50 protein-coding genes and 1 tRNA gene (2 of these 51 only partly in view) are annotated in these 56,629 nt (G+C 59.3%); 14 read left to right on the top strand and 37 right to left on the bottom strand.

Annotated elements, in window-relative coordinates; translation table 11 throughout:
* The 9 genes from ACIF4X_RS02920 to ACIF4X_RS02960 form a co-directional block, all read right to left on the bottom strand.
* Window positions 1–422, bottom strand: partial view of a MetQ/NlpA family ABC transporter substrate-binding protein gene (locus tag ACIF4X_RS02920; protein WP_322845508.1) — the 5' portion only. The gene continues 376 nt to the left of window position 1, outside the view; the window shows 422 of its 798 coding nt (coding positions 1–422); the start codon lies at window positions 420–422; the stop codon falls past the left edge of the window.
* A 166-nt stretch (window positions 423–588) separates the two neighbouring features.
* Window positions 589–1,521 carry a sigma 54-interacting transcriptional regulator gene (locus tag ACIF4X_RS02925; protein ID WP_397480845.1) on the bottom strand — a complete coding sequence of 311 codons (933 nt, stop codon included), beginning with the start codon at window positions 1,519–1,521 and terminating at the stop codon, window positions 589–591.
* A 53-nt stretch (window positions 1,522–1,574) separates the two neighbouring features.
* Entirely contained in the window at window positions 1,575–2,156 is a 582-nt protein-coding gene (locus ACIF4X_RS02930) for an alpha/beta hydrolase (protein ID WP_397480846.1), read from the bottom strand.
* A gap of 367 nt (window positions 2,157–2,523) precedes the next feature.
* Entirely contained in the window at window positions 2,524–2,925 is a 402-nt protein-coding gene (locus tag ACIF4X_RS02935; RefSeq protein WP_253151210.1) for a biopolymer transporter ExbD, read from the bottom strand.
* Window position 2,926: 1 nt separating this feature from the next.
* A complete protein-coding gene (locus ACIF4X_RS02940; RefSeq protein ID WP_064389017.1) occupies window positions 2,927–3,652 on the bottom strand; it encodes a MotA/TolQ/ExbB proton channel family protein in 726 nt (241 codons plus the stop codon).
* A gap of 45 nt (window positions 3,653–3,697) precedes the next feature.
* Window positions 3,698–4,507 (bottom strand): energy transducer TonB, encoded by an 810-nt coding sequence (locus ACIF4X_RS02945; protein ID WP_397480847.1) that lies wholly within the window; start codon window positions 4,505–4,507, stop codon window positions 3,698–3,700.
* Between the two features lie 379 nt (window positions 4,508–4,886).
* The gene (locus ACIF4X_RS02950; RefSeq protein WP_397480848.1) at window positions 4,887–5,213 is read right to left on the bottom strand and encodes a hypothetical protein; all 327 of its coding nucleotides are present in this window, start codon (window positions 5,211–5,213) and stop codon (window positions 4,887–4,889) included.
* Between the two features lie 189 nt (window positions 5,214–5,402).
* Window positions 5,403–6,746 carry an aryl-sulfate sulfotransferase gene (locus ACIF4X_RS02955; protein ID WP_397480849.1) on the bottom strand — a complete coding sequence of 448 codons (1,344 nt, stop codon included), beginning with the start codon at window positions 6,744–6,746 and terminating at the stop codon, window positions 5,403–5,405.
* A 23-nt stretch (window positions 6,747–6,769) separates the two neighbouring features.
* The gene (locus ACIF4X_RS02960; protein WP_397480850.1) at window positions 6,770–9,130 is read right to left on the bottom strand and encodes a TonB-dependent receptor; all 2,361 of its coding nucleotides are present in this window, start codon (window positions 9,128–9,130) and stop codon (window positions 6,770–6,772) included.
* Window positions 9,131–9,295: 165 nt separating this feature from the next.
* Here ACIF4X_RS02960 and ACIF4X_RS02965 point away from each other — a divergent pair, with 165 nt between their 5' ends.
* On the top strand, window positions 9,296–10,240 hold the full coding sequence (locus ACIF4X_RS02965; protein ID WP_397480851.1) for a LysR family transcriptional regulator: 945 nt from the start codon (window positions 9,296–9,298) through the stop codon (window positions 10,238–10,240).
* A 213-nt stretch (window positions 10,241–10,453) separates the two neighbouring features.
* A complete protein-coding gene (locus ACIF4X_RS02970) occupies window positions 10,454–12,070 on the top strand; it encodes an alkaline phosphatase family protein (protein ID WP_397480852.1) in 1,617 nt (538 codons plus the stop codon).
* Window positions 12,071–12,281: 211 nt separating this feature from the next.
* Here the strand turns inward: ACIF4X_RS02970 and ACIF4X_RS02975 are convergent, their stop codons facing one another.
* A complete protein-coding gene (locus ACIF4X_RS02975; protein ID WP_397480853.1) occupies window positions 12,282–13,190 on the bottom strand; it encodes a TauD/TfdA dioxygenase family protein in 909 nt (302 codons plus the stop codon).
* A 181-nt stretch (window positions 13,191–13,371) separates the two neighbouring features.
* Here ACIF4X_RS02975 and ACIF4X_RS02980 point away from each other — a divergent pair, with 181 nt between their 5' ends.
* Window positions 13,372–14,292: a LysR family transcriptional regulator gene (locus tag ACIF4X_RS02980; protein ID WP_397480854.1), complete on the top strand. Its 921-nt coding sequence runs from the start codon at window positions 13,372–13,374 to the stop codon at window positions 14,290–14,292.
* A 117-nt stretch (window positions 14,293–14,409) separates the two neighbouring features.
* On the opposite strand, the gene ACIF4X_RS02985 is transcribed toward ACIF4X_RS02980, so the two are convergent.
* A complete protein-coding gene (locus ACIF4X_RS02985) occupies window positions 14,410–15,423 on the bottom strand; it encodes an ABC transporter substrate-binding protein (RefSeq protein ID WP_397480855.1) in 1,014 nt (337 codons plus the stop codon).
* A gap of 392 nt (window positions 15,424–15,815) precedes the next feature.
* Here ACIF4X_RS02985 and ACIF4X_RS02990 point away from each other — a divergent pair, with 392 nt between their 5' ends.
* Genes ACIF4X_RS02990 through ACIF4X_RS03000 form a run of 3 tightly spaced genes read left to right on the top strand, consistent with a single transcriptional unit; the run spans window position 15,816 to window position 19,851 of the window.
* The gene (locus ACIF4X_RS02990; protein WP_397480856.1) at window positions 15,816–17,414 is read left to right on the top strand and encodes an ABC transporter permease; all 1,599 of its coding nucleotides are present in this window, start codon (window positions 15,816–15,818) and stop codon (window positions 17,412–17,414) included.
* A complete protein-coding gene (locus ACIF4X_RS02995; RefSeq protein ID WP_397480857.1) occupies window positions 17,411–18,226 on the top strand; it encodes an ABC transporter ATP-binding protein in 816 nt (271 codons plus the stop codon). Before ACIF4X_RS02990 ends, ACIF4X_RS02995 begins: the two co-directional genes overlap by 4 nt.
* 14 nt (window positions 18,227–18,240) lie before the next feature.
* Window positions 18,241–19,851: an arylsulfatase gene (locus ACIF4X_RS03000; RefSeq protein ID WP_397480858.1), complete on the top strand. Its 1,611-nt coding sequence runs from the start codon at window positions 18,241–18,243 to the stop codon at window positions 19,849–19,851.
* A gap of 200 nt (window positions 19,852–20,051) precedes the next feature.
* Here the strand turns inward: ACIF4X_RS03000 and ACIF4X_RS03005 are convergent, their stop codons facing one another.
* Window positions 20,052–21,122 carry a fatty acid desaturase gene (locus ACIF4X_RS03005; RefSeq protein WP_397480859.1) on the bottom strand — a complete coding sequence of 357 codons (1,071 nt, stop codon included), beginning with the start codon at window positions 21,120–21,122 and terminating at the stop codon, window positions 20,052–20,054.
* Window positions 21,123–21,222: 100 nt separating this feature from the next.
* Here ACIF4X_RS03005 and ACIF4X_RS03010 point away from each other — a divergent pair, with 100 nt between their 5' ends.
* A complete protein-coding gene (locus tag ACIF4X_RS03010; protein ID WP_397480860.1) occupies window positions 21,223–22,227 on the top strand; it encodes an AraC family transcriptional regulator in 1,005 nt (334 codons plus the stop codon).
* 3 nt (window positions 22,228–22,230) lie between these two features.
* On the opposite strand, the gene ACIF4X_RS03015 is transcribed toward ACIF4X_RS03010, so the two are convergent.
* The 4 genes from ACIF4X_RS03015 to ACIF4X_RS03030 all read right to left on the bottom strand — a co-directional run bounded on the left by ACIF4X_RS03015 (window position 22,231) and on the right by ACIF4X_RS03030 (window position 25,864).
* The gene (locus tag ACIF4X_RS03015) at window positions 22,231–23,454 is read right to left on the bottom strand and encodes a type II toxin-antitoxin system HipA family toxin (RefSeq protein WP_397480861.1); all 1,224 of its coding nucleotides are present in this window, start codon (window positions 23,452–23,454) and stop codon (window positions 22,231–22,233) included.
* Window positions 23,447–23,695 carry a helix-turn-helix domain-containing protein gene (locus ACIF4X_RS03020; protein WP_095125245.1) on the bottom strand — a complete coding sequence of 83 codons (249 nt, stop codon included), beginning with the start codon at window positions 23,693–23,695 and terminating at the stop codon, window positions 23,447–23,449. The genes ACIF4X_RS03015 and ACIF4X_RS03020 overlap by 8 nt, the downstream gene beginning before the upstream one ends.
* 110 nt (window positions 23,696–23,805) lie before the next feature.
* Window positions 23,806–25,194, bottom strand: coding sequence for a heavy metal sensor histidine kinase (locus ACIF4X_RS03025; protein ID WP_397480862.1), 1,389 nt, complete (start codon window positions 25,192–25,194; stop codon window positions 23,806–23,808).
* Window positions 25,184–25,864, bottom strand: a complete 681-nt coding sequence (locus ACIF4X_RS03030; protein WP_064117464.1) for a heavy metal response regulator transcription factor — start codon at window positions 25,862–25,864, stop codon at window positions 25,184–25,186. The genes ACIF4X_RS03025 and ACIF4X_RS03030 overlap by 11 nt, the downstream gene beginning before the upstream one ends.
* 135 nt (window positions 25,865–25,999) lie before the next feature.
* Here ACIF4X_RS03030 and ACIF4X_RS03035 point away from each other — a divergent pair, with 135 nt between their 5' ends.
* Together ACIF4X_RS03035 and uraH are read left to right on the top strand one after the other, a co-directional pair.
* Window positions 26,000–26,485 carry a heme-binding protein gene (locus ACIF4X_RS03035; protein WP_397480863.1) on the top strand — a complete coding sequence of 162 codons (486 nt, stop codon included), beginning with the start codon at window positions 26,000–26,002 and terminating at the stop codon, window positions 26,483–26,485.
* 12 nt (window positions 26,486–26,497) lie between these two features.
* A complete protein-coding gene (gene uraH, locus ACIF4X_RS03040; protein WP_397480864.1) occupies window positions 26,498–26,908 on the top strand; it encodes a hydroxyisourate hydrolase in 411 nt (136 codons plus the stop codon).
* A gap of 163 nt (window positions 26,909–27,071) precedes the next feature.
* On the opposite strand, the gene ACIF4X_RS03045 is transcribed toward uraH, so the two are convergent.
* Window positions 27,072–27,749: a Crp/Fnr family transcriptional regulator gene (locus ACIF4X_RS03045; protein WP_397480865.1), complete on the bottom strand. Its 678-nt coding sequence runs from the start codon at window positions 27,747–27,749 to the stop codon at window positions 27,072–27,074.
* An 84-nt stretch (window positions 27,750–27,833) separates the two neighbouring features.
* Here ACIF4X_RS03045 and ACIF4X_RS03050 point away from each other — a divergent pair, with 84 nt between their 5' ends.
* Window positions 27,834–28,361, top strand: a complete 528-nt coding sequence (locus ACIF4X_RS03050) for a DUF962 domain-containing protein (RefSeq protein WP_397480866.1) — start codon at window positions 27,834–27,836, stop codon at window positions 28,359–28,361.
* Window positions 28,362–28,506: 145 nt separating this feature from the next.
* Here ACIF4X_RS03050 and ACIF4X_RS03055 read toward each other — a convergent pair whose 3' ends face one another.
* The 6 genes from ACIF4X_RS03055 to dibA form a co-directional block, all read right to left on the bottom strand.
* Window positions 28,507–29,496, bottom strand: coding sequence for a sulfate ABC transporter ATP-binding protein (locus ACIF4X_RS03055; RefSeq protein ID WP_122594084.1), 990 nt, complete (start codon window positions 29,494–29,496; stop codon window positions 28,507–28,509).
* A gap of 3 nt (window positions 29,497–29,499) precedes the next feature.
* The gene (gene cysW, locus ACIF4X_RS03060) at window positions 29,500–30,372 is read right to left on the bottom strand and encodes a sulfate ABC transporter permease subunit CysW (protein ID WP_397480867.1); all 873 of its coding nucleotides are present in this window, start codon (window positions 30,370–30,372) and stop codon (window positions 29,500–29,502) included.
* Window positions 30,373–30,385: 13 nt separating this feature from the next.
* The gene (gene cysT, locus ACIF4X_RS03065) at window positions 30,386–31,204 is read right to left on the bottom strand and encodes a sulfate ABC transporter permease subunit CysT (protein ID WP_008080019.1); all 819 of its coding nucleotides are present in this window, start codon (window positions 31,202–31,204) and stop codon (window positions 30,386–30,388) included.
* 172 nt (window positions 31,205–31,376) lie between these two features.
* On the bottom strand, window positions 31,377–32,390 hold the full coding sequence (locus ACIF4X_RS03070; protein ID WP_038367242.1) for a sulfate ABC transporter substrate-binding protein: 1,014 nt from the start codon (window positions 32,388–32,390) through the stop codon (window positions 31,377–31,379).
* A gap of 147 nt (window positions 32,391–32,537) precedes the next feature.
* Window positions 32,538–32,720: a sulfur starvation response protein OscA gene (gene oscA, locus ACIF4X_RS03075; protein WP_007917682.1), complete on the bottom strand. Its 183-nt coding sequence runs from the start codon at window positions 32,718–32,720 to the stop codon at window positions 32,538–32,540.
* A 238-nt stretch (window positions 32,721–32,958) separates the two neighbouring features.
* Window positions 32,959–34,878, bottom strand: a complete 1,920-nt coding sequence (gene dibA, locus ACIF4X_RS03080) for a phosphodiesterase DibA (RefSeq protein ID WP_397480868.1) — start codon at window positions 34,876–34,878, stop codon at window positions 32,959–32,961.
* A gap of 146 nt (window positions 34,879–35,024) precedes the next feature.
* On the opposite strand from dibA, the gene desA reads away from it, so the two are divergent.
* Both desA and ACIF4X_RS03090 read left to right on the top strand, forming a co-directional pair.
* Entirely contained in the window at window positions 35,025–36,209 is a 1,185-nt protein-coding gene (desA, locus tag ACIF4X_RS03085) for a delta-9 fatty acid desaturase DesA (RefSeq protein WP_397480869.1), read from the top strand.
* Between the two features lie 143 nt (window positions 36,210–36,352).
* Window positions 36,353–37,342: a GGDEF domain-containing protein gene (locus ACIF4X_RS03090; RefSeq protein WP_397480870.1), complete on the top strand. Its 990-nt coding sequence runs from the start codon at window positions 36,353–36,355 to the stop codon at window positions 37,340–37,342.
* Between the two features lie 136 nt (window positions 37,343–37,478).
* Here ACIF4X_RS03090 and ACIF4X_RS03095 read toward each other — a convergent pair whose 3' ends face one another.
* From ACIF4X_RS03095 to gabD, 3 genes are all read right to left on the bottom strand, one after another.
* The gene (locus tag ACIF4X_RS03095) at window positions 37,479–38,690 is read right to left on the bottom strand and encodes an HDOD domain-containing protein (RefSeq protein WP_397480871.1); all 1,212 of its coding nucleotides are present in this window, start codon (window positions 38,688–38,690) and stop codon (window positions 37,479–37,481) included.
* Window positions 38,691–38,827: 137 nt separating this feature from the next.
* Window positions 38,828–40,105 (bottom strand): 4-aminobutyrate--2-oxoglutarate transaminase, encoded by a 1,278-nt coding sequence (gene gabT / locus ACIF4X_RS03100; RefSeq protein WP_397480872.1) that lies wholly within the window; start codon window positions 40,103–40,105, stop codon window positions 38,828–38,830.
* Window positions 40,106–40,290: 185 nt separating this feature from the next.
* Window positions 40,291–41,733: an NADP-dependent succinate-semialdehyde dehydrogenase gene (gabD, locus tag ACIF4X_RS03105; RefSeq protein ID WP_397480873.1), complete on the bottom strand. Its 1,443-nt coding sequence runs from the start codon at window positions 41,731–41,733 to the stop codon at window positions 40,291–40,293.
* A gap of 442 nt (window positions 41,734–42,175) precedes the next feature.
* Between gabD and ACIF4X_RS03110 the strand changes: the two genes are divergently transcribed.
* A tRNA-Arg gene (locus ACIF4X_RS03110) sits at window positions 42,176–42,252 on the top strand.
* Window positions 42,253–42,308: 56 nt separating this feature from the next.
* Here the strand turns inward: ACIF4X_RS03110 and ACIF4X_RS03115 are convergent.
* The 6 genes from ACIF4X_RS03115 to ACIF4X_RS03140 form a co-directional block, all read right to left on the bottom strand.
* The gene (locus tag ACIF4X_RS03115; protein WP_397480874.1) at window positions 42,309–43,571 is read right to left on the bottom strand and encodes a DUF4062 domain-containing protein; all 1,263 of its coding nucleotides are present in this window, start codon (window positions 43,569–43,571) and stop codon (window positions 42,309–42,311) included.
* 231 nt (window positions 43,572–43,802) lie between these two features.
* Complete coding sequence (locus tag ACIF4X_RS03120; protein ID WP_397480875.1) at window positions 43,803–44,069, bottom strand: hypothetical protein; 267 nt, start codon at window positions 44,067–44,069, stop codon at window positions 43,803–43,805.
* 20 nt (window positions 44,070–44,089) lie between these two features.
* Complete coding sequence (locus ACIF4X_RS03125) at window positions 44,090–44,680, bottom strand: hypothetical protein (protein ID WP_397480876.1); 591 nt, start codon at window positions 44,678–44,680, stop codon at window positions 44,090–44,092.
* Window positions 44,677–45,258, bottom strand: a complete 582-nt coding sequence (locus ACIF4X_RS03130) for an RNA polymerase sigma factor (protein WP_397480930.1) — start codon at window positions 45,256–45,258, stop codon at window positions 44,677–44,679. The genes ACIF4X_RS03125 and ACIF4X_RS03130 overlap by 4 nt, the downstream gene beginning before the upstream one ends.
* Window positions 45,259–45,288: 30 nt before the next feature.
* The gene (locus ACIF4X_RS03135; protein WP_397480877.1) at window positions 45,289–46,968 is read right to left on the bottom strand and encodes a von Willebrand factor type A domain-containing protein; all 1,680 of its coding nucleotides are present in this window, start codon (window positions 46,966–46,968) and stop codon (window positions 45,289–45,291) included.
* 86 nt (window positions 46,969–47,054) lie between these two features.
* Window positions 47,055–47,615, bottom strand: a complete 561-nt coding sequence (locus tag ACIF4X_RS03140) for a YbhB/YbcL family Raf kinase inhibitor-like protein (RefSeq protein WP_397480878.1) — start codon at window positions 47,613–47,615, stop codon at window positions 47,055–47,057.
* A 139-nt stretch (window positions 47,616–47,754) separates the two neighbouring features.
* Between ACIF4X_RS03140 and ACIF4X_RS03145 the strand changes: the two genes are divergently transcribed.
* Entirely contained in the window at window positions 47,755–49,278 is a 1,524-nt protein-coding gene (locus ACIF4X_RS03145) for an FAD-dependent oxidoreductase (protein WP_397480879.1), read from the top strand.
* A 126-nt stretch (window positions 49,279–49,404) separates the two neighbouring features.
* On the opposite strand, the gene pgaD is transcribed toward ACIF4X_RS03145, so the two are convergent.
* From pgaD to ACIF4X_RS03170, 5 genes are all read right to left on the bottom strand, one after another.
* Window positions 49,405–49,932, bottom strand: a complete 528-nt coding sequence (pgaD, locus tag ACIF4X_RS03150; RefSeq protein ID WP_397480880.1) for a poly-beta-1,6-N-acetyl-D-glucosamine biosynthesis protein PgaD — start codon at window positions 49,930–49,932, stop codon at window positions 49,405–49,407.
* Window positions 49,929–51,284: a poly-beta-1,6-N-acetyl-D-glucosamine synthase gene (gene pgaC, locus ACIF4X_RS03155; RefSeq protein WP_397480881.1), complete on the bottom strand. Its 1,356-nt coding sequence runs from the start codon at window positions 51,282–51,284 to the stop codon at window positions 49,929–49,931. Before pgaC ends, pgaD begins: the two co-directional genes overlap by 4 nt.
* 1 nt (window position 51,285) lies before the next feature.
* Entirely contained in the window at window positions 51,286–53,283 is a 1,998-nt protein-coding gene (gene pgaB / locus ACIF4X_RS03160; RefSeq protein WP_397480882.1) for a poly-beta-1,6-N-acetyl-D-glucosamine N-deacetylase PgaB, read from the bottom strand.
* A 12-nt stretch (window positions 53,284–53,295) separates the two neighbouring features.
* Window positions 53,296–55,776 carry a poly-beta-1,6 N-acetyl-D-glucosamine export porin PgaA gene (gene pgaA, locus ACIF4X_RS03165; RefSeq protein WP_397480883.1) on the bottom strand — a complete coding sequence of 827 codons (2,481 nt, stop codon included), beginning with the start codon at window positions 55,774–55,776 and terminating at the stop codon, window positions 53,296–53,298.
* A 249-nt stretch (window positions 55,777–56,025) separates the two neighbouring features.
* A protein-coding gene (locus ACIF4X_RS03170; RefSeq protein WP_397480884.1) for a YdgA family protein crosses the window boundary here: on the bottom strand, window positions 56,026–56,629 show its 3' end. The gene runs 902 nt beyond the window's last position; the window shows 604 of its 1,506 coding nt (coding positions 903–1,506); its start codon lies off the right edge, out of view; the stop codon is at window positions 56,026–56,028.

The raw sequence follows: 56,629 nt of genomic DNA on the forward strand, positions 1-56,629 counted from the left end.
GCACGGCCGCTGTTGCTGCCTTCGTTCGGGATCGCGATGGTCGCGCCGTCCGGCAGTTCAGCCAGGGTCTTGTATTTGCTCGAGTAGCCACCAAACGGTTCAACGTGCACGCCCTGCACGGTCACCAGGTACTTGGACTTGTCGTCCTTGTATTTGCCCTGGTTGAAGCTGTTCAGGTACGGCAGGGTCTGGAAGTAGTTGGCGTCCAGACGCTTCTCGCCCACTTGTACGTTCGGCTGAACGTAGTCGGTGAAGACTTTGATTTCCAGATCCACGCCTTCTTTGGCCAGGGTCGGTTTGATCAGCTCGAGGATTTCAGCGTGCGGGACCGGGGTCGCGGCAACCACCAGTTTCTCGCCGGCATTGGCCAGGGAAGCAGTCAGAGCAGCCGCCAATGCGGTAAACAACAGAACCTTTTTCATGCAGTGTCCTTATCGAAAATCACGGTCGTCATCGACGACGGCATTAATACGTGTGCCAGTGAAGTGATATCGCCGGCGTGGGTCGGACGATACCGGGATTTTTTATTCCCGGACAATAACGTTTATTCAGCTTCATATTCCATTTTGTTCATGTTGAACGAAAGGGTTACAACGCCTCACTCAAGCTCAACAGTAAAGCTTTCAATGCCTTACGCTCATCGACGCTGCCGCCGATGTTGATTTGTGCAACCAGCCGTTCGATCTGAAGCTGCGGCCCAGACACCTCGGGCAGGTTCAGGTGCTCCGGCAAAATCTCCTCGCCGGTACTCACCAGCAACGCAAAATGAATGACGTTTTCCAGCTCGCGGGTGTTGCCCGGCCAGCTGTGTTGTTCGAGTACATGCTGCGCGGCTTCGCTGATCAGCGGCACAGGGAGGTCGAGACGCTGGCTGTAGATGCCAAGGAAGTACTCGGCCAGCGAAAGGATATCGCCGGTACGCGCGCGCAACGCCGGCAACTCGAGATGACCTTCGCTGAGGTAGTGATAAAGCCGCTCGTGGAATTTCCCGGCGTCCACTGCTTGCGCCAGATCGATACTGGTGGCCGCGACCAGGCGCACATCCACCGGACTCGGCTGGTGTGCACCGACACGGGTGACTTCGTGATTCTCCAGCGCCGCCAGCAATTTGATCTGGATCGGCAGCGGCAAGTCGCCGATTTCATCCAGATACAAGGTGCCGCCATTGGCCGAACCGAACCATCCGGCGCGACTGCTGGCCGAGCCGCTGTAACTGCCGGCGGCGTAGCCGAACAGTTCGGCATCGGCGTAGGTCGGGCTGATCGCGCCGCAATTGACCGACACGAACAGCCCGCTGCGGTCACTGGCGCGATGGATGTGGCGAGCGAGCAATTCTTTCCCCGTACCGGTCTCGCCGCGGATCAATACCGAGGTCGAGCGCGGCGCCAATTGCTCCAGTTCTTCTCGCAATTGACGCGAGCGTGGGTCGACAAACACCAGCGCTTTGGCGCGAATGCTCAGGGGACTTTTTTCCGCATCAGGAAAGGTCAGCAATGGCTGACCGAACGTTTCAAAACTCATGGCAGACTCCCGCCCAAAACCGCCAGGAGACGGGGGCGTTGAAAGAAATAAAATCAGGCGCGGCGGCGGGCGTGGTGTTCCATGCGGTTTTGCAGGCGATAGAGATAGGCAAAACCCTGCTCCCAGCGCTGATGCCCGGACTTCACATTGATGTGCCCGGCACCGGCAAGAACCCCCACCTCGGCGCCCCAGTTGCGCGCCAGCTCAAGCGCTCGCGGCGCACTCACGGCGGCGTCGTTGTCGGAGCTGACCACCTGGCTCGGAAACGGCAGCAGATCAGTCGGAATCGGTGCAAAGTTGCGCAGGGCTGGCGCGCAGGCCGGACGCTCGACATCCGCTGGCGCGACCAGCAACGCGCCGCGTACCTGACGCAGGTATTGCAGCGGCGCAGTGGCCGCCCAATGCGCAACGGTGACGCAGCCCAGGCTGTGGGCGATAAGGATCACTGGCGTGTCGTCAGCCGCGATTGCCTCGGCCAATGCCGCCACCCAGTCTTCACGACGCGGCGTCAGCCAATCGGCCTGCTCGACCCGCGCGCTGTTCGGCAGGCTGTTCTGCCAGTGGCTTTGCCAATGATCTTCTGGCGATCCTTGCCAGCCCGGCACAATCAGGTAGCGGATTGATTCGTTGCGCATGGGGAGCTCTCCTGCGTCGTGTCTGTTCCTGAACGAGTATAGGGAGGGGATTTATATTCGTTAAGGAATAAGAAGCTATTTATTAAGACCTGAATTGAATATGAGATGGGTGCATGGCTTGAAATCTTTTCCCCCTCACCCCAGCCCTCTCCCCCATGGGGGCGAGGGGGAAAGGGAGCCGATCTATGTGGTTTTCAGATTTGGAGTTCGACCGGGTATTTTCAGGACGGCGTAATTCGTGAGAGCAACCCAATCAGTCCCCTCTCCCTCCGGGAGAGGGCTAGGGTGAGGGGCTTTTCCATATGCCAGAAATAAAAAAAGGGCCGCACCCTGCCAAGGAGACGGCCCCGGAAAAACGTAAAATCTGTCACCGCGCAGTAATCACCGACAACTTGGTAATCCCCGCCCGTTCAATCGAAGCCATCGCCCGCGCCACTTCGCCGTAGTTCACCCCGTCATCGGCCTGCAATTGCACGCGCACTTCCGGGTCCCTGGCTTTGGCCGACTTGAGGTTGAATTCCAGCAAGTCCGGCTGAATCTCATCCTTGTTGATAAACAGTTTGCCGGCACCATCAATGCTCACCACCAGCGGATCCTTCTGCTCGACCGGCGCCACTGCTTCGGTCTTCGGCAAGTTGATCGGGATCGCGTTGGTCAGCAGCGGCGCGGTGACGATAAACACCACCAGCAGCACCAACATCACGTCCACCAACGGTGTCACGTTGATCTCGCTGAGCACCTCGTCACTGTCTTGCGTGGAGAAGGCCATATCAGGACGCCTCCTTCACTTTTGTTGCGTTGCCCGGCGCTGCAACCTTGTGCGCGGTCGGGTGAATCAACACGCGGAACGCACTCTTCTGCGCCAGGCTGTAGAAGTCGTGGGCAAAGTCATCCAGATCCGCCGCCGTCAGTTTCAACCGACGCAAAAAGTAGTTGTAAACCAGCACCGCCGGCACCGCGACGGCGATCCCCACTCCCGTGGCGACCAATGCTGCGCCGATCGGACCGGCCACTGTTTCCAGGCTCGCCGAGCCAGCCGCGCTGATGCCTTTCAACGCTTCCATGATTCCCCACACTGTGCCGAACAATCCAATGAACGGCGACGTACTGCCAATACTGGCGACCACTGCCAAGCCTGTTTCCAGCGAACGGCGTTCGCGGACAATTTGCTGACGCAAGGCGCGCTCCAGTCGATCCTGATGGTTGATCGCCTGGCTCAAATCATTGGCCTGTGGCGCCTCGCCCACCTGAATCGCCGCGTAACCGGCCTGGGCCACCCGGGCCGCAGCGCCGGGTTGGGTTTCGCTCAATTCAGCGGCTGAATCGAGACTCGACGCCGCCCAGAAACGTTTATGAAAACGGCGATCCTGTGCCTTCAGGCGACCGAACTGCACAGCCTTGAGCAAGGCCAGGCCCCAGGTGGCGACGGAAAAAACCACCAGCAGCCAGATCACCGCGCTTTCGATGGATTCCAGTGGAGATGCCAGTAACGTCATGATGTATTCCCTCGTGTAAACATTTCGCGCGAATTTGGTTTCGGTTTAATGAATCTTGAAATCGATGGGCACGCTGACCCAGCCGTCCTGGGCGACATCACCCTGCTTGGCCGGGACGAAACTCCAACGTTTCACGGCGTTCAGCGCCGCGTCGTCGAGCTGCTGCCGGCCACTGCTTTTTGCAATCTGGATCTCACCCGGTTTGCCGCTGGCCAACACGTGCACTCGTAACAACACCGTGCCTTCCCAACCGCGACGCTGGGCCAGTGACGGGTATTCCGGCGCCGGGTTTTTCAGGTACGCAGCATTCGCTGAGGCCGGGGTTACCGGTGCCGGCGCGGGAGGAGCAGGTGGCGCTGGCGCTGCAACCGGGGCTGCCGTTTGTGGCGGCGCCGGTGGTTGCTCTACCGCTTTCGGTGCTGGTTTGGGTGCCTGTTTCACCACCGGTTTGGGTTTCGGAACGGGTTTGGGCGGCGGCGGTTTTGCTGCCAGCTCGTCCTCTACCGGCGGTGGCGGCTCAACCACGGGGGCCGGTGGTGGCGGCTCGACAACCGGTGGCGCTGGCGGTGCCGGGCGCGAGAACTCGATGGTCATCGGTGGAATTTCCGGCGGCACGATCGGCAGCACTGGCGTCGGCTTCTGGCTGATCCAGTAGATCACCGCGCCATGCACCACCAACGCGAGCACGCCAAGCAGAATGGTTTCGCGCCGGCTCAGAATGCCCTTGGGCGCACGCTGCAAACGCAACTGCCCCAACGGCACACGGTGGGGCCGGCCAAGATCGACCAATTCGCCACCCGGCGTCTGACGCCACAGCAATTCCTCTGCGCTGGCGGCGGTCTGGACATTGCCCATTGATTCACTCCCTGCGGTCTTTTTGCGTTCTCTACAAAAACTGCCGATCGACCGTTTGTTGAATCCCCCACGGTGGATCGATGGGTGAATCATTGGGCTTGACGCTTATCTCCGAAAGTAATCTTTAACGTTATGCATAGTCTTTTATGGAATATAAAAAATGATCAATTCCGCCAACGCCACGTGCCACGCGGGCTGCAGCGACACGTGAAAAAGTGCATGCTTTTCAGGCATCGAAAGTATTCATCCAACGCATCAAATTCGGCTGACCGGGTTTTGCTGGACAACTAATACCAAGTAGATACTTGATTATTACTTCCTTAAATAAACAAAAAGGCCGGCACACTGTCGTGCGCCGGCCTTTTTGTTTAATCAGCTTTTATTGCTTGACGAACTCCCCTGCCACACCAACAACATCACCATCAAAGTTTGTGCGCGAACCAACCGCACGAACTTTTGAGTAATTGTGATCTGGCGAGAACAATGTCCAGGACTGATAACCAGTGCCGTCATTCAGAGCCGTGAACGTGATGATCGTAGGCTGCCCGGTGCTGTTCTGGAAATGGTAGTGCCCGTAACCAATGTCGTAATTCACGCCGTTCTGGCTGAATTTACCGCTGAAGGTGCCGTTGGAATCGTTGCCATCGGTAATCGTCAGTTTGGCGCCAGCGTTAGGGTTTATATAATTGCCATTAATGCTCGACATAACGAGATTTCCTTTATCGTTGGATAAGTGTCTTCCGATGAGAGCAAGTTTCCTCCTGGAAACTCACGACAGTGAGGATGGTTCGACATTCAATTATTGTCCACGTGACGTACTAACGAATTTGCAATAAGCACTGTTCATCCGCTTCATAACTTATCGCCGTTCGTTCGGGCACTAATTCCATTTCAACTAACGGCTGGCATTTGTTTGCTGCACGCCAACAACCGGTGCAATAACCGCCGTCTCCGAGCGTGGCGTACCCATTGGCACCCAGTCATAACTCACAGGCAGTGCCCGATACACCCAGTTGCTGATCGCATCGCTGCCCGGCGCTTTGCCGAGGTAGGGGCTGACGTATTCCCAGACGTTTTCACCGCTGGCCGTCACTTGGAAAAACCGTCCGTTCATGCCTTCGTCGATCAACGTGTTGCCATTGGGCAAGCGCCGCGCGCTGCTGATGAACGAACTGTAGAACGCCCAGCCCGGCTGCTTCGAACTCGTAGCGCTGTATTGCCAGACGATTTCATTTTTTACAGGGTCGATTTCCAACACGCGCGAGCCGGAAATCAAGCCGAGGGTGACATTCGGATAACCCGCTGAACCTTGGTTATCAAATACCAGCAAGTTGCCGGCGCCAGGCAATCCGGCCGGAATGATGTGCGCATCATGCTGGCCGACAAACTGATCCACCGGCCGCGGCAGGTTCTGCGCGGTTTTCGGGTTGATCAGCGGCAGGTTCGGCCCCAGACGCCAGACCACTTTGCCGCTGTGCTTGTCGATGATCGCGATGAAGTTGGCGTTGCGTGAATCGATCAACAGGTTGTCCGGATTGAAGCGTTTGTCACCAGCATCGAACCATTTGTTCGGTCCGACCAGGCTGAGGTTATTGATGTGCAGGTAATCCGGATTTTCACTGGCACGCACCAGCTTCAACTGCTCGGCAGTGAAGCCGAATTCATTGAGATGCTCCGAGGCCAGCCACTGCCATTTCACCGCGCCGTCGAGGCTGACCTCATAGATTGCATCGTCGATCACCTCGGGGACTTTGAAGCCTTTGACCTTGTGCACCTTGTTCGCCAGCACCACCGTGTTGCCGTTGCTCAAACGGCGCTGATCATGATGCTGTTGCGCCGCGCCACCGGGGGCCTTGTCGCCCCACTTCCAGACGACTTTGCCGTTCCAGTCCAGCTCACCGACGCTCTGATTGCCCAGACCGTTGCCGGCAGAACCGAGTTTGCCAGGGTCCTTTTCACTCAGTTGCAGCAGCACATGCCCGCGCTCACCGCCGACCAGTTTCGGGTCGATGATCGCTGATGGGAAACCTGCCTGCGGCCAGGTTTTCACCTCGTTGCCGTTCATGTCGATTAGATGCGTCTGTTTGTCGGCACCGCTGAAAATCACATACTGGTTGAACGCCTTGTTCGGGTCGTAACGGGTGACGCCGGTCGGGTAAACGCTCGGTGCGGCGAAGGCACCGGCACTGAGCACTGCGCCGGACAGCAACACCGGCAAAGCCGTTTTGATACGCAACATGATGCAGCTCCTTGAGTGTCGAATCAGAAGTCGTAGCGACCGGTGACGCCGAGGGTGCGCGGTGTGCCGAGCAGGCCTTCATAACCGCCGTTGCCGCCCGTCCACAGGGTCGTGTAGTAGGTTTTGTCGAAGGCGTTTTTCAGCCACAGCGACACGTCCCACTGACCTTGGTTGAAGTCGCCGCGCAGGCCGGTGGAGAAGTTGACCACGGCGTAACTCGGGATCTGCCCGTAGTCGGAATCTTCGACGGTGCCCACCGCTTTCGAGCGGAACGCATAGCTGGCCGTAACGTAGGGTTCGAAGCCATTATCCAGATTCCATTTGTATTCGCCGTTGGCGTTGCCGATCCATTTCGAGGCGCCGACCACTTGATGACCACTGAGGTCGCAGGAGGCTGGAGCACCCGGCGCCTGGCTGACTTCCGGCGGGCACGGGGCATCTTTGTACGAGAGATAACTGACGTCGTTGTAGGAGCCGTTGATGTTCAGGGTCAGCCCGCGCAACGGGATCACCGTGCTTTCGAACTCGACGCCGCGCGAACGTACGGAACCGGCGTTAGTCAGGTACTGCACGCGATTTTCCGCGTCGTAGGCGTTGGTCTGGTAAGCGTTGACCTGGGTCCAGAACACGTTGGCATTGAGTTGCAGACGGTGGTCCCACAGCGTGCTCTTGAAACCGAGTTCAGCGTTGTTCGCACGCTCGGTGCCGATCAGCAGTGAATCGGCGCCGGCCACCGGAGCGGAACCGACCGCGAGATTAACCCCGCCGGATTTCTCGCCGTGGGATAACGTGGCGTAACCGAGCACATCATCGGTGATGCGATAGCTGAGGTTGAGCAACCCGGAAGGACTGGAGCTGTACTGATTCAGATCGCCGGAATCGTAGGCGCCGGCACGACCGCGTCGCGCCGTGGCCGCAGCGCCCGTTACGGCAGCGCCACCCATCGGCGCATCCCGCGTGACCCAGGCGGATTTTTCTTCGTAAGTGCCACGGACCCCGGCGGTGAAATCCAGCCGCTCGGTGAGGTGCCAGGTGCCTTGGGCGAACAGCGCAAAGCTGTCGGTCTTGATATGGCCGTTGCCGACACTGGTGACGTTGGCCAGTGCACCGGCCGGCGTGCCGTTCCAGATATCCGCCTGGGGTCCGTAATAGGCGAAGGATTTGTTGTCCAGATCCGAACCGAAGTAGTAGGCGCCCACAACGTAATCGAAGAACTCGCCCTTGGGCGAGGCCAGGCGAAATTCCTGCGAATACTGTTTGTCCTCCACTGACACCCCGGCGTTGTAGCTCGCCGGCACGTTGAGGCCGTCGTCGTTGCGCGGGGTGAAATTCCAGAAGCGATAGGAGCTGATCGAGGTCAGCGTGAAATCGCTCGGCAGCGTCCAGTTGGCCTCCACCGACGTGCCGCCTTGATGCACGGTGACATGCTGGTCGTTGTCCAGATTGACCTTGCGGTGCGAGCCGTTGACCAGCGTTGCGCCGGCCGCATTGGCGCGCGACTGGTAGAGATTGACGCCGTTGATGGTCGGCCCGGTGTTGTACAACACGCGCGTGCCCGCACTGGAATCCTCTTCGTTGTAGTCACCGATCCAGCGCAGGTTGAAGTCCTCATTGGGCTTGAACAGCAGTTGCGCGCGGAAGCCATCGCGCGAGCCGCCATTCAAATCATGACCGTCGTATTCGTTTTTGATGTCGCCGTCACTGCGCGTGCGGTAGGCCGAAAAACGCCCGGCCAGTTGATCGTTGAGCGGCCCGGAAATGGTGCCCTTGGTCTGGAAATAACCGTCCTCGCCAACCGAGGTTTCGATGCTGCGTTCAGGCGTAAAGGTCGGCGCGCGGGTGCTGATATTGATCACCCCGGCGGTGGTGTTTTTGCCGAACAGCGTGCCCTGCGGACCGCGCAGGACTTCGAGCTGCTCGATGTCCATCAAGTCAAACACCGCCATCCCCGGACGACCGAGATAGACGTTGTCGATGTACAAGCCGACGCTGCCTTCCAAACCATCGCTGGCCGGGTTATTACCAAGGCCACGGATCGACACGCTGGACTGCCGCGCGTGCATGTAGGCGACGTTGACGCTGGGCACCAGTTGCTGCAAATCCTGAATCCGGTAGACCCGTTGTGTTTCCAGATTCTGCCCGCTGACCACGCTCATGGGCGTCGGCACATCCTGCGAACTTTCTTCGCGACGGCGGGTGGTGACGGTCACGGTTTCCAGTTGCGAACTGTTGGCGGCAGGCTTGCCGGCCGGCACTGGCGCCGGGGTCTCCGCTTCAGCGGCGTAGCCATGAGTCCAGCTCGCGCTCCCTGCCAGTAACAGGGCCAACGGCAGGCGTTTGAGCCGTCGTGGCGTTAAGGGTGACGCAAGGTTCAACGGACTCATGGCGCGGCTCCTGGTCAAAAAACACACAGACATCTTCAGCGCTGTATATTCTTTTAAGTTATTTATTTATGGATTTACAAATATTTACTGCATAAGAGATTGCCTTTATAAGGAGTCGACGTAATGCATATCCAATGCATTTCCCGGATATTTTTTATGTGAAAAATGCATATCGACTTGCGCCAACTTCGTCACTTCATCGCCTTGGCCGAACAACGCAGCTTCGTCGCCGGCGCGCAGGCGGTGAACCTGTCGCAGTCGGCGTTCAGCCGCAGCATTCAGGCGCTTGAGCACAGCGTCGGCTGTCAATTGGTTGATCGCGGACGCAAGGAATTACCGCCGACCAAACAGGGCCAGGTGCTGCTCGAACATGCACGGCGACTGGTCAGTGGCGCGCAGCAGATGGCCAACGAGATCAGCCAGTTCAACGGGCTGGAGGCGGGAGAGTTGCGCTTCGGCTGTGGGCCGGCGCCGGCGGCGGGTCTGATCCCTCGCGCGATCGGCAGCTTTATCGGGCGCTACCCGAAAGCGCGGGTGCAGTTTCAGGTCGATGACTGGCAGAGCCTGAGCAAGCGGTTACTCAGCGAAGAGTTTGAGTTCTTTGTCGCTGACACTCGGCAATTCGAAGCGGATCCGGATTACCTGACGCACCGGCTGCGACCGCGTAAATGGCATTTCTGTTGCCGTGCGGGGCATCCGCTGGCGGGTTTCGATAAGGTCAGCGCCGAGCAATTGATGAGCTATCCGCTGGCCGTAAGTATTCGTCCGCCGAACCTGCGCAAGGTGATCGTTGACCTCAGCGGCCGCCCGGATTTCACGCCGAATGTGGAATGTGAAAACAGCTCGAGTCTGCTCAGTGTGGTGCTGCGCTCGGATGCTATCGGGATTGTTGGCGCGTATTCCGATGCGTTGCATCAGGCCAAGGGTGAGTTGGTGTGTTTGCGGATTGAAGGGTTGGCGGATGATCTTGAGGAGCTGTACACCCGCTATGGGATTGTCAGCCGTGCGGGGTATCGGTTGTCGCCGTTGGCCGAGGCGATGATCGAGCAGATCAAAGAGATTGATCAGCAGGATGAGGAGGTGTGTTCACTGCTGAATCTCGCCGTCTGATCCACCGCTATCGCTGGCAAACCAGCTCCCACAGGATTCGCGCCGAGCACAATTCATGTGGCCCCCCAATACCTGTGGGAGCTGGCTTGCCAGCGATGGCGTCAGTGCACGCACCGATGCATTTCCTGCATAAAACCCATTCCCCAAATGCACTTGCCGAACACCCCCGGCGAAAGCGAAATACCTCGCCTGTCCCTTTGACCGGTGAACCCCATGTCCAACTCGCCAAACCCCGTGCGCAACGTGCTGTACATCATGTGCGATCAACTGCGCCGCGATTACCTGTCCTGCTACGGTCACCCGCACCTGCACACACCGAATATTGATCGTCTGGCGGCCGCCGGTGTGCGTTTCAGCCGCGCCTACACCCAAGGCACGATCTGCGGCCCGTCGCGGATGTCGGCTTACACCGGGCGTTATGTGAGCAGCCATCAAGTCGCGTGGAACGCCGTGCCGTTGCCGTTGGAAGAACTGACCATCGGCGACTATCTGCGCCCCCACGGCATTCGTACCGCGCTGGTCGGCAAGACCCACGCCACCGCGAATGTCGATGCCTTGCAACGCCTGACGATCAATCCGCAAAGCGAGCAAGCCGAAATCCTCAACGAAGTCGGCTTCGAGCCGTACATGCGCCACGACGGCATCTATCCCGATGATCCGCTGTTCGACGACAAACGCGAATCCGCGCCCTATACGCATTACCTGCGCGAACAGGGTTTCGACGGCAAAAACCCCTGGCACGACTGGGCCAACGCCGCCGAAGGCGAGAACGGTGAAATCCTCAGCGGCTGGCAAATGCGTCATGCGAATTTGCCAGCACGAATTCCCGAGCAACACTCAGAGACTGTCTACACTACAAATCGAGCCATCGACTTCATCACCGAGCAAGGCGAGAAATCGTGGTGTTTACACCTCTCCTATATCAAACCGCACTGGCCCTATATCGTACCGGCGCCATACCACGCCTTGTACAGTACGAAATCAATTCTCAAAGCGGTCCGCGCGACGCCCTTCGAAGCCAGCAAACACCCCGTATACACTGCCTTTCGCCAGCATGAGGAAAGCCTCAACTTCTCCCGTGACTCAGTACGATTGACTGTAATCCCCACCTATATGGGCCTGATCAAGCAGGTGGATGATCAGCTAGGGCGGCTGTTCGATGTTTTGCAGAGCAACGGACGCTGGGATGACACGTTGATCGTGTTCACCAGCGATCACGGCGACTTTCTGGGTGATCACTGGCTGGGTGAGAAGGAGTTTTTGCTGGAGCAGGCGGTAGGCGTACCGTTGATCGTGCGGGACCCTCGGGCGGCGGCGGATATCACGCGCGGCACGGTGGATGATCGACTGGCGGAAACCATCGATGCGTTGCCGACATTTCTTGGGGCATTGGGGCTGCCGGACGCGGCGCATCGGCTCGAGGGGCGCTCGTTGATTCCACTTCTTCACGGCGAAACTCCGGACTGGCGCCGCTATGCAATCAGCGAATACGACTACGCCTTTCAGGCGCCAGCGCGCGAGCGTCTGGGCCAGCCGATCGACCGCTGCCGCATGACCATGGTGCGCAGCGAGCGTTGGAAATACCTGGCGTACGACGGCTTTCGGCCGCAGCTGTTTGATCTGCTCAATGATCCGCAGGAGCTGCGTGATTTGGGTGATGACCCGGAATTCGTGACGGTGCGCGAGGAGCATGCGGGGTATTTGTTTGAGTGGGTGCGAGGGTTGAAGCGGAGGACGACGATTAGTCATCAGGAGATTGATTTGCGTGGGCAGCGGTTTCGCTATGGTGAGCCGGAGAGTGAGAAGGTTGTTCAGATTGGTGTTTGGTAGCGGGAAGAGCCCTCACCCTAACCCTCTCCCGGAGGGAGAGGGGACTGAACGGGGGATATTGCAGAGATACACCGACTTGATCTTGCTTAATCGAATCCATAATCGATAAAGACCTTTCAGGTCGATGCATAACGCGAGACAACTCGGTCGGCTCCCTCTCCCTTTGGGAGAGGGCTGGGCGGGCGGCGTTCCGATGAGGGGCTCTTGATCTTCAATCGCGACCTTTGATGGTCTGGCTACGCTGCCCAGAAGCCCCAACCGGCACCTCACCTTTCAACGTCACCCGCCGCACCACCCGATCCTGAGTGCCGTAATCATCAATCGCGTAATGCTGCGTCGAACGGTTATCCCAGATCGCCACATCACCGGCCTTCCAGCGCCAGCGCACAGTGTTTTCCTGGCGGATTACATGGCTCTGCAGCAACCCGAACAAATGTGCGGAATCGGCCTGCGAGTAACCCTTGATGCGTTTGACGAAATGTCCGAGCAACAAGCTCTTCTCGCCACTGATCGGGTGCACGCGCACCACCGGGTGCTCGGTCTCGTAGACGGTCGAGGTGAAGACCTTGCGATAGCGCTCGAGCTTCTCCGCCGAGACGTCAGGCTTGGCGCTGGCATAGTCGTATTCGTTGCTGTGCACGGCGAACAGTTTGTCGGCCAGTTCACGCAGCTCGGTCGGCAAGCCGTTGTACGCCGTCGCGGTGTTGGCCCACAGGGTGTCGCCACCGAATGCCGGGGCCACCACCGAGCGCAGGATCGAGGCTTTCGGGTAGGCATCGACGAAGGTCACGTCGGTGTGCCAGGAGTTGGCGCGCTGACCTTCAGCGCCGTCCAGTTCGAGCAGATAACGCGTGCCTTCACGCGACGGCACGGTCGGGTGCGCCACCGGTTCGCCGAGCAGATGCGCGAAGGCTTCCTGACGCTGATCATCGAGTTGGGTCTGTTCGCGGAAGAACACGACTTTGTACTGAACCAGCGCCTGTTGAATGGCTTCGACGGTGGCGGCGTCGAGTTCACCGGACAAATTCACGCCACGGATCTCGGCGCCGATACGACCGGCCACCGGATGGATTTCCAGCGCGTGGACAGCGGGTTTTACGGCGAGTGCGGCATTGCTCATGGGTAGACCCTCATCGACTGCTTACGGTTGGACGGCAGCGAAACAACGCTCTATCTATATTCCATTTACATCTAATAGATATTCACATGCTTCGTTGACGGAATAAGAGCTTGCATTTAAAACCTCTAGCAACCCTCGTCGCAAATGCCTTCGAGCTATTTTTAGGATGCCGGAAAAGCATATGGATCTTCGCCAGTTGCGTTACTTCATCGCCCTCAACGAACACCGCAGTTTTGTCCGTGCGGCGGACGCAATGGGCATCACTCAACCGGCGTTCAGTCGCAGTATTCAGGGGTTGGAGCAGGAGTTCGGCTGCGTGCTGGTGGATCGCGCAAACAAGGATTTGCGCCCCACGCCTGAAGGTCAGGTGGTGCTGCAGCACGCCCTGAGCCTGGTGCAGGGCGCGGCGCTGCTCAGCACCGAAGTGACGCAGATGACCAAGCTCGATGCCGGTGAGGTGCACTTCGGTTGCGGGCCGGCACCGGCGGTGAAACTGGTGCCGGATGCGGTGGCGCAATTCATCAACGCGCACCCGAAAGTGCGCACCTGTTTTCAGGTGGATAACTGGGAAAAACTCAGTCGCGCGTTGAGCCGTGAAGAGATCGAGTTCTTTATCGCCGACATTCGTCATTTCGAGTCGGATCCGAACTTCCAGACCCAGGCACTGACGCCCAAGCGTGGGGTGTTTTTCTGCCGGCCGGGGCATCCGTTATTGGCCAAGGAAAGCCTGTCGACCAACGACATGTTCGACTACCCGCTGGCGACCACGCTGATCCCGCCAGGAATTCGCAAATTGCTGGCGAACCTCAGCGGCCGCATCGATTTTTCCCCGACCATCGAGACCGAGCACTTTCCGGCGCTGGTGAAAGTGGTGCTGCAATCCAATGCGATTGGCGTGGGCACGGAGGAAGCGTTTGTCGAGGACATTGCCAAGGGTTCGCTGGTGTTGCTGCACTGGCGCAATCTGCCGCAGAACCTGGAGAGCATGAATGCGCGCTGCGGGATTGTCAGTCGTACCGGATTCAGATTATCGCCGGCGGCGCGGGCAATGATCGAGACGTTGGTGGCGGTGGATCGGCAGGAAGTCAGCGTCGCGGTTTGAGGAGATCGTTCCCACGCTCTGCGTGGGAATGCAGCCCGGGACGCTCCGCGTCCCAAAGCGGATGCAGAGCGTCCATTGATGCGTTCCCACGCAGAGCGTGGGAACGATCGGCGTACGTTAGAGCTTGGCCGCTGCCAACTCAGGCGCCACCCATTCGTTGACCTTGAACGGCTTGCGAATCAGCTTCTGCTGCGCCGCCAGATCGACCTTGTCCTGCAAGCTGCCCAAGAACACCGGATCCAGCGTCGACGGGAACACCTCGCTCAGTTTCTGATCCTGCAGATCCTGCGTCAGGATCAACGGTGGATAACTGGCCAAACCCGAGACCAGTTGCACGTAAGCCGCCTTATTGCTGTCCTGCGTCAGCCACTCCACCGCCTGCTGCTGCGCCTTGAGCAATTTCGCCACCGCCTCCGGGTGCGCGTCGACAAACTTGCCCGTGCCAACCAGAACCGATTGCACACTGCCGGCACCACCGAGATCCTTGGTGTTCAACGGCAACTCGGCCAGACCCTTGGCTTGCAATGCCGTCAAACCGGAGCTCCCCCACGACGCATCGATCTGCTTGGCCGCCAACGCCGCAACCGCCGCGTTGAAATCCAGATTGATGACTTTCAGATCCTTCTCGCTCAAGCCTTGGCTCGCCAGTGCCGCATCAAACGACAACTGCGTTGCGGTGCCCCTGAAGATCGCCACGCGTTTCCCTTTCAGATCCTGCAAGGTCTTGATCCCCGACCCCGGCACCACGCCCAGATACTGCTTCACTCCACGCGCACTGGCGCTGAGCAGCCGTGTATCGAGGCCATTGGACTTGCCGATGATCGCCGCCAGATCGCCCAGATAAGCCAGATCGACTTGACCGTTGGCAAACGCCTCATTGATCACCGGCCCGGCACCTTTGAAGAAATTCCACTGAATCTTGATGCCTTGATCGGCGAAGGCTTTTTCAAAAATCTGCTGATCACGCAACACATCGACCACACCGCCGCCACTGTGCTGAGTACCCGCGCTCAGGTCAGGCACGGCGATCCTGATTTCCTTGAGTTCATCGGCCTGGGCGGTGAACGCCAGCAGGCCCGCCAGCGCAGGAACGGCAAACAGACTGAAAACACGTTTGAAGGGGAGGTTCATGGGTGCAGCTCCTTGATCACAACGGGCGTTGAGGAGCCGAAAGTAGGCCGAATGCATACCTGCACTTAAATACTATAAATGCACATTTTTATAGCTATTTGAGCTAAGCGAGCGACGACGGGGCTTGCAGCGGCGTATGCATTAACAGCATCGAAAATATTCTTCGAATGCATTGGATGCGTGTGGGCTGGAAGCCTTAAATGACCTCGCTTATCTCCCAAATGAATCTTTATAAGTTTTTTTATAACTATTTGTTTTTAGCTAATGCCGCTAAAGATCGCAGCCTTCGGCAGCTCCTACAGGGGCATCGCAATCCCATGTAGGAGCTGCCGAAGGCTGCGATCTTTTGATCTTGAATCGATCTCGATCCAACCCGACAACGGAGGTCACCCATGGCCCGTCAACCCTTGCTCAGCCTGCCGCTGCCGCTGCCGCCGCTGAAAAGCCGACGTACCTGGCCCAGCATCAATCAACGCGTGTTGCCATGGCTGCTGCCCCTCAGTCTGTTCGTCCTGTGGTGGCTGGCCGCACGCAATGAGTGGATGAGTGAACAGATCCTGCCCGCGCCGTCACTGGTGTGGAACAGTGCTGTCGAGTTGTCGCAAGGCGAGTTATGGAGCCACTTGTGGATCAGTCTGCAACGTTTGTTCTGGGGTCTGCTTGCGGGAGTTTCTGCGGGTGCATTGCTCGGCGCAGCACTGGGATTCAGTCGTCGTCTTGAGCGTTTGATCTTCCCGACCTTCGCCGGACTTTCGCAAATACCGACGCTGGCGTGGATTCCATTGTTCATGGTGTTTTTCGGTATTGGCGAAGTGCTGAAACTGGTGGTGCTGATCAAAGCGATCGTAGTGCCGGTGACCCTGCACACACTGGTCGGCGTAAGAGATGCACAGCCGAAATTGCGTGAAGCCGCCGCTGTTTTACGCTTGCCGCCACACCTGCTGATCCGTCGCCTGGTGTTGCCCGCCGCCCTCCCCGCGTTCATGGCTGGTGTACGTCTGGCGCTGGCCGCCGGATGGACTTCGTTGCTGGCCGTCGAACTGCTCGCCTCCAGCGAAGGCATAGGCTATCTGATGGTCTGGGCACGGCAATTGTTCATGCTCGACATTGTTTTCGTGTGCATCGTGGTGATTGGTTTGATTGGTGTGGCGATGGATCGCGGCATCGGTCTACTGGACAAGAAGCTGGTGCACTGGCCGCACCCGGCCACTGCCGAAATTCGCCGCGGCCCGCGTTATGAAGGCTGGCAGCGTCTGCAACCGTGGCTGCTGCCGCTGAGCTTGTTGGCGTTATGGCAATTGGCGAATGAACTGCAGTGGGTCGATACCAACATTCTGGTCAGCCCACTGGCCGTTTTGAGCACAGCATGGGACGGTCTGCTCGACGGTACGCTGCTCAGCGGAATGACCCTCAGCCTTGGTCGCACGTTAGGCGGCCTGCTGCTTGGCGGCGGACTCGGATTCGCCTTGGGTCTGCTGCTGGGTCTGTCGAACATCAGCGAACGACTGCTCGGCCCGACCCTCGCGGCCATCCGCCAAATTGCCATTTTCGCCTGGGTGCCGCTGCTCACTGCCTGGTTCGGTCTCGGCGAACTGGCCAAGTGGGTGTTCGTCGCCCTCGCCGCGTTCTTCCCTTTGTTTATCGCCACGCAACGCAGCGTCGCCAACCTCTCGCCACAACTCAACGAAGCCGCTCAAGTGCTACGCCTGAGCCTCGGCCAACGCCTGCGCCGACTGGTGCTGCCGGGCGCCGCGCCGGGGATTTTCGCAGGTCTCAGACTGAGCCTGATCTACGCCTGGCTTGGCACCATCGGCGCTGAATATTTTATGCCGTCCAATGGCGGCATCGGCAGCCAGATGATCGGCGCACAACAACTGCTGCGCATGGACCTGATCATGGCCGGCATGCTTTTCGTCGGCCTCACCGGCGCCCTGCTCAACCTCATTGGCCAACGCCTGGAAATTCGCGCGACCCGCTGGAGACACGCATGAACGCACCCATTGTCAGCTTTACCCACGTAGGCAAATCCTTCGACGTCGACGGTTTCGAACTGGAGGCGATTCGCGAGTTCAACCTGGACATTGCCGAAGGCGAATTCGTCGCCATCGTCGGCTCCAGCGGCTGTGGCAAATCGACGTTGCTGCGCTTGTTGGTGGGCCTTGATACGCAATTTCGCGGACAAATTACCGTCGACGGCAAAGCCGTCAGCGGCATCGGCGGCGAGCGCGGGATTGTCTTTCAGGAACACCGTTTATTCCCGTGGCTGACCGTCGCCGACAACATCGGTCTGGGACTGGTCAACGAGCCACTGAGCGCTACGCAAAAGCATCAGCGGATCAACGATTTCATCGACCTGGTCGGCCTGCGCGACTTCACCCGCGCCTATCCGCACCAGCTCTCCGGCGGTATGGCGCAGCGTGTGGCGATCGCCCGTGGCCTGGTGGCCAGCCCACGAATTCTGCTGCTCGACGAACCGTTCGGTGCGCTCGATGCACTGACCCGCCAGCAGATGCAGGACGAGCTGTTGGCGATCCGCGCCCGCGCGAAAATCACCACAATCCTCGTTACCCACGACGTCGAAGAAGCGATCTTCCTCGCCGACCGTGTGGTGGTGATGGAACCGCGCCCGGGGCGGATCAAGCAAGTGGTCGACATCGCTTTGCCGCATCCGCGTCAGCGCAGCAGTTTCGACTTCCATCAGTTGCGTGAAGAACTGCTGCACGAACTGACCAGTGACGACCATTACCAACCGAGCGTACCGGTGCAGATCCGCGATCTGCCGCTGACGTTCATTGCCTGCTGAACAGGAGTTTTGCGATGCCGCAACGTCCCAATTTTCTGGTGATTCTGGCCGACGACTTAGGCTTTTCCGATATCGGTGCGTTCGGCGGCGAAATCGCCACGCCGCACCTCGATGCCTTGGCCAACAATGGCCTGCGCCTGACCGACTTTCATACTGCACCGACCTGCTCGCCGACTCGCTCAATGCTGCTGACCGGCACCGACCACCACATCGCCGGCATCGGCACCATGGCCGAAACGCTGACCCCGGAACTCATCGGTAAACCGGGTTATGAGGGCTATCTCAACGACCGCGTGGTGGCGCTGCCGGAGCTGCTGCGCGAGGCCGGTTATCAAACGTTGATGAGCGGCAAATGGCACCTTGGTTTGAAAGCTGAACTGGCACCCCATGCGCGGGGTTTCGAGCGCTCGTTTTCGCTGCTGCCCGGCGCGGCCAACCATTACGGTTTCGAGCCAACCTACGACGAGCAAACGCCCGGTCTGCTGAAGTCCACCCCGGCGCTGTACATCGAGGACGACACGTTTGTCGATGAGTTGCCGAAGGATTTCTATTCCTCCGACGCCTTCGGAGACAAGCTATTGCAGTACCTCAAAGAGCGTGACCAGACCCGACCGTTCTTCGCCTATCTGCCGTTCTCCGCGCCGCACTGGCCGTTGCAGGCACCCGCAGACATTGTCGAGAAATACCGTGGTCGTTACGACGCCGGCCCGGAAGTGCTGCGCCTGGAGCGACTGGCAAAACTCAAAGAACTCGGTCTGATCGAACCGGATGTCGAGCCCCATCCGCTGATTCAGTTGACCCAGCAGTGGGACGCGTTGAGCGAAGAGCAAAAACAGATTTCCGCGCGGGCGATGGAGGTCTACGCGGCGATGGTTGAGCGCATGGACTGGAACATCGGCCGGGTGGTCGATTATCTGCGCCAGCAAGGGCAGCTCGACAATACGTTCATCCTGTTCATGTCCGACAACGGTGCCGAAGGCGCGCTGCTCGAAGCGTTCCCAAAATTCGGCCCGGAACTGGTGACGTACCTCAGCCAGCACTACGACAACAGCCTCGACAACATTGGCCGGGCCAATTCCTACGTGTGGTACGGGCCGAACTGGGCGCAGGTAGCGACCGCGCCATCGCGACTGTTCAAGGCGTTCACCACTGAAGGCGGGATTCGCGTGCCGGCGCTGCTGCACTATCCGCAATTGGCGATCAAAGGGCAGATCAGCCATGGCTTCGGCACGGTGATGGACATCACACCGACCATTTTAGATCTGGCTGGCGTGCGCCATCCGGGCAAGCTTTGGCACGGCAAACCGGTAGCGCCGTTGCGTGGCAAATCGTGGCTGGGGTTCTTGTCGGGCGAGACCGCGCAGGTGCATGACGAGCACACGGTGACGGGTTGGGAATTGTTCGGGCGTCGGGCGATTCGGCAGGGGTCGTGGAAAGCGGTGTGGATTCCCGGGCCTGTCGGGCCGGCGACGTGGCAGCTGTATGATTTGAGCAGTGATCCGGGGGAAATTCATGATCTGGCGGTGAGTCGGCCGGAGAAGCTCAGCGCGTTGATCGGGCATTGGCAGCAGTATGTCGAGGAGACTGGGGTGATCTTGAGTGAGTCGCCGTTTCAGCCGGATTGAAGGGGAAGATCAAAAGCCCCTCACCCTAACCCTCTCCCTGAGGGAGAGGGGACTGACCGAGGTGTCTTCCGTTAAATATCGACCTATGAAAACGAGTCGATTATGGATTCAACGAAGCACTTTCACGTCGGCGTAACTCTTCAATATCCCCCAATCGGTGCCCTCTCCCTCCGGGAGAGGGCGAGGGTGAGGGCAACTCGTCAGGCCTCCACCGCCTCCCCAGCCACCGCGATTTCATCCCTGCGAACAAACCGGTTCGCCCGCCCAAACGTGCCGAAATCATTAAACCGCACGCCCATCTCACGCATCACCTTATGCGCCACTGGCACGGTCATCTGGCGAATGTAAAACGGCTCCTTCACGACAAAATGATGAATGCCGTGACTGCTGCCAAAGTTGAAGCAGAACGCCTGCAACGGCCACAGCCACCAAGGGTTGAGCACCTGACACTGCTGCAGCACATTGCCCAACTCGACATCGCCGTAGTAATGCATGTTCGAGCTGATGAAGTGCAGGCAAAACGTGCGCAACACGTTCGGACCGATGATCACCACCGCGGCGATGTCGATCACCTGCATCACCGACAACGTGGTCGCGGACCATTCGATCGGCGCGCCCAGCAGGTACGCAATGCCGTTGGCCGCATGAAAGCCGAGAAACACATACCACGCGCCCCAATGCACCAGCGCCAGCGGCGCGTAGACCTTCAGCGTGCGCTTGATGATGCTGAACTTGTGCGCCCAGGTCTTGGCCCGCAGCATGCGGATGAATGCCGACATCACGTTGTCGCCAACCATCAGCAACCGCGCAAATCCCCACGGCTCGCCGTTGGTGATCGCGCGCTCTTCCATGTCGGTTTCAGTGCCGGAGACCTTGTGGTGATTGAGGTGCAGATGCCGACGAATCCACGGGTTGATCGTGCTCGGCCGCGCCAGCCACACCAGGCCCATCATCAGGTTGTGCGGCACGCGCTGCTTGCGGAAATACATGCTGTGGATCAGGTCGTGTTCCAGCTCATGGGTCAGCGAAGCAAAAAACGCATTGAGCAACAGGCACACCCACCACGCCATATGGCCAGTGATGTACAGCGCTGCCGAGCCGATCATGCCGGCCAGGGCGAACGCCAGAATCCCCGCCCCGAGCGCATCCTGATGCTTGAGAATCGGGTAACGCTCGCGCAGTTCGACGCCTTTGGCCAGCACGACTTCGCGAATATGCGCTGATCGCTGGGCCGGATTGTGTCGCTGGGGACTTGCAGAAGTACCGTCCATGCTTCCATCCTCGGGTTTATGATGTTCGCATCGTGCCTCGCCAACGCTTCAATTGCGGTAGCCGAGAACGCCAACCTGTTGACCGGAAGCGCCAATCAGCATGAAGGAACCGACCTCCCTCGCCAGCTGGACCCGTGCCTTGCGCAAGCAACTCGATGCGCTGGGACTGGACAGCATCGCCCTGTGTCAACAGGCCGGGCTCGATCCGAATTTGATGGACGACCCCAACGCACGTTATCCACTGTCCGGCACCACGCGCCTGTGGGAAATCGCCGTGCAGGTCAGCGGCGATCCGGCGATTGGTCTGCGCGTGTCACGCTTCGTCAGCCCGACCACGTTCCATGCGCTCGGTTATGCGCTGGTCGCCAGCGGCAGTTTGCGCGAGGTGTTCGAACGCATCGTGCGCTACCACCCGGTGGTCAGCGACGCGCTGGAACTGGAACTGAGCCGCAGTGACGACCGCTACCAATTTCGTCTGAAAATTCCGTCAGGCAATCCCGCGCCGGCCTTCGAAGCCATCGACGCCTTTACTGCGATCTACGTGCGCACCTGCCGCAATCGCCTCGGCCGTGATTACGCGCCACTGGCGGTTTACCTGCGTCGTCCGGAACCAACCGATGCGCACCAATGGCACAAAGTCTTCCGCGCCCCGGTGCATTTCGGCTGTGCCGAAGATCGCCTGGAGTTCGCCCTCGCCGACTTCGACAGCCACCTCGACGACGCCAACCCGGAACTCGCCGAACACAACGAGGCCGTGCTCAAACGCACGATGGCCCAGCTCCAGCCGCTGACCTGGGAGCGCAAGGTGCGCGATGCGATTGAAGAACAATTGCCGGAAGGTGAGCCAAGTGCAGAGCGCATTGCTCAGGCCTTGCACCTGAGTTTGCGCAGCCTGCAAAGGCATCTGGCGGATGAGGGTTGTCGCTTTGATACGTTGCTTAACGAGAGTCGCGAGAATCTGGCGCTGCTGCACCTGCGGGATCCGCAGTGTTCGTTGAGTGAGGTGAGTTATTTGCTCGGGTTCGCCGACACCAGCAGTTTCAGCCGCGCGTTCAAGCGCTGGACGGGGATGACGCCGGGGCAGTTTCGCGATGGGTTGCGCTGATCGTCAGCCTTTAGCCAGACTGCGTTCCATACCGGATGACCATTGTTCGATCATCGCAGCACCCATCGCGGCGAACGCCGGATGACTGGCGCCGTACTCCGCCATTTCGCCCATTGCCACCTGCATACCGTTAGCGACTTGCTGCAGTAATTGATTGCAACGCGCCTCCGTCAGATTGCAGGCCGTACGACCGAACCGCATCAGCATTTTGTGCTTGGGCCAAGCCTTCGAGCCACCCAAGAGCAACGCCATACTGTCGTTCTTTATGTAGACCGATGTGGTGATGATGTCGTATGCGGGCGCGAGTCTGATTGTCGATTCCTCGCCACAGTCTTCGTACAGCACACCGAAGTTTTTGAGATGAGCGTCGCCGTTTTTCAGGCCTGCGGACAAAGCCACAATCTTGAAAAATGCTTCCAGCGCCTGACTGAGCAATGCAGGCGAAACAAACGCTTTGATCTGCCGGGCTGCGCCTTCGTAAGAACCATCGTATTTGGCTTTCGACGGCCAGCCGTTGAGCACGCAGAAGTCCTCAAAACCCAGGTAGCCCTTAGCGCTCAGGTCAAAGCGCTCGATAACCAGAAACTTGCCATGTTCGCTCAGCTCGAACTTCGGCACTTCTAGCCCGCAGTGTTGCGCGGCACGCATGCAAAAGTACTCGTTGGTTGCCAGCTGCGGATATTCATCGGCGCGAAAAGCTTTAACCAAGTGAGTGGATCCGCGATGAGTCAGACAATCAATCGCAGCCGCACTGTCACGCACCAGCACTTTGGGCTGCACCCCAGACACTCCGGAATACTGGCCATAGGTTTGCAACAGATCCTCGAACAAGCCTTGCGCACCATCGTGCACTAGCAGATCGGCCAGCGATGTTTCACGCGGGCGATCCGTCAACGATGCGCTGGCGATGGATAACCGACCGAGCTGATAGGGGCCGACAATGGCCAGCAATGCAAAGTCATCGAAGCCGCGAACCGCTTTGCTGAAGCGCCGAACCAGCTCATCACGAAGGGCACCTTCGGGCAGATTCATCTCGAAAACCGGATGAATGCCATGCTCCCAACCATAACTTTCCAGCCGGGACGGCATTGTCAGTGACACGGCATTTTCAGCGCTGGTTTCTTCGCGGTAACTGAAGACGCTGTGGACTCGATCTTTCCCGCGCGCCAACGTTCCCACCGCTTGCCCGCCGACACAGACGTTTAATCGATCCGACGACTCACTCATGGAAGTTGACCTTTTGTAGCGTATCGAGTGTCGGGCGGCGAGACTGACGTGGAACCGCTGTCAGCTCATAGCCAAACCCGTTAAGGATCGCTTCGACTTTGCGCAGGCCGATTTCGGCAATGGTGTTGTTTTCGATCCCCGAAATCGTCGCGCGGCTCATTCCGTATTGCTGAGCCAGCGCCTGCTGGGTCATTTTGTTTGCCTTGCGCAGGGCTTTGATCAATTCGCCAAGCTGTTCCATGCGGTTTCCTGCATCAAATACGGTGCAAATTAAGATATTTGCTTATTTTGCATCGAATTTGATGCAGTCATTCGACAAGATTAGCCTAATTACAAGTGATCAAAAAGTACTCAATTGCTCACCATAAACCCCAGCTCAAAAACAGTGCCGTCAGCATCACTACTCACCCGCACCTGCCCGCCATGCAATTGCATGATCGACTGCACAATCGCCAACCCCAACCCACCGGAATCCCCCGGCTCTGCCCGTGAAGGGTCAACGCGATAGAAGCGGTCGAAGAGTTTGCCCAGATGCTCCGGCGCAATGGTCGGCCCGAGGTTGTGCACCTGCAGCCAGCAGCATTGCGCTTCGTCACGGCGACGCAGGCTGATTACGGATCCGGAATCGGCATGACGCACTGCGTTAGCCAAGAGATTGCCAAGCGCCCGTTGCAGCAACTGCTGATCGGCAAGCAATTCACCGCGCAGCTGATTGTCCAGCCGCAGATCTCGGTCATCCGCCAAGGCTTCAAAATAATCACACAGCTCACCGCCAACGCTGTGCAAATCCAGCGTTTGCAGATTTAGCGCACGCTCAGCCTGCTCGGCGCGGGCGAGGAACATCAGGTTTTCCGCCATGCGCTTCAACCGTTCGAACTCTTCCATGTTCGAGGCCAGCACTTCCTGATATTCCGCCGTGCTGCGCGGATGATTCAGCGCCTGACCGTTGCTCGCCAACAAGGTGTGCAACGGCGTGCGAATCTCATGGGCGAGGTCAGCGGAGAACTGCGACAGGCGCTGCACGCTGTCGTCGAGCCGCGCGAGCATGCCGTTGAGCGCCTGAACCGGCTCAAGCAGTTCGGCAGGCGTGCCGTTGGCGGGCAGGCGTTGGTCGAGGCTGCGCAGATCGATGCCGCGTACCGCTTCGCTCAACTGACGAAGAGGCTGCAGGCCCCGGCGCAGCAACAGCAAGCCCAAGGCAAATGCGAGCAACGCACCGAGGCCGACGGCCAGATAAAGGCGTAGACGGTAACTGGCGAGCATTTGCTCGCGTTCACTCAGCACCTTGCCGGTAATGACCGTCAGCGGCTCACCATTCGGCCCTTGCGCTTCGCCGGACAACAGCGCCAATTCGGCACCGTCCGGCGCTTGCCACGTGAGCACATCGGGGCGCTGCGGTGTTTGCTCGCGGGGGATCGCGTTCAGCGCGGGCAACTCGCGTTGCCGTGGGTTGATGGCGATCACACTGGAGCCATCGGCGCGGCGCACCAGCAACAGGCTGTCGAGATTACCGAGCATGTTCTGATACAGCCGCGGCCGCGCCTGCAAGGCGGCGAGGCTGTCGCTGTCGGCGAGCAAGGCGCGTACTTGTTCCAGTCGACCAAGCAACGCCAGGTCATCGCGGTAAGCGATTTCCGCAGCGAGCGAACGGTAGAGAAACACGCCAATCGCGCTCAGCACCAAAGCGCAAACCATCGCGAACGCCAGCGCCAGGCGCCAGGCGATCGACCTAGAGCGCATCGTCAGGGGCTTCCAGTTGATAACCGACGCCACGCACCGTGTGGATCAGTTTCGGCATGTACGGATCATCGACTTTCGCACGCAGACGACGCACCGCCACTTCGACCATGTTGGTGTCACTGTCGAAATTCAGGTTCCACACCTGCGAGGCGATCAGCGTGCGCGACAACACTTCGCCCTGGCGACTGGCGAGCAACTGCAGCAAAGCGAACTCCTTGTTGGTCAGGGCGATGCGCTGGCCACCACGGCTGACGCGGCGCCGCAGTACGTCGATTTCCAGGTCGGCGATGGTGTACGACTCGGCTTCGCGCATCGGCCCGCGCCGCAGCAACGTGCGTACCCGCGCGAGCAGTTCGGCGAAGGCGAAGGGTTTGAGCAGGTAATCGTCGGCGCCCAGTTCGAGACCGCGCACGCGATCTTCGATGGCGTCCTTGGCGGTGAGGAACAGCACTGGCGTGGCGCCGCGCTGGCGGATCAGTTGCAGCAATTGCCAGCCATTGAGGCCGGGGAGCATCACGTCGAGGATGATCAGGTCATATGCCTGCTGCTCGATAAAGTAACGGCCATCGAGGCCATTGAGCGCCACGTCCACGGCAAAACCCGACTCGCCCAGGCCTTTGGCAAGGAAATTCGCGGTTTTGGCTTCATCTTCTACGACCAGCAAACGCATGGCACACCTCGATTGACAGGCACACAGGCTAGGCGCCTTCGGCGGCGTTGCCCATTACAAACTTGTAATCAGACTGACGAGGTTCTGACGAAGCTCGGCGATTAAGGTGGCGACCTTCGCTTTTGGAGCTTGTCCATGACCGTCAAATACTTCGTTGCAAGCCTGATGATCGGCCTCAGTGGCGTTGCTGTCGCCAGTCCTGAGTTGCCGCGTCACGCTGATCTCGACCTGAAAACTGCAAGGCTGCTCGCCGACAGCGCATTGGCCAACTGCACCGGCACGGTGTCGGTGCTCGACCGCGGCGGCAATCTGCTGGTGACGCTGCGCGGCGACGGCGTCGGCCCGCACAACACCGCCGCCAGCCAGCGCAAGGCGTACACCGCGCTGTCGACCAAAACCGCCACCCGATTATTCGCCGAGCGTGCCCGTAGTAACCCGGAAACCGCCAACCTCAACACCCTCGATGAATTGCTGCTGCTTGGTGGCGGGATCCCGCTGTTCCTCGGCACTGAACTGGTGGGCGCCATGGGCGTGGCCGGTTCCGGCGGCGGTGAGCAAGACGAAAGCTGTGCAATCAAGGCTGCCGAGAAAACCGGTCTGGCCATCACCCGTTCCCAATAAGGAGATGCATCCATGAATACTTTGCGCACGACCTTCGCCGCGCTCGGCCTGAGTGCTTTTTCAAGCCTGGCGCTGGCCGCTGGCAACCCGTTGAGCGTGCACGTGCTCAATCTGGAAAACGGCCTGCCGTCGCCGGGCATCAACGTGACACTGGAGAAACACGTCGGCCAGAACTGGCAGCCACTGGCTCAGGGCACGACCAATGAACAAGGGCGGATTGCCGAGCTGTTCCCGGCCAAGCTGCCTTTTGAAGCGGGTGAATACCGCGTGGTGTTCAAGACTGGCGAATACTTCAAGAAGATCAAGCACGACACGTTCTTCCCGGAGATTCCGGTGATTTTTGAAGTGAAGCAGACCGATCAGCACTACCACATCCCGTTGCTGCTGAGCCCGTACGGTTTCTCGACCTATCGCGGTTCCTAAGCCCCACTCCCACAGGTTCTGTGGTTTGCCTGAGATATCATGGAGGGCGGAAAACCCTGTGGGAGCTGGCTTGCCAGCGATGGCGTCCGTTCAGCAGACATCGATGTCGGCTGATGCACCGCTATCGCTGGCAAGCCAGCTCCCACAGGGGCCGGGTGCATTGTCAGATCGTGGCGAGGGCACGCAATCGTACGGCGTCGAGGATTTCGATTTCGCCATACCCGAGCCCGATAATCCCCTGCCCCTGCAAATCCTTGAGAATCTGATTGGTGGTCTGCCGCGACAGCGACAGCATCGACGCCAGCTGCTCCTGCGGCAATTGCAGCACCCGGCGTGGCGCGTCGAGTTCGCCGTAGCCTTCGGCGATCATCAGCAAACGATGCGCCAGACGCGCCGGGGCCGGCAGCAGGCTCAGTTGTTCCAGATTGATAAACGTCAGGCGCAGTTTGTGGCTCATCAGCAGCGCCAGATGCCGCCAGTACACCGGCTGCTCATCGAGCAGTTTCAGCATCATCGCCTGCGGGATATTCAGCAACGTGCACGGCCCGACAGCGAATGCATCATGCGTGCGCGGCTGGCCATCGAACAGGCAAATTTCACCGAACCAGTGCGGCGCCTCGACCAGACTCAACAACGCCTCTTTGCCTTGCTCGCTCACCGCACCGATGCGCACCGCGCCATCGAGCACCGCGTACAAGCCGCACGGTGGATCACCACGCTGAAACAAACGCTGCCCTGCCGTCAGCCGCCGCTCCCGGGCCGCCGCCAGCAGACTATCCTGAAAGGGCACCGGCAGATGACTGAACCACTGGCCGCTCATAAGCCGCGAACGTATTTGCATAAACACTCCTGGATTGTCGCCTGCCTGACAGAGCGAACCCTGATCCCGAGGGATGATGCGATCAACCCTACCGGAGGAACAACAATGAAAAGCCTCGTCGATCATCTCAGTCAATATGCCGCTTACCACCGCGATCCGCGCAACATCACCAGCCACTTTATCGGCATTCCGCTGATTGTGGTGGCCGTGGCGGTGTTGTTGTCGCGCCCGGAATGGTCGCTGGGCGGGTTGTGGATATCTCCAGCCGTTATCGTGGCGCTGGCTTCGGCGTGGTTTTACTTGCGCCTGGAAATGAAGTTGGGCGTGCTGATGACAGTGCTGATGGGCTTATCTGTGTGGGCCGGGCATGTGCTGGCACAGCAAAGTACCCTGGTCTGGTTGAGCAGTGGTCTGGCGATGTTTGTGGTCGGCTGGGTGATCCAGTTTGTCGGTCATCACTATGAAGGGCGCAAACCGGCGTTCGTCGATGATGTGTCGGGGCTGATTGTCGGGCCGTTGTTTGTCGTGGCCGAACTGGCGTTCATGCTCGGGATGCGGCATGAATTGAAAGAGCAGATCGAGGCGCGGGCGGGGGTTGTGCGAGTTAATCCGAACGGCAAAGCGGCGGCTTAGGCCGCTTGAAAGATCGCAGCCTGCGGCAGCTCCTACACCGATCGTTCCCACGCTCTGCGTGGGAATGCCGCCATGGACGCTCCGCGTCCACTGTGACGCGGAGCGTCACGGGATGCGTTCCCACGCAGAGCGTGGGAACGATCAGTTAAAGGCTGGCGACTTTCTGCCAGACCTTCGGTTTGAAGAACAGGGTTTCACCCTTGGCCAAGCCGATCAGGCTGTCGTGATCTTTCACCACTTCGGCCTCGATCAAATCCGTCTGCCCTTCAACCTTCAATGTCACCCGCGTGGTCGCGCCCAACGGCCGGATATCACGCACCTCAGCCGCGTGATGATCCTCCAGCTCATGCCTGGACAACGACACCTCGTGCGGGCGGAACAGCACGTGATTGTCGTCGCTCAACAGCAAGCGGTTCGAGTCGCCGAGGAAGTGATAAACGAAATCGCTGGCCGGGTTTTCGTAAACGTCGCCCGGTGAGCCGATCTGCTCGATCACGCCCTTGTTCATCACCACGATACGATCGGCGACTTCCATCGCCTCTTCCTGGTCGTGGGTCACGAACACCGAGGTCAGGTTGATGTCTTCGTGCAGGCGCGCCAGCCAACGGCGCAGCTCTTTACGCACCTTGGCGTCGAGTGCGCCGAACGGCTCATCCAGCAGCAAAACCTTAGGCTCCACCGCCAAAGCACGAGCCAAAGCGATACGTTGACGCTGACCACCGGACAACTGCTCCGGATATCGATCCGACAGCCAATCCAGCTGCACCATGTTCAGCAACTCATGCACCTTGACCGCGATCTGGCTTTCGCTCGGGCGCTGGTTTTTCGGCTTCATGCGCAGGCCGAACGCGACGTTGTCGAACACGGTCATGTGGCGGAACAACGCGTAGTGCTGGAACACGAAACCGACGTTGCGATCACGCACGTCGTGGCCGGAGACGTCTTCACCGTGGAACACGATGTTGCCCTGATCCGGGGTTTCCAGACCGGCAATGATCCGCAGCAGCGTGGTCTTGCCACAGCCCGATGGGCCGAGCAGCGCGACCAGTTCACCGCTGTGAATGTCCAGGCTGATGTTGTCCAGCGCCTTGAAGGCATTGAAATTCTTGCTGACGTTACGCACTTCGATCGACATGAATTATTCCTCCGCGGCGCTGGCGCGCAGGCGGTTGATACGGATTTCGCTCCACTGCTTGGCCAGCAGGATGAAGAGCGCCAGGATCAGCAACAGGCTCGCCACAGCGAACGCGGCCACGTGGTTGTATTCGTTGTAGAGGATCTCGACGTGCAGCGGCAAGGTATTGGTCACCCCGCGAATGTGCCCGGAGACCACCGACACCGCACCGAACTCACCCATGGCCCGCGCGGTACACAACACCACGCCATAGATCAGGCCCCATTTGATGTTGGGGACGGTGACGTGCCAGAACATCTGCCAGCCATTGGCGCCGAGCAGGCGCGCGGCCTCCTCTTCCTGTGTGCCTTGTTCCTGCATCAGCGGGATCAGTTCACGGGCCACGAACGGCACGGTGACAAAAATCGTTGCCAGCACGATGCCCGGCAAGGCGAAAACGATCTGGATGTCGTGATCCTGCAACCACGGCCCGAACAGGCCCTGGGCACCAAACATCAGCACGTAGACCAGACCGGCGATCACTGGCGACACCGAAAACGGCAGGTCGATCAGCGTCACCAGCATGCTCTTGCCGCGGAACGAGTATTTGCTCACGCACCACGCCGCGCTGACGCCGAACACCAGGTTCAGCGGCACCGAAATCAGCACGGCGAACACGGTGAGTTTCAGTGCCGAAAGCGCATCCGGTTCAAAAATCGCGGTGAAGAATGCACCGAGGCCATTCTTCAAACCCTGCGATACCACGATGAACAACGGCAGCAGCAGAAACAGGAAAAAGACCAGCCAGCCAAGACCGATCAGGATTCTGCGCGACGTGGCGCTGCCACGGCGTGCAGCGTTGGCCGAAGAGGCGGCCGCAATAGACGATTGGGACATGGTTCGCGCCTCCTTATGGGGTTTCGATGCGCCGCTGCAGCAAGTTGATCAGCAGCAACAGAACGAAGGAAACCACCAGCATCAGCACGCCGATGGCGGTGGCGCCGGTGTAATCGTATTGATCGAGTTTGACCATGATCAGCAGCGGCAGAATCTCGGTTTTCATCGGCATGTTGCCGGCAATGAAAATCACCGAACCGTACTCACCGACGCCACGCGCGAACGCCAAGGCAAAACCGGTCAGCCAGGCGGGCAGCAATGCGGGAACGAGGATGTGGCGGAACACCTGCAACGGTTTTGCACCGAGGCACGCGGCGGCTTCTTCGACTTCACGGGGAATGTCGGCCAGTACCGGCTGCACGGTGCGCACCACGAACGGCAGCGTGACGAAGGTCAGCGCGAGGGTGATACCGAGCGGGGTGTAGGCGATTTTGAAACCGAGGTCAGCGGCGAACTGGCCGACCAGACCGGCCGGTGCGTACAGCGCGGTCAGCGCGATACCGGCAACGGCGGTTGGCAGCGCGAAGGGCAGATCGATCATCGCGTCGATCACCTTGCGCCCCGGGAAGGTGTAGCGCACCAGCACCCAGGCCAGCAACGTGCCGATGATGCCGTTGATGATCGCGGCACACAGCGCGGTGCCGAAGCTCAGCTTCAACGCCGCCAGCACCCGTGGTGCGGAGATGATCGCCCAGAACTGATCCCAGGTGAGTTGGGCGGCGTGGACGAACATCGCCGCCAGCGGGATAAGCACAATCAGGCTGAGGTACACCAAGGTGTAACCCAGCGTCAGCCCGAAGCCGGGTATGACGGGGGAGATACGACGCGACATAAAAGTCCTTGGTTAAAAAGCATTCCGCTGAACGCACCAATGTGGGAGCGAGCTTGCTCGCGAAGAGGGAGTATCAGCCAACTCTACGTCGTCTGACACTGCGCTTTCGCGAGCAAGCTCGCTCCCACATTTCCGCGCCTGGCTTCAGGCTTGATGTATGGCTGAAGTCAGATTACTGCGCCTGATAAATCTGGTCGAACACGCCACCGTCGTTAAAGAATTTCGGCTGCGCGGTTTTCCAGCCGCCGAAGTCCTTGTCAATGGTCACCAGGTCCAGTTTCGGGAACTGCTGGGCGTACTTTGCAGCCACGTCCTTGTCACGCGGACGGTAGAAGTTCTTCGCGGCAATTTCCTGACCGGCCGGGCTGTACAAGTGCTTCAGATAGGCTTCGGCGATTTGCTCGTTGCCCTTCTTCTCGGCGTTCTTGTCGACTACGGCCACTGGCGGCTCGGCGAGGATCGACAGCGAAGGCACAACGATGTCGAACTTGTCAGCGCCGCCATCTTCTTTCAGCGCCAGGAACGCTTCGTTTTCCCAGGCCAGCAACACGTCACCCTGACCGTTGTTGACGAAGGTAATGGTCGAACCGCGTGCACCGGTGTCGAGAATCGGCACGTGCTTGAACAGGGTCTGTACGTATTCTTTGGCTTTGGCTTCGTCACCGCCGTTGGCTTTCAGGCCGTAGGCCCACGCCGCGAGGAAGTTCCAGCGTGCACCGCCGGAGGTTTTCGGGTTCGGGGTGATCACCGAGACATCGTTCTTGACCAGATCGCCCCAGTCCTTGATGCCTTTCGGGTTGCCCTTGCGCACCAGGAAGACGATGGTCGAGGTGTACGGCGTGCTCGCTTCCGGCAGACGCTTCTGCCAATCGGCGGGCAGGGTCTTGCCGAGTTTGGCGATTTCGTCGATGTCGCCGGCCAAGGCCAGGGTTACAACGTCAGCGCGCAGACCGTCAATCACCGCGCGGCCCTGTTTGCCCGAACCACCGTGGGATTGCTGGATTTTCACGGTGTCGCCGGCGTGATCTTTCTGCCAGAACTTGATGAATTCAGCGTTGTAGTCCTGATACAGCTCGCGCGTCGGGTCATACGACACGTTGAGCAGTTCGTAATCCTTGGCAACCGCGGAACCGGCAAACACAGCGCTGGCCAGGGCGGCCAAAGCATAACGGCGAATCGACGACATGGTGAAAGCTCCTGGAATTCTGGTGATGGCTTTTTCTTATGTGTTTCGGAAATCGTGTTGCCGGTTCAAAGATCGTCCGATCGCGGCCCGAGCCTTCGGCAGCTCCTACATGAATCCCCCGTAGGAGCTGCCGCAGGCTGCGATCTTTCAGCCCGGTTGTTTACCCGGTTGCTGCAAACGGAATTTCTCTTTGCGTTCGATCTGGACGACTTGTGCGTTGTGCACAGTGATCTCCACCGCGCCGAAACGCAGATCGCGCAGGGCGCTCTGGATTTCACGCAAGATGGTGCTTTCGTCCTGACCGTCAACGCTGCGAAGGGATGCGCTCATGGTGCTGCTCCTTTGAATGGGATTTGCCTGGCAGTGGGCGGCACTGCGTTCGGCGTGGGAGCAATATAAGAGAGGAGCGGATATTCTTAAAAAGACTATTTAAGAATGTTTATATAACTGAAAAACATTATGTGGCAGAGCAAGGGTTTGCGCGTTGAGGGAGCAAAAGATCGCAGCCTTCGGCAGCTCCTACATGGATCGGTGTAGGAGCTGCCGTAGGCTGCGATCTTTTGATCTTTTAACCAATCACCGGTTTTCTCACCCAATCTATCTCCTGTGCCGGAACCGGCCGCCCAAACCAATACCCCTGCCCCAAATCACATTCCTGTGCCAACAGAAAGGCCGCCTGCTCTACCTGTTCGATACCCTCGGCATGCACTTGCATGCCCATGCTCCGGGCCAGCGCGATGATCACCCGGACAATTGCTGCGTCATCCTCATCCCACGGCAGTCCGGCGACGAAGCCCTGATCGATTTTCAGCTTCTGCACCGGCAAGCGCTTGAGGCGCAACAGTGACGAATAGCCCGTGCCGAAATCATCGATAGCCAGACGAATGCCCAACTCGCGCAATCGGTGCATCTGCTCCAATGCCACTTCCGGATCATCCATCACCGCGCTTTCCGTCACTTCCAGCTCCAGATACGCTGGATCCAGCCCGGTGTCGTGCAGCACCTGCGCCACCTGCTGGTACAACTCACGCCGGGCAAACAGCCGCGACGACACATTCACCGCGAGGAACGACAGCACGATCCCGGCCTGCTGCCACTGGCACATCTGCCGACACGCCTGCAGCATCACCCACGCGTCGATTTCGGCGATCAATCCGGTGCGCTCGGCAATCGGTATGAATTCCGCCGGAGAGACCAGGCCACGCAGCGGATGCTGCCAGCGCACCAAGGCTTCGACGCCAATCAGGCGACTGGTTTTCAAGTCATGCACCGGTTGGTAGTAAACCCGTAGCTCCTGCTGCTCAAGCGCGCGGCGCAGCTCGAAAGCGATTTCAACCCGTTGCTGGGCATGAGCGGTCAGTTCTTCGGTGTACAAGGCGTAACCATTGCGACCGCTACTTTTGGCCTTGAACAATGCCGCGTCGGCATTGCGCAAGAGCTGATCGGCGCTCAATGCATCACTGGGGAACAGGCTGATGCCGATGCTGGCGTTGATGAACAGTTCGTGGCCATCGATGCAGAACGGCTCCTTGAGCGCGTCGAGAATGCGTTGCGCCAGTGCCGCCGCCTGCACCAGCTGTGGACAACTTTCCGCCAGTACGGCGAACTCATCGCCACCGAGACGCGCCAGCGTAATGCCGGGGCCGAACAGTGCCTGCAAACGCGCGGCCACGGCCTTGAGCAAGCGATCGCCGATGTTATGGCCGAGGCTGTCGTTGATCATTTTGAAGTGATCGAGATCCAGCATCAGCAGTGCACAGCCGCGCTTGTGGTTTTGCGACGATGCCAGCGCCTGCTCGGCGCGATCGCTGAACAGCAGGCGATTGGGCAGATCGGTCAGCGGATCGTGGTGCGCAAGATGTTTGAGCTCATGCTCGGAGTCCTTGATCGCGCTGATGTCGGAAAACACCGCGACGTAATGGCTGAGCCGGCCCTGATCATCGTGAATAACCCGAATGGTCTGCCATTGTGGATAAATCTCGCCGCTCTTTCGGCGGTTCCAGATTTCGCCGCTCCATTCGCCCTGCGATTCCAGAGTGGCAAACATCGCCTGATAGAATCCTGGCGGATGATGGCCCGACTTGAACAGACTCGGTTGCTGCCCAAGAACTTCTTCACGTTGATAACCGGTGATCTCGATGAACGCACGATTGACGTGCACGATCAGCCCTTGATGGTTGGTCACCAGCACCCCTTCGCGGGTGCAATCGAACACCGCCGCCGCTTGGCGCAGGCGTTCGCGGTCGGCGTGGCGTTCACGCAAACGCGCGCCAATCCCGAGGAACTCGCACAATCGCGCCCTCGCCAGGAAAATCAGCCCGGCGCTGAACGCCGCGAAGACGTAACCGTTGATCAGTTGCCATCGGGCAAGATCGACGGAGTTATCGAAGAAATTGTTTAATAAATGATCAGTTCCCTGCAGCCAGACAGCGGCAAGCACGAGATAGAGCAGCGCTGCACGCAAAGCATCGCGGTAAGTGGCAGGCATTCGACTGTCCATGTCCCTACAAAAAGGTTGGAATTATAGGTCAAGAAACATCCAGCGACTCTTATCTGAAAGGGCGACTGGTTTTATCTGTGTGCTTGGTGATAATGCAACGGCTGTTTTTATCTTTATCGAGGGCCCTATAGCCTATGTGGTACGAAGGTTTTCTTGGCTTGTCGGCCTGGTCTCTGGTCGCAGTCACCCTGCTGATGACTCACGTGACAATTGTCGCCGTCACGGTCTATCTGCATCGCTACTCGGCCCATCGCTCGCTGGAGCTGAATGCCGGCCTGAAGCACTTTTTCCGTTTCTGGTTGTGGCTGACCACGGCGCAGAACACCCGCGAGTGGACCGCCATCCACCGTAAACACCACGCCAAGTGCGAAACCGAAGATGACCCGCACAGCCCGGTCATCAAGGGTTTGTCGACGGTGCTGCGCACTGGCGCCGAGCTGTACCGCGCTGAAGCGCAGAACCCGGAAACCCTGCGCATCTACGGCAAGAATTGCCCGGAAGACTGGATCGAACGCAACGTCTACAGCCGCTACCCGTTGCTGGGCGTGGCAATCATGGGCGTCATTGACCTGCTGCTGTTCGGCACCATCGGCATCACCATCTGGGCAATCCAGATGATGTGGATCCCGGTGTGGGCCGCCGGCGTGATCAACGGCCTGGGTCATGCGGTCGGCTATCGCAACTTCGAATGCCGTGACGCGGCGACCAATCTGGTGCCGTGGGGCATCCTGATCGGCGGCGAAGAACTGCACAACAACCATCACACCTACCCTAACTCGGCGAAACTGTCGGTGAAGAAGTGGGAGTTCGACCTCGGTTGGGCGTGGATCAAAGTCTTCAGCTTCCTGCGTCTGGCCAAGGTCCAGCGTATAGCGCCGATTGCCCACCGCGTCGAAGGCAAGGGCAGTCTGGACATGGACACCGCCATGGCGATCCTCAACAACCGCTTCCAGATCATGGCCCAGTACCGCAAGCTGGTCATCGGTCCGCTGGTCAAGCAAGAGCTGGCCAAGGTCGATCATTCGGTGCGCCACCAGTTCCACCGCGCCAAACGCCTGCTGTCGCGGGAAACCAGCCTGCTGGAAGACCGTCATCACTTGCGCATCCAGACCATGCTCGAGCACAGCCAGGCACTGAAGGTAATTTACGAGAAACGCCTGGCCCTGCAGCAGATCTGGGTCAAGACCAGCGCAAATGGCCACGACATGCTCGCCGCCATCAAAGAGTGGATTCACGAGGCTGAGGCCAGCGGTATCCAGTCCCTGCGTGAATTCGCAGACCAGCTGAAAACCTACTCGCTGCGTCCTGCGGCGGTCTGAGACCGTTGATCGGTGCACCCGGCTCCCGGGTGCACCCTTCGGAACTTCGCTAAAAATCCCCTATCTCAAAGACACTTCGCCATCCCGGCGGGCTGTACTGTGGCCGTTGTCGAATTGCGGCACGTCCTTTGAGATCTGTGCCGATGGTCAACAACAATCAAAAAGACTCATCCTTCCCGCAGTGGCCCGAGGCCGCGCAAACCCTTATGGCTTTGATGCACGCCCAAGGCGAAGTCGCCCGTTTGAGCGAACGCGAGCAGCTGTTCAGCTCCTTATTGGTCAGCGTCAACGCTGTGCTCTGGGCCTTCAACTGGGAAACCCGTCAGGTGCTGTATGTCAGCCCCGCCTATGAACGGATTTTCGGTCGCTCCGCCGGCCTCCTCCTCGCCGACTACAACCAGTGGCGCGACAGCATCTACCCCGACGACCTGGAATACGCCGAACGCAGCCTCGCCGAAGTGCTGCACAGAGGCGCGGTGGAAGATCGCGAATACCGGATCATTGCCGCCGACGGTCAGGTGCGCTGGCTAAGCGACAAGTGTTTCATCAACCGCCAGGACGAACCCGGTCAACCGGTAATCATCGTCGGCATTGCCGAAGACATTACTGAAAAGAAGCAGATGGAAACCGAACTGCATCGTTTGGCGACCACCGACGTGTTGACCCAAAGCAGCAATCGCCGCCACTTCTTCGAATGCGCCAACCGCGAGTTCGAAGAAGCGCGTGTACAGGGCGCGCCAATGGCCTTTCTGCTGCTGGATATCGATGACTTCAAAATGATCAACGACACCTACGGTCACCCGGAAGGCGATAACGTGCTGCAGCGGATTGCCGAATGCGGGCGCGGGTCGTTGCGTCGAGGGGATCTGTTCGGACGGATCGGTGGGGAAGAGTTTGCGGCGGTGTTTCCAGGGTGCGCACCGGACATGGCGATGCAAGTGGCCGAGCGGCTGCAGCAGGAGATTCAGCGCTTGAGTTTCAGCCATGACGGCCAGACGTTCGGCATCACCGTCAGCCAGGGCTTGACCAGTCTGACCGAGGCAGATGAAAGCCTCGACAGCCTGTTCGCCCGCGCGGATGCGGCGATGTACGAGGCCAAACGGCAGGGCAAGAACCGGATTATTTCTGCGTAGACCCTATTTGAATCCGCCACAAAACCTGTGGGAGCTGGCTTGCCAGCGATAAGGCCGGCACATTCAGCAAAGATGTTGTCCGCGCCGACGCCATCGCGGGCAAGCCCGCTCCCACAGGGATTTGCATTGTTCCGAGTTACTTGCGCATCCGCATCAATTCCGGCAAGCCGATCTTCAGCAACCGCGCCGTGCGGCTCTTCGCCAACTCTTCAATGCCTTCATGCTCAGTCAGATGCGCCATCTGCGCCGCCATGTTCATCACCAGCGCCTCACGGGAATACACCCCGCCGCCGAGCTGGTAAACCGACGCAATCAGCTCACGCAGCTCCAGCGGCAATCGCCAGCGGGTGCGCAACGCCGAACCATAAGCCGCACCAAACTCGGCCAACGCCTCGCCGACTTCCTCCAGCTCATCCAGCGCACCGCCGGCCTGCTGCCATTCCTGCAAACAACGCAGCAACGCCAGATCGCCGAGACGATGGAGCATGCCCGCGCAGTAACAGCGCTCCTGATCCAGATCGAGCAGGCGCGCCAGAGTGCGCGCGTATTCAGCGGTGTGCAACGACAGCCCCCAGTAGCGCTCGGCGTAATCCGCCAGACACGGATCACTGAGCCTGGCACTGCGCTTGAGCGCCAGCCCCAGAATCAGATTCATGCTCTGCCCGGTGCCCAAGCGATGCAGGGCTTGAGCCAATGTCTGTACCGGTGCGCCATGGTGCTGCGCGGCGCTGTTAGCTGCAGCGATCAGCACTGCAGTGATTTGTGGATCGGTTTTGATCTCATCTTCCAACAGCTTTAGATCGAGGCCATTGGGATTGAGGCTGCGCTTCACCGCCACTTGCACGTCAGTCATCAATGGCGCGCCGTCGGCCTGCTCACGGCGACGCTCAAGAAACACCGATAAGGTCATGCCCGGTGCCAATGCCGGCACCTCACAGAACACCTCTTCGCCGGCATTGAGCAACAAGCCCTGCAAACGTTCGGTCAGGCTTTCCATATTCAGGGGTTTGGTCAGATACGCCGTCGGCGCCAGCGGAATCGCCTCGCGCACACTGGCACTGTCGTTGCGGCTGCTCATCAGAATGAACGGCAGCGGCGGATTGCGTTTGCGCTGACGCACGCTACGCAGCACATTCAATCCATCGACTCCCGGCAGCTCCCAATCGACGATAGCCAGGTCATACGGCACCTCGCTGAGCATCGACAGGGCTTGCTGGCCATCGGCACACAGATCCAGCCGCGCATCGCAGCGCACGTTCAGCAGCACTTGTTTGAGCAGGTCGCGGGACCACGGATCGGCCTCGGCAATCAGCACTCGCGGTACGGCGGGTAATTCAACGGCAGTCATGCGCGCTCTCCCTTGCAATCCCTGAACCTTAGCCAATGCTGGCCTTTCGATACAGCGCTAAAGCGCCCGATGTGTTTCAAGGGGCGTAAAAAAACCCGCCGAGGCGGGTTTTTTGTCGATCAGGTCACACGGGGTGATCAGATTTCGGAGAAGCACTCTTCGATGATCGCCAGACCTTTGTCCAGTTGCTCGTCCGGCGAAGTCAGCGGAACCAATACGCGCAGAACGTTGCCGTAGGTGCCGCAGGACAGCAGGATCAGACCCTTGTCGCGCGCCTTGGCCACAACCGACGCTACAGCAGCAGCGTTCGGCTTGTGGCTGTCGCCGTTTTCGAACAGCTCGACCGCGATCATCGCGCCCAGGGCACGAACTTCGCCGATCACCGGGTACTTGGCCTGGATAGCTTTCAGGCCAGTGACCAGACGCTCGCCGACAGCCTTGCAGCGGTCCAGCAGTTGCTCTTCTTCGAACACTTCCATTACGGCCAAAGCAGCGGCGCAAGCGATCGGGCTACCGGCGTAGGTGCCGCCCAGGCCGCCTGGAGCGATGGCGTCCATGTATTCGGCCTTGCCGCAAACACCGGCCAGCGGGAAGCCGCCAGCGATGGATTTGGCGAAAGTGGTCAGGTCGGCAGCAACGCCCATCTGTTCCATGGCGAAGAACGTACCGGTACGGCCAGCACCGGTTTGTACTTCGTCAGCGATCAGCAGGATGCCGTGCTGGTCGCACAGGGCACGCAGACGCTTCATGAATTCCTTCGGCGCAACGTAGAAACCACCTTCACCCTGTACAGGCTCGATGATGATCGCAGCGATGTCTTTCGGCTCGGCGTCGTTCTTGAAGATGCGTTCGATGGAAGCGATCGAGTCGTCGATGCTCACGCCGTGCAGTTCGTTCGGGTAAAGCGCGCGGAAGATGCCGCCTGGCATCAGGCCCATGCCGGCCGAGTAAGGCACGACTTTACCGGTCAGGCCCAGAGTCATCATGGTGCGACCGTGATAGGCGCCGGTGAAGGCGATCACGCCAGCGCGGCCAGTGGCGGCACGGGCGATTTTCACGGCGTTTTCCACGGCTTCGGAACCGGTGGTGACCAGCAGGGTTTTCTTGGAGAAATCACCTGGTACCTTGGCGTTGATCTTTTCGCACAGCTCAACGTACGGCTCGTAAGCCAGAACCTGGAAGCAAGTGTGAGTCAGCTTGTTCAGTTGTTCGGTCACGGCAGCGATGATTTTCGGGTGCACGTGGCCGGTGTTCAGTACAGCGATGCCGCCGGCGAAGTCGATGAACTCACGACCTTCAACGTCAGTCACGGTAGCGTTCTTTGCCGATTCAGCGAAGATCGGGTGAATCTGGCCAACACCACGTGGAACAGCTGCGGTACGGCGGGCCATCAGTTCAGCGTTAGTCTTGCTCATTACAGTCCTCATTCGCCGCTCATCGGGCGGCGTGGTTCAAGGATTAAGCGGGAGAAATCGACGGTGGCAGCATGCGATGATCGACTGCCACGGCGTTCCTGGCCGCAGAGAAAATTCCGGTTTGAAACGACGCAAAGGGACAGCGCTCTCGTGCCCTTTGCGTTTGCAGCGATCCTTGTCCGAGCTTAGATGCCCAAGCAGAGGTATTTGATTTCCAGGTAATCTTCGATGCCGTACTTGGAGCCTTCACGGCCCAGGCCCGAGGCCTTGATGCCGCCGAACGGCGCGACTTCGTTGGAGATCAGCCCGGTGTTGACGCCGACCATGCCGTATTCCAGGGCTTCTGCCACACGGAACACACGGCCCAGATCACGTGCGTAGAAGTACGAAGCCAGACCGAACTCGGTGTCGTTGGACATCGCGATCACTTCGGCTTCGTCTTTGAAGCGGAACAGCGGCGCCAGTGGACCGAAGGTTTCTTCCTTGGCCACGGCGGCGTTTTTCGGCACGTTGGTGAGGATGGTCGGTTCGAAGAAGTTGCCTTCCATCGCCTTGCCACCAGCCAACACGGTTGCGCCTTTGGATACAGCGTCAGCGATGTGCTCTTGCACCTTGGCCACGGCTTTTTCGTCGATCAGCGGGCCAGTGGTGGTGCCGTCTTCCAGACCGTTGCCGATCTTCAGTTTCGCCACGGCCACTTTCAGCTTCTCGGCGAATGCATCGTAGACCGAGTCCTGAATGTACAGACGGTTGGCGCAGACGCAGGTCTGGCCGTTGTTGCGGTATTTGGAAATGATCGCGCCTTCGACGGCCTTGTCCAGGTCCGCGTCGTCGAACACGATGAACGGCGCGTTACCGCCCAGTTCCAGCGAGACTTTCTTGATGTCCTTGGCGCATTCCGACATCAGTTGACGACCGATTTCGGTCGAACCGGTGAAGGACAGCTTGCGCACGATCGGGTTGCTGGTCAGCTCACTGCCGATGTCGCCGGCGCTGCCGGAAACAACGCTGAACACGCCCGCAGGAATGCCCGCGCGCTGAGCCAGTTCGGCCAGGGCGAAAGCGGAGAATGGCGTTTGCGAAGCCGGCTTGAGCACCATGGTGCAACCGGCAGCCAGCGCTGGGCCGGCCTTACGGGTGATCATCGCCGCCGGGAAGTTCCACGGGGTGATCGCAGCGGTCACGCCGATTGGCTGCTTGATCACGATCAGGCGCTTGTCTGGCTGGTGACCTGGAATCACATCACCGTAGATGCGCTTGGCTTCTTCGGCGAACCACTCGATGAACGAAGCGGCGTAAACGATTTCGCCCTTGGCTTCCGCCAGCGGCTTGCCCTGCTCAAGGGTCATCAGGCGCGCGAGGTCGTCCCGGTGCTCGATCATCAGTTCGAACCAGCGACGCAGCTTGCCGGCTCGCTCTTTGGCGGTCAGTGCACGCCAGGCCGGCAGCGCCTTGTCAGCGGCTTCGATGGCACGGCGGGTTTCGGCGGCGCCCATTTTCGGCACGGTACCGAGGATTTCACCGGTGGCCGGGTTATTAACCTTGATCGTCTGACCGTTGTCCGCATCGACCCAAGCGCCATCAATGAAGGCTTGCTGGCGGAACAACAGGGTGTCTTTAAGCTGCATGTCGGCTTTCCTTAACAGCACCGCGGCCTGCGCGGAGCAAATTATGATTGTAGAAAGGCGCCTCGCAAGGCTGCCGTCAGGGAAATCAGTGACCGGGTGTGGCGCATCAACCGTGGACGATTCGAAACACCGGCGCTTCAACGCCCGGTCAACGAGCGTTTGAAATCTCAAACGGATCGTAGGATCAAAGGGGTTAAAGGACAATAGGTCGTTCGAAAAAAAGAACAAAAACGCCGTATTTGTGGAAATTTTCAGATCAACGAGCCAAAAGCCTCAGCCGCAACAAAACCATAGAACAGTCCCGAGAAAGCGCCAAGCGAGGGTTTTGCAGGACGTTACCGCTTTATGGAATACCGCGATTTGCGCCGACACGCGCACTGACAATCCGCGCCGAAACCCAGCATGGACGCCCCGAGCCGACCTAGGTATGATGTCGCCCGCTGCACCAGTAGCTCAGCTGGATAGAGTACTGCCCTCCGAAGGCAGGGGTCGTGGGTTCGAATCCCGCCTGGTGCACCATTGATTTAAACGAGAAAGCCCCGGACTGTGATGGTCCGGGGCTTTTTTGTGGGCGTCTACGCCAGAAAACTGTTCATGAAGTCGTCTGCCGTCGACTGCACCCGCTTAAGACCAAATCCAAACAATGCCAATACATCACTGGCCGCGGTCGAGGGTGAAACATAAATCCCTTCGAGTTGTGGATCTCGCTGACTTAAAAGAAGTTGAACATTGCCATCTCGTAGTGAGTGGCCAATCACCACAAGCTCATTGTGGGCGATGAGATCCTGAACTTTGGTAAAGACCTTTTGCTTTGCGGCATTAGGCAGATCATCACTGGTTAAGACTAAAGTGCCCGGCACTATGGCCGAACCGACAAGTTTGTAAATGGTAAGCCCATCAAACTGTTTGTCCTCCGTAGTATCCGATGGGTGCACGACACGGAAGTTTAGCCCTTGAAGCTCAGAGGCCCTCTCAAATAGCGTGTCATAGTTTGTCGTAACGATATTTTTGAACACACGCACCGCTTTCATATGAGCGAGAGTGGGCTGTACTGTTTGTGGAGTATCCAGAACCTCGGCAATACGTTTCTCCAAGGCTGGTCGTCCAAAAAACTTCTCATAGTAAGAGGCAAGAGTACTGAAGTTGTGCGCCATCAGCTGTGTCGCATCCTGTGGCTCCCTCCACAGATCGTTTGATAGAATTCCCATCAGAACCAAAGCCGTTGGGTAGCCCGCCGCAACCGACATGCCGGCGCCAGCGAGCAATACCTTGCCATTGTTGATCATCGGTACAGGAACTTCGGCACGTGACGCAGTGACGACCGAATCCTTGATCGTATTTTTACGCCGGAATAGTTCCTTGTGCAGCGCGTCGGCAAAAAGACTTGTAACTGACTCCCCCACGGCTATCGCAAGATCATGGGCCAAATCAAATTCCCGTCGAAACAGACCATCCGTCCAGCTAGATACTTCTGTACGAAATTCATCGCGTTTGCGATCTTCGAGTGCCTTATAGCGTAGCCGTTTCATAAAAGGCAGAACGAGTTTGTCACTCGCGCGCGCTGCTTTAAATTCGAGATGTGTCACTGATAAACCTGAGCCACCACCGAAACCGTTGTCAGGCTCCCAGCCATAACGCTCACCTAATATCAAAATGAAGAGGTGACACTGTTCAATCTCAGTTTGGATGGTCTCCCAGCTTGAACGGCCGTCCGGTGAAATGCCTTCTGCGTTAACCGGTTCGATCCCCATCAATTTCAGTTGACGGATGACGGCATCACGCTCGTTACCCAGATCGTCCATTGTACTGCTTATGAATGCTCGAAGTTGATTCGCCACGGCCGTCCTTAACTGTTTGGAAAGTGGCGAAAGATTAGCAGAGGACGCGGTTAAAAAATCTTGATTTGCGCTTCTGGCGCTTGAAGATTTTCAGCAGTGCGCAGAACTCCGCCAAAATCGTTTCAAAAGGAATGGCGGGATGCAGGACGTTCGAGCAGAGGGAAATACGTCAGCCTCTTGCAGCGGTCTGAAAGGCGATTGAGTAACGGTCGATTGCGTGAGGGAAGATCCTTACTCCGTCGTCCAATCGAACTCGTCGTAATCATCGTCGTCCTCTTCCTCCTCAACCTCCTCAAAAACCTCGTCCCCATCAACGACATCCTCTTCCGGCTGATTCAGCAGAAACTCCTTACGCGTCTCGGTAATCGCGCGCCGCATCTCTTCGCCCTTCTCCGGGCAGTTGAGCAGTTGGGCGATGCGGTCAATTTTCGATGCCACGTTGTCCTCCAGCGGATTGGCAATGCCCTGATATTGCGCGCTTTTGCGGGGCAATGCCAAATGGCTGGGGGATCAAGCGGTCATTTTTTCTGCAACTGTTCGAGCCGGGCGTCGAGATCGGCCTTCGGGTAGCGTTTGTGCAAGTTGTTGAACAGGCTGTCGGCGGCTTGCGACTGGCCGGATTCGCGCAGGCGCAGGACTTCGCGCAATTGTGCATCGAGACCATTGGCCGGGGCGGCGGCGCGCTTGCTGAGTTTCACTTCGTCGGCATTGATCGCCTGGCTTTGCATCGGCGCCGCCATTTCCGCCATTGGCGCAGGGGCGGGCATGGCGCCAGCGGGGGCGCTCAAAGCCTCGGGCGACTGTTTGCGGGCCAGCGGTGCTGAAGGTTTGGCGGCCGGAGCGAAGTCGAATTGTGGCTGCGGTTCAGGCGCGCGCTGCACCAGCGACAGCATCAGGGCGACGCCGACGAGGCTGGCGAACGCAACTTGCCAGCGCGGTTTACGGCAGGCATCGAGCCAGCGTTGCCACATCCCTGGCTTCGGCGCCGGGGCTTCACGGCGGGCTGCCTTGAGAATGAACGCATCAAGGTGCGCCGGCGGCTCGGCGTTGTGCTGTTCGCGCACATGTTTGATCAGCGGATCTTCGGGTGTCTGGCGGGCGTCAGTCATGTCAGTACCTCCTCGGCCAGCAGCCGACGCAGTTTTTGCTGGGCGTAGCGCAAGCGGCTTTTGACGGTTTCCAGCGGTGTTTCGGTGAGGCTGGCGATTTGTGCCAGGTCGAGGTCGCCGTGGGCACGCAGCAGGAACACTTCACGCTGGTCGGCGGGCAGGGTTTGCAGGGCGCTTTCCAGGCGCTGGCTGTCACGGCTCAGAGTGAGCAGTTGTTCGGGGTCGTTCGCCTCATCGCTGACAGCATGATTTTGCTCGTCGTAGCTGTCGTGCAGCGGCTGTCGGGCGCCGTGTTTGCGCCAGTGATCGATCAGACGATTGCGGGCAATCTGGAACAGCCACGTACGAAATGTCGCCCGGCCTTGTGGCTGACTGCTGCTGCGGATCAGGCTCAGCCAAGTGTCCTGAAACACCTCGTCGGCCAGTTCCGGTTTGCCGCTCAAACCGAGCAGAAACCGGTACAGGCCTTGGCGATGGCGCGCGTACAAGGTCTCGAACGCCGCGCCGTCGCCCTGGCGATAACGCGCCAGCAGCGATTCATCGCTGTTGGCGGTTGAGCTGTCTGCCGAGGCAAACAGCTGACTGATGAAGCCTTTCAGACGACTCACTTATTCGATCCGTTGTTCAGTGGCCACCGCGTTCGATGCGGTTGAGCTGCGCAAGCTCTGCGCCAGCTCGACCAGTTGCACGAACTCGTTGCGCAGACCGAAGCGATCATCGCCGCGAGCGCCACGGGCCAGTGCCTCGGTGTCTTTCAGGCTGAAGTCGCCGGTATAGCGACCGTCCTTGAGTTGCTGGGAGAATGCGGCCACGGCGGCGGCAAAACGCAGATCTTCGCTGGCGGTTGCGACTTGGTTGGCGATCGGCCGTTCGATCAGCAGACTTTTCCCACCTTCGGGCTGTTGATAACGCACACGCAGCATTGCCAATTCTCCGCTCTTTGTCGAAATAGCGGCGTCAGATTTGCCGTATCGCAGCGGCTCCAGCCAGCCCTGCTCACCTGCCGGAACAATTTCGTACAGCGCGGTCACCGTGTGTCCCGCACCGATTTCGCCGGCATCGACTTTGTCATTGCTGAAATCCTCACGCTTCAACGCGCGGTTTTCATAGCCGAGCAGGCGATATTCGCTGACCTGTGCCGGGTTGAATTCCACCTGCAATTTGACGTTTTTTGCCACCACGGCAAGCGTCGAACTCAACTGATCCACCAACACTTTGCGTGCCTCGCGCAGGTTGTCGATGTAGGCGTAGTTACCGTCGCCAGCATCGGCCAGTTGTTCCATCAAGTGTTCATTGTAGTTATCCACACCAAAACCCAGCGTCGTCAGCGAAATTCCGCTCTTGCGTTTATCCACAGCCATTTGCTTGAGGCTGTCGAAGTCGCTGACGCCGACATTGAAGTCACCGTCGGTGGCTAACAGGATGCGATTGATGCCTTTGGGGATGAAAGCCTGCTGCGCCATTTGATAGGCCAACTCGATGCCCGAAGCGCCAGCGGTCGAACCACCGGCGGTCAATTGCTCGATGGCTGTACGAATTTTCGCTTTCTCCCGTCCGGAAGTCGGCTCCAGTACCACTCTCGACTCACCGGCGTACACCACCAAAGACACGCGATCCTGATCGCGCAATTGATCGACCAACAATTTCAGCGTGCTTTTGACCATCGGCAGGCCTTCGCGGCGGTCCATCGAGCCGGACACATCGACCAGAAACACCAGATTGGCCGGGGCCAATTCCGTCAACGCGCGGTCGGAGGCCTTGATGCCGATGCGCAGCAAGCGGGTGTGTGGGTTCCACGGCGAGGCGGCCAGTTCTGTGGTCACGCCAAACGGCGAGCCATCGCTGGGCAACGCGTAGTCGTAGGGGAAGTAATTGACCATTTCTTCCAGCCGCACCGCGCCTTCCGGCGGCAGACGCCCCTGATTGAGCAAGCGGCGCACGTTGGCGTAGGCGCCAGTGTCGACGTCAGCGCTGAAAGTCGAAACCGGCGTTTCGGCGACGCTGTGAATCGGGTTGTCGGCCAGCGCCTGATACTGCTCGCGCTGCTCGTCACGATAGCCCTGTGGATAACTGTCCGCGCCGGGCATCGCTGCGAAACTGGCGATTGCCGCCGGACGGGCGATACGCTTGGCCATCGCCCCACCGGCCATGACTGTTTCCTGTTGAACCTGCAACTCAGGTTGCGCTGGCGCAGGCATAGCAGCGGAATCAGGTTTGGAAGACACACCGCAACCGGCGAGCGCCAGCAGCACACCAACCGCAACAGGGCGTAAGAAAGGAAATGACATGGGGCTGACCTCGGGGATGAAATTGATCATTCATCCACTGAGACGGGCAGCCCTTTCAGTTCGGGTTAAACGCCGCTAAAAAAATTTCAGCGGTGATAACGCCGCACCGCACTGCTGTTACGCAGCACATGGCCTTTGATTTTTTCCATCAGCTCGGCACGGGTCAAACCGGCCGGCAAGGCGTCTGGCGCCAGATCCAGTGCGTAGATCTGGATGATGTAGTGGTGCGCGCTGTCACCCACTGGCGGGCACGGCCCCATGTAGTGAGTGTTGCCCTTGCTGTTGGTGCCGCCGACGCCCTCGAACGCAGACTTGGCGCCGACGCCCGCAGCGATCTGGTGCGTGGTGGCTTTGATGCCGTAATGAATCCAGTGATCGACGCCCAGACCTTTTTGGCCGTCGGGATCGTGCATGACGATCGCGTAACTCTGGGTTGCGGCAGGTCCTGCGTTCCAGTTCAGTGCCGGCGACTGATTCTTGCCGCCGCACCCGGCCGCATCGCTGGCGGCTGCCGAGGTGAACAGGCGGTTATCGGAAACACCCGGGATGTTCAGGGTGAAACGCTCCTGGGCCTGCGCCGGAAACTGCACGCAAAGGGTGACGGCGAGGGCCGCCAGCCATGGGTTGAGAGAGGTCAATCGGGTCATTCCGGGAGCACCTTGTGCAGTGGGGCCGTCGTCGGCCTGCAAACTATAGCTGTACCGTTCGTGCCGTGGCAGTGGCAAATGGCTGAACCTCGCACCGATGCACAAACTCACAAGAGAAATGCCCGCGAGGAAGCCGAACATGTCCCTGCACCGCGTCGCCCGTTTCGCCGATGTCCCTGAAAACCGTGGCCTGCAAGTTGAAATCGGCGGCTGCAAGATTGTGCTGTTGCGCATCGGTGAGCAACTCCGCGCTTTTCAGGGCGAATGCCCACATGCCGGGGCGCCGCTGGCTGACGGAGCGCTGTGTCACGGACGCCTGATCTGCCCGTGGCACAAGGCTGCGTTTCGCGCAGAGGACGGCGCGTTGTGCGAGCCACCAGCGCTCGACAGCCTCAAGCGTTACCCGCTGGAACGGCGTGGCGATGAGGTTTGGGTCGATGATCAGCCGTTGCCCGACCCGCATACACCTCCGGCGGATGATTCGCGTACGTTCGTGATTGTCGGCGCCGGGGCGGCAGGTACCGCGTGTGCAGCGGCGCTGCGGGAAAAGGGCTGTGGTGGCCGGATCGTGATGATTGATCGCGAGGCGGAGGCCGGTTACGACCGCACGGTGCTGAGCAAATTTGTCCTCGCCGGGGACATGCCCCCCGAGGAAATACCGCATCTGCGTGAAGATGAGTTCTTTAAAGCGCAGCGCATTGAACGCCAACGAGGTGAAATCAGCTCAATCGATGCCTCGGCCAAAACCCTTCACCTCAATGACGGCCAGACGCTGCGCTACGACGCGGCCGTGCTGGCCACCGGCGGCGAGCCCAACCCATTGGAACTCCCCGGTGCCGACCTGCCGCAAGTCTTCGTGCTGCGCTCCAAAGCCCAGGCCGAACGGATCATGAACGGCGCGAGTCCCGATCAACGCGCCGTGATCATCGGCGACAGCTTCATCGCCCTCGAATGCGCCTCGGCCCTGCGCCAATACGGCCTCGATGTCACGGTGCTGGCTCGTCACGCGATTCCTTTCGCCGCGCAATTCGGCGAGGCCGTGGGCAAAGCCATCCGCACGTTGCACGAGGAAAACGGCGTGAAATTCATCAGTGAGTACGAAGCCACAGAGATCATCGGTGACGGCAGGGTCGAAGCAGTGCTGCTGGACAACGGCCTGCGGCTCACTGCAGATCTGGTGCTGGCGGGAATCGGCGTGCACCCGGCGACCGAGGCTTTCGCGTCATTGCCGAGGGAAAAAGATCAGTCATTGCGCGTCGATGAAGGCATGCGCGTCAGCGAAGGCCTGTGGGCCATCGGCGACATCGTCACGTTCCCGTTGAACGGCCAGTTGCAGCGCATCGAGCACTGGCGCCTGGCTCAACAACATGCGCGAATCGCTGCCGCCAACATGCTGGGCGGCGAAGAGCATTATCTGGATGTGCCGTTTTTCTGGACCTGGCACTTCGGCAAGAATTACGACTACCTCGGCCATGCCGAACATTGGGATGAGGTGGAGTTTCTCGGCGAGCCTGAACAACCGCCATTCATTGGGCTGTTTGGCAGAAATGGTGTGCTGGTCGCCGCTGTGGCTTGCGAGAAGGAACGGGCAATGGCGCTATTGGCCGAACGGATGAAGCAGCCACTAGCAATGGAAGAAGCCTGGGCACTGATCCGCGATTAGTACTGATCTTCTGCACTTGATCGTTCCCACGCTCTGCGTGGGAATGCAGCCCGTGACGCTCCGCGTCACTGGACGCGGAGCGTCCCTAGAGGCATTCCCACGCGGAGCATGGGAACGATCAACCGCTTAGCGCGTCAGGGGTTCGCGATTGTCGTCATCTTCAGCATGCAGAAAGATTACCCGAGGATGTTCCAGCGGTGCCAGCGGCGGTGGCAATTCCTGCTGCTGAACCGGCCAGAAGTGCGTCACCACATGGCTGATGTCACCTTCCTGATCGTTGTGGATGGTCATCACGCCGGGCGTGCGCAGTTTCTGAAAGCGTTCATCGCAGAGTTTGAAACTCTTGCTCAACCCTTCATCGTCGATCACCGGTGATGGCAACCGGCGCTGGGCGAAACTGCGGCTTTTGCGCTGCTGATAACGCGCCCAGCCGATCAGAAGCACCGCATTGACCAACGCCACCCACAGATAAATCTGCAACGTGCCCAGCGCTTCGAACGCCGAGTTGTCGATACGCGGCCCCCCCGCATGGGTTTCAACCAATGGCCATAGCCCACGGATCAGCAAGAACAGCAGGCCGACCCACGCCACCACGGTAAGAATCACATCGACCACGACCAGAAAAGGCCGCTGGCGGGTCCGGATGATTTTCATTTGATGACCTCCTCTTCGTCGTCCCCGATCGGTTTGATGCCGCGGTCAGGGCTGACCCAACGCGCGCGTTTCTGATGTTGGCCGAACAAGACTTTCGGGAAGCTGACCAGCGTGGTCAGCAGACTGACAAACCAGAATGCAATCGGGTACCAGACCACCCAGAACATGGTCTTGCCCAACCCCGGCTCGTAACGGCGGTCAATGATGATGCTGACCGCGAACTGCACCAGACAAACAAACGCCAGCAGCAACCCGGTAAACGCTGGCGGCATCAGGTGATCCACCGCGATCGCCTCGGGCATGACCACGAACTTGCCCACGCCCCAGAAAATCACCGACAGCAGGAAGGTAAACGCCCAACCGGTCGACAGGCAGTATTCGAACAGCAGCGGCCACAGGTAACGATGGCGGTACTGCCAGATGCCACGAATATTCTTGAACAGCACTTCGGCGCCGCCCTGAGCCCAGCGCAGACGCTGCTTCCACAGGCCACCGAGGGTTTCCGGCATCAGGATCCAGCACAACGCTCGCGGCTCGTAGAAGATGCTCCAGTGATCGAGTTGCAGCTTCCAGCTGATGTCGATGTCTTCGGTGATCATGTCCGGGCTCCAGTAGCCGACGCGGTTCAGCGCGGTACGGCGGAACGCTACGATCACCCCGGACACGGTAAAGATCCGCCCGAACACTCGTTGTGTACGTTTGATCAGACCGATGATCGACGAGAACTCACCGACCTGCACCCGTCCGACCAACGTCGAACGCGTGCGAATCCGTGGGTTGCCGGTCACCGCGCCAAGACGTGCGTTATCCAGCATCGGCGCGACCAGATAGGCCGCCGTGTTCGGCGCCAGCAACGCGTCACCGTCGATGCACACCAGATACTCACTGCGCGCCGCGATGGCACCCATGCGCAATGCGACGGCTTTGCCCTGGTTTTCCGCCAGATGCAGCACGCGCAAACGTGGATCTTCCTTGGCCAGCGCATCAAGCACTTCGGCGGTGTTGTCCTTGGAGCCGTCGTTGATCGCGATGACCTCGATGTTCGGATAATGTTGGGCCAGTGCCGCGTGAATCGTGTCGGCGGCGTTGTCACCTTCGTTGTAGCAAGGAATCAGAATCGAGATCAGCGGCTCGCCTTCCAGCGGCGGCGGCAAGGTGTCGTCCTTCCATGGCCAGTGGCGCTCCCAGTGCAGCCAGAAATACAGGCCACCGGCAATCCACAACCCGGACATGAACAGCGGGTAGAAGAACACGAAGTCCATCAGGAACTGCCCGGTCACCAGGAAGATCAGGCCCAGCGGCACGCCGAGGACGAGCGCCAGAACAAGCAGGGCTAACAGTCTATCCAGCATGTTATGGATTCCATTTGTTGGAGAGCGCAGGCCTTACGGTTTTCAGGTCCGGCAGGTTGTCGAGAAAGTTGTCCGGGTAGTAACCGAAACTGGTCGCGCCCTGACGCTTGAGACGGCCCATCCAGTCGGCCAGATGCGCGCCGTCGATGTCGGCCTGATCTTTTTTCGTCCAGTCCCGTGCCTGCAATTCGAACACCGTGCGATCCAGCGCGCCGGGGCGTTTTTTGACCGTGGCCACCAACGCCTCCAGCCACGGACCGGACTCTGCCTGCGTCTGTTTTTCCATCAGCGGCATGGCCATCGGCGCCGTCCAGTCGTAGGTCACGAGGAAGTCGTCGAGGTTCTGCGCGTACCATGCTTCGCTCGCGGGATTGAGCATCGGCTCGGCGAAGATGTTGCGCGCGGTCTGCACCTGCGGACCGCGAATTGCACGGACTTTGGCGGTCAGCTCGTTGGTGAAATCGATGAGGTATTTGCTCTTGAAGCGCGTCCAGCGCTGCATCGCGGCAGGATCGTCGCGCAGCGCGGCAATCGAGCCCGGCAAACCATGGGCGGCGTAGGCTTTCATGGCTTCAGGGCTGGCGTCTTCGAAATCCGACAGTACCGCGTCGTCGTGGTAAAGAATGCCGTCGACCGAGGTCAGACGCGCCACGTCTTCGTAGATTTCACCGATGATCCGCCGTACTTCCGGATCGAACGGTGACAGGCGTTTGTACTGGTCCGGATCGACCGCTGTGGTGCCGGTTTTCGGATCCCAGCGCGTGACGCGCGGCAGTTTCGAATCAAGGCCGAAACTCAGCACCGGCATCCACGCAAACACCTTCACATGAGCACGAGTGCGCAGTTGCCAGGCGACGCGGTCGAAGATGTCCGCACGGACCGGCAAGTGGCGATTGGGGAAGTACAGCGAGTGCACCAGACCATCACCTTTAGGATCAGCGAAGGCCTGCAGGAATACCGTGTTGGCCCCCATGTCGGCCATGCGCTGCACCAGCTTGCCGAGGTTGATGTCCTGTTGCGCCGGGTCCGGATCGTAGACGTTGTCCAGATCGACGTGGACCACGCGCATGGCGAAATCCGATTGCACGCCGACGACGCTGTTGGCGAAATGTTCGCCGTCCGGATCAGAGGCAACGAGGAAACGCGGGCTGCTCATCAGGTTGTCGAGGGCATCGAGACCGTCATCCAGCGTCAGGGCCATTTCATAGCCCTGCTCACCGACCACGGTCAACGAAGTACCGTCCGCTGTGCCATACGGCCACACCCAGACGCGCGGCTTCTTGCCGGTGACCTTGCGGATTTTCTCCGAGATGTTGTTCACGTCGGTGCGAATCCGCGCCTGGAAATCGGCCTCGGATTCATAGCGCTTGGCCAGTGGATCGTAGCGCCGGGTCGCCGCTGCGGGCTGCATGTTGCCCTGCGGGTTGGCCAAAATACCTTTGTGGTTGGCGTCGGTGTGAGCGGCAATTTCCACCAGACCGGATTGCGAAATCTCGCGCACCTGATCCCAGGTCAGAAAATCTGAACGTGCGCGCGGGGCACCGGCGAAGTCCACTGGCTGATTGAGCGGCGTGTCGATCCAACTGCCAACCGGCGCCAGCAACGCATGCCAGTTATAAGCGCGCAGCACCGGGAGTACGCGGGTATAGAAGCTCGAATAACCGTCGTCGAAGCTGAGCAAAATGGCTTTCGCCGGCAGCTCCGGACCACCCTTGCGCGCGGCCATGATCTGGTCGACCGTCACCGGTTTGTAGCCGTTCTCGCGCAGCCACGCGAGTTGTTCGATCATACGTTCGGTGCGCACCGCCACCACGGCCTGATCGGGGTCACGGTCTTCGACGTCATGATAGGCGATGCCGAGCACGTGATTTTTCGGCCACGGTTTTTCGCTGGCCGCCAGCGGACGCTCGGACGGCGGCGTAAAGGCCGGGGCTTGCTGGGCGCAGGCGCTGACCAGCAGCACTCCCAGCAGAAGGATGAAACGCGAAATCAAAGGCATCTTCAAACTCTTCTAGAAGCGGAAAGTGAGGTCGACGAGCAGACGCAGATCGGTCTCCCGATCACCGTCGTAGGGCCGGTTGATCACACTGAACAAACCGCCCACCTCGAACACGTCGTTCCAGGCATACCGTTGTCCATAACCGAGTAAGGCCATGCCGCCGGTGCCGTGATCACGCTGGCTGTACGTTCCCGCGCCAGCCTGGAATTGTTGGCTCCAGGAAGTTTCGTAGCGGTGGTAAAGCACGTGATTGACGTTGACCAGCGGCATCACGCTGAAGTCGGATTTCGGGTTGAAGTACGGCACGTCATCGGACTTGGAGTTGTGGCTGGTGCCGACTTCCAGACCGGCATCGACCTGCACGTTCGGCGCGCTGTAGACGCCCTCGCGACCGGTGAGCAAGGCTTCGACGCGGTTGTTGCCGTCGCTGAAGTGCGAGGGGCTTACCGACAGTTTCCACTCGCGGCTTTCATTGGCGCGCCAGCGGATGAAACCGCTGCCGCCGTTGGCCTTGATGTCGCTGTTAAGCGCGCGCAACGGTGTCTCGGCCGACAGGTATTCGAGGCTGCCGCCGTATTGCCAGTTGTCGTTGATGTCACGGGCGATCGCCAGACGCGCGCCCTGTTTGTCGCCGAAACCGTAGGAGTGGTTGGAAACTTCCGCTTCAAGGGTCATGTCGCGGGTGCGGCGCTCCAGGCCAACACGCTGGAAGCGATGGTTACCGGTGCCTTCAGCGAAGTCGCCGGTGGCATAACCGGCCCCGGCGAACACGCGCCAGTCTTCATCAATGGGCGGGCTGTACAGGGTGGTCTGAATGCCAAAATCTCGGCTGCCGCTGACGGCGCCGGCATCGCCACTGCCGCCGCCATTGGCCTTGCCGCCGTAGGCTTCGACGCGCAGCTCGGACATGTCATGCACTTCGCGTTCACGGGCCAGACGCTGTACCTGGCGGTTATCCGGGTAACGGGCGACGACGTCATCAGTCAGCGCATCCATTTGCCGCCATTCCTGCAGTTCCATGGCGGTGTGGGCCTGACCGATTTCCAGGCCCATGTCGCGCGGCACCATGCTCTCGGTTTCCTTGAGCTGCATTTCCGCGCGGCGCGGCCAGTTGCGGGCCAGGTACAGATCGGCCTGAGCCAGACGCAAACCGACGTTGCCCGGCGCCTGATCGACCAGCGTCTGCAAGCGCTCCTCGCCATGGGGCAGATCGGAACCGTAGGTGCCGGCCTGCGCCGCCAGTTGCTGGGCATCCATCCATTCATCGTTGGGGTTGCCAATCGGCAAGCCTTTCAGCTCGATACGCGGGCGCTGAGTCTTGGCCAAGTCTTCGGCGACTTTGCGTGCCTCTTCGGCGCGGTCGCTTTCCAGTAACGAGTAATACAGGGCTGTGGTGTCTTCGAGGCGATCACCGACATCGGCGTCTGGCGCCGACAACACCTGCCGATAGAGGTCGGTAGCGATTTCCGGCTGGCGTTGATCCAGATACGACGCCGCCACCCAGCGCAGGGCGTAAGTCGGAATCTTCACGCCTTCGGCTTGCAGCTTCTGGTACTCAGTGATGACGTCGGCCGTGCGCGCCCGGGCCTTGAGCGCGCCCATGCGGTCGATGCGCCAGCGAATCACATCGTCGTGGGCGGTCGCGTCGGGTGTCCAGGTGGCGAGCAGCTTGTCGTAATCGGCCAGCGCGCGGTCGGCGATGACGTAACGTTCTTTTTCGCTGCGGGTGGCGAGTTCGGCGAGGCGCACGCGCTCGGCGGCCAGATCGCCTTCGAGGCGACGCAACGTGACTGGATCGATCAGCCCCGGACGCTGATTGGCAAGACGCAGCGCCGGCTCCGGCAGACGCGCCTTTTGCAGGGCGACCACGTATTCCCGGGCGACTTCCGGTTTGCTGCCGGCGCGTTTGAAGGCTTGATCGTATTCGAACAGGGCGTCGTACTGTTTGCCGGCACGGGTCAACGCGTAGCCCAGCGCCAGACGGCGGGAAGGATCATCAGGTTTGGCCGCCACCAGCGCTTTGGCACGAGTCACCGCTTCGTCGGGTTTGCCGGCGTCAGCCTGGGTCAGGGCCAGGCCCAATTGCAGGTCAGCGTTGTCCGGTTCCAGCGCCAGGGCTTTGTTGTAGACCTGAGTGGCCTGATCCCAGCGCTTGAGATTGCGATAGGCGCGCGCGGTGGCGGTCAGTGCCTGAACCGGCAGGACGCGATCGCGGCCCTGGGTTTCATAGACCTGCACCACTTCGGCGTCGAGACCGGCCCAACTGGCGATCTGCAGGTGATCGCTGATCTGCCCGGTGGTCGACTGGCCCGGCGGCACCTGACGCAGCACCGTCAGCGCAGGCGCGTACTGCCCGGCACGGGCGTCGCGTACCATCTGATCGTAGGGTGTGTCGGCAAACGCCAGCGCCGGCCAAAGCAATTGGCTACACAGCGCAACTCGGAACAAAGGGCGTAAACCACGATGTAATACAGGAACATCAATACGCGGCATTCGTCAGCATCCTTACATGGCCAGCCGGGTCGCAATGCCCTCCTTGCCCATTCGTAACGGTGGCCGCCGATGCACATCCAACGGCCAAGCTTAGTCAGGCAGTCTTGCACGCAAGCGTAGACCAATATCCGGAACACAATAATTGTTCAGAATCGTGCTCCGGAAACGCCGAAAACCCGAACGCCAGACAGCAAAACGCCCGGCGTCTGTGCGATACAGAGGCCGGGCGCTGCTATTAAGAACGCAGAATTACTGCACTTGCGTGACGCCTGCGAACTTGCTCATCAGGAAGCCGACGAACTGCTCGACGGTCATCTTCTGGCCGTTGAATTCGACCTGATTGGCGGCGTAATGCAGCTTGGTTACGACGTTGGTACCGTCGACGACGGCCAACTGCGAACCGACCGCCATGCCCGCGAACATGTCGGCCGCTTCCTTGGACTGATCGACGATCGCCTTGGCATCGGTCTGACCGTCGAGTTGCGCCTGTACGCTGAGCAGATCGACCAGCATTGGCTTGGACACCTGGATATTCAGGTCGAGCAACGCGATCAGTTGTTTGCCCAACTGATCCGGCGGCAGATCCATCGATTGCGGTTTGGTCAGGTCAATGACCAGATTGGCCTTGCTCTCACCGTTGGCGGTGTTGAACGAGAGGTTTTCCAAGGCAATCTGCGGGCCGGCCGCCAGCAGTTTTTGCAGATCGGCTTTGACCTGTGCATTTTCAGCGTCGGTGAGGTTCAGCTCGGGTGCTGGCAAACCTTGAGCGGCGGCTTCGGCGGCAGCCTTTTCATACGGCTGCAATTTGGTCTGATAGATCTGCATCAGCGACATCGTCGACGGGATGTCGAGG

Source organism: Pseudomonas sp. NPDC085632, from assembly GCF_044541255.1.
GTDB lineage: Bacteria > Pseudomonadota > Gammaproteobacteria > Pseudomonadales > Pseudomonadaceae > Aquipseudomonas.

What these genes read in the sequence shown, in the direction of transcription:
- ACIF4X_RS02925 (WP_397480845.1), bottom strand. Translation starts at nt 1,521, where the DNA reads ATGAGTTTTGAAACGTTCGGTCAGCCATTGCTGACCTTTCCTGATGCG.
- ACIF4X_RS02930 (WP_397480846.1), bottom strand. Translation starts at nt 2,156, where the DNA reads ATGCGCAACGAATCAATCCGCTACCTGATTGTGCCGGGCTGGCAAGGA.
- ACIF4X_RS02935 (WP_253151210.1), bottom strand. Translation starts at nt 2,925, where the DNA reads ATGGCCTTCTCCACGCAAGACAGTGACGAGGTGCTCAGCGAGATCAAC.
- ACIF4X_RS02940 (WP_064389017.1), bottom strand. Translation starts at nt 3,652, where the DNA reads ATGACGTTACTGGCATCTCCACTGGAATCCATCGAAAGCGCGGTGATC.
- ACIF4X_RS02945 (WP_397480847.1), bottom strand. Translation starts at nt 4,507, where the DNA reads ATGGGCAATGTCCAGACCGCCGCCAGCGCAGAGGAATTGCTGTGGCGT.
- ACIF4X_RS02950 (WP_397480848.1), bottom strand. Translation starts at nt 5,213, where the DNA reads ATGTCGAGCATTAATGGCAATTATATAAACCCTAACGCTGGCGCCAAA.
- ACIF4X_RS02955 (WP_397480849.1), bottom strand. Translation starts at nt 6,746, where the DNA reads ATGTTGCGTATCAAAACGGCTTTGCCGGTGTTGCTGTCCGGCGCAGTG.
- ACIF4X_RS02960 (WP_397480850.1), bottom strand. Translation starts at nt 9,130, where the DNA reads ATGAGTCCGTTGAACCTTGCGTCACCCTTAACGCCACGACGGCTCAAA.
- ACIF4X_RS02965 (WP_397480851.1), top strand. Translation starts at nt 9,296, where the DNA reads ATGCATATCGACTTGCGCCAACTTCGTCACTTCATCGCCTTGGCCGAA.
- ACIF4X_RS02970 (WP_397480852.1), top strand. Translation starts at nt 10,454, where the DNA reads ATGTCCAACTCGCCAAACCCCGTGCGCAACGTGCTGTACATCATGTGC.
- ACIF4X_RS02975 (WP_397480853.1), bottom strand. Translation starts at nt 13,190, where the DNA reads ATGAGCAATGCCGCACTCGCCGTAAAACCCGCTGTCCACGCGCTGGAA.
- ACIF4X_RS02980 (WP_397480854.1), top strand. Translation starts at nt 13,372, where the DNA reads ATGGATCTTCGCCAGTTGCGTTACTTCATCGCCCTCAACGAACACCGC.
- ACIF4X_RS02985 (WP_397480855.1), bottom strand. Translation starts at nt 15,423, where the DNA reads ATGAACCTCCCCTTCAAACGTGTTTTCAGTCTGTTTGCCGTTCCTGCG.
- ACIF4X_RS02990 (WP_397480856.1), top strand. Translation starts at nt 15,816, where the DNA reads ATGGCCCGTCAACCCTTGCTCAGCCTGCCGCTGCCGCTGCCGCCGCTG.
- ACIF4X_RS02995 (WP_397480857.1), top strand. Translation starts at nt 17,411, where the DNA reads ATGAACGCACCCATTGTCAGCTTTACCCACGTAGGCAAATCCTTCGAC.
- ACIF4X_RS03000 (WP_397480858.1), top strand. Translation starts at nt 18,241, where the DNA reads ATGCCGCAACGTCCCAATTTTCTGGTGATTCTGGCCGACGACTTAGGC.
- ACIF4X_RS03005 (WP_397480859.1), bottom strand. Translation starts at nt 21,122, where the DNA reads ATGGACGGTACTTCTGCAAGTCCCCAGCGACACAATCCGGCCCAGCGA.
- ACIF4X_RS03010 (WP_397480860.1), top strand. Translation starts at nt 21,223, where the DNA reads ATGAAGGAACCGACCTCCCTCGCCAGCTGGACCCGTGCCTTGCGCAAG.
- ACIF4X_RS03015 (WP_397480861.1), bottom strand. Translation starts at nt 23,454, where the DNA reads ATGAGTGAGTCGTCGGATCGATTAAACGTCTGTGTCGGCGGGCAAGCG.
- ACIF4X_RS03020 (WP_095125245.1), bottom strand. Translation starts at nt 23,695, where the DNA reads ATGGAACAGCTTGGCGAATTGATCAAAGCCCTGCGCAAGGCAAACAAA.
- ACIF4X_RS03025 (WP_397480862.1), bottom strand. Translation starts at nt 25,194, where the DNA reads ATGCGCTCTAGGTCGATCGCCTGGCGCCTGGCGCTGGCGTTCGCGATG.
- ACIF4X_RS03030 (WP_064117464.1), bottom strand. Translation starts at nt 25,864, where the DNA reads ATGCGTTTGCTGGTCGTAGAAGATGAAGCCAAAACCGCGAATTTCCTT.
- ACIF4X_RS03035 (WP_397480863.1), top strand. Translation starts at nt 26,000, where the DNA reads ATGACCGTCAAATACTTCGTTGCAAGCCTGATGATCGGCCTCAGTGGC.
- uraH (WP_397480864.1), top strand. Translation starts at nt 26,498, where the DNA reads ATGAATACTTTGCGCACGACCTTCGCCGCGCTCGGCCTGAGTGCTTTT.
- ACIF4X_RS03045 (WP_397480865.1), bottom strand. Translation starts at nt 27,749, where the DNA reads ATGCAAATACGTTCGCGGCTTATGAGCGGCCAGTGGTTCAGTCATCTG.
- ACIF4X_RS03050 (WP_397480866.1), top strand. Translation starts at nt 27,834, where the DNA reads ATGAAAAGCCTCGTCGATCATCTCAGTCAATATGCCGCTTACCACCGC.
- ACIF4X_RS03055 (WP_122594084.1), bottom strand. Translation starts at nt 29,496, where the DNA reads ATGTCGATCGAAGTGCGTAACGTCAGCAAGAATTTCAATGCCTTCAAG.
- cysW (WP_397480867.1), bottom strand. Translation starts at nt 30,372, where the DNA reads ATGTCCCAATCGTCTATTGCGGCCGCCTCTTCGGCCAACGCTGCACGC.
- cysT (WP_008080019.1), bottom strand. Translation starts at nt 31,204, where the DNA reads ATGTCGCGTCGTATCTCCCCCGTCATACCCGGCTTCGGGCTGACGCTG.
- ACIF4X_RS03070 (WP_038367242.1), bottom strand. Translation starts at nt 32,390, where the DNA reads ATGTCGTCGATTCGCCGTTATGCTTTGGCCGCCCTGGCCAGCGCTGTG.
- oscA (WP_007917682.1), bottom strand. Translation starts at nt 32,720, where the DNA reads ATGAGCGCATCCCTTCGCAGCGTTGACGGTCAGGACGAAAGCACCATC.
- dibA (WP_397480868.1), bottom strand. Translation starts at nt 34,878, where the DNA reads ATGCCTGCCACTTACCGCGATGCTTTGCGTGCAGCGCTGCTCTATCTC.
- desA (WP_397480869.1), top strand. Translation starts at nt 35,025, where the DNA reads ATGTGGTACGAAGGTTTTCTTGGCTTGTCGGCCTGGTCTCTGGTCGCA.
- ACIF4X_RS03090 (WP_397480870.1), top strand. Translation starts at nt 36,353, where the DNA reads ATGGTCAACAACAATCAAAAAGACTCATCCTTCCCGCAGTGGCCCGAG.
- ACIF4X_RS03095 (WP_397480871.1), bottom strand. Translation starts at nt 38,690, where the DNA reads ATGACTGCCGTTGAATTACCCGCCGTACCGCGAGTGCTGATTGCCGAG.
- gabT (WP_397480872.1), bottom strand. Translation starts at nt 40,105, where the DNA reads ATGAGCAAGACTAACGCTGAACTGATGGCCCGCCGTACCGCAGCTGTT.
- gabD (WP_397480873.1), bottom strand. Translation starts at nt 41,733, where the DNA reads ATGCAGCTTAAAGACACCCTGTTGTTCCGCCAGCAAGCCTTCATTGAT.
- ACIF4X_RS03125 (WP_397480876.1), bottom strand. Translation starts at nt 44,680, where the DNA reads ATGACTGACGCCCGCCAGACACCCGAAGATCCGCTGATCAAACATGTG.
- ACIF4X_RS03135 (WP_397480877.1), bottom strand. Translation starts at nt 46,968, where the DNA reads ATGTCATTTCCTTTCTTACGCCCTGTTGCGGTTGGTGTGCTGCTGGCG.
- ACIF4X_RS03140 (WP_397480878.1), bottom strand. Translation starts at nt 47,615, where the DNA reads ATGACCCGATTGACCTCTCTCAACCCATGGCTGGCGGCCCTCGCCGTC.
- ACIF4X_RS03145 (WP_397480879.1), top strand. Translation starts at nt 47,755, where the DNA reads ATGTCCCTGCACCGCGTCGCCCGTTTCGCCGATGTCCCTGAAAACCGT.
- pgaD (WP_397480880.1), bottom strand. Translation starts at nt 49,932, where the DNA reads ATGAAAATCATCCGGACCCGCCAGCGGCCTTTTCTGGTCGTGGTCGAT.
- pgaC (WP_397480881.1), bottom strand. Translation starts at nt 51,284, where the DNA reads ATGCTGGATAGACTGTTAGCCCTGCTTGTTCTGGCGCTCGTCCTCGGC.
- pgaB (WP_397480882.1), bottom strand. Translation starts at nt 53,283, where the DNA reads ATGCCTTTGATTTCGCGTTTCATCCTTCTGCTGGGAGTGCTGCTGGTC.
- pgaA (WP_397480883.1), bottom strand. Translation starts at nt 55,776, where the DNA reads ATGCCGCGTATTGATGTTCCTGTATTACATCGTGGTTTACGCCCTTTG.